Genomic DNA, 57,097 nt, shown 5'->3' with positions numbered 1-57,097 from the left:
CGACCTGGTGGTACATCGGATAGCCGCCGAACAGCTCGTCGGAGCCGTCGCCGGTGAGCACCACCCGTACGCCCAGCTCGCGCAGCCGCCGGAAGATCGGCACCGAGACGACAGCGTTGATGATGTCGCCGTACTCGGTCAGCTCGGAGACCCGGATCGCCTCACGTACGTCGGCCAGCCGGATGTCGCGGGGGCGCAGCTCGATCACCTCGTGCGGCACGCCGAGGTCGGCGGCGAGCCGCCGGGCGTACGCGACGTCGGGGCTCTCCGGCACGCCGATGGTGACCGCCACGCAGTCCGGGTGCAGTTCGCGGGCGTGCAGCAGCGCCAGCGAGCTGTCCAGGCCGCCGGAGAGCAGCACGCCGACGGTGAGGTCGGTGTCCAGCCGGGCCCGCATCGCGTCGGTGAGCGCGACGCGGACCAGCAGGGCCGCCTCGTCCGGGTCGTCGATCACCGGCAGGCCGTCGCCGAGGGTGAGCAGGTCGACGTGCGGGCGCGGCCGGACCGGTTCGCCGGGCTCGACCCAGCCGTGGTGCCCGGGCGCCACCTCGCCGATCGGCGCGCCGTGCCCGACGAGCGCCTTGACCTCGGAGGCGAGGTGCAGGCAGCCGGGCAGGCGGGACCAGTACAGCGGCTTGACCCCGAGCGGGTCCCGGGCCAGGTACGCCCGCCCGCTGTCCCGCTCGACGATCACGAACGCGTACTCCCCACGCAGCCGGCGTACCGCGTTCTCGCCCCACTGGCGGAACGCGGTCAGCACGACCTCGGTGTCGCCGGTGGTGCGGAACTCGTGCCCGAGCCGGGTCAGCTCGGCGCGCAGCTCGTGGTGGTTGAAGATCTCGCCGTTGTAGCAGAGCAGGTGCCGCTCGTCCGGCGACATCCACGGCTGGACGGACCGTTCCCGGTCCACGATCTTCAGGCGCCGTACGCCGGCCAGGAGGCCGTTCTCCTGGCGGGTCTCGGTGACCTCACCACGCGACGCGAGCGCGGTGAGCATCCGGCGGAACGTGGCCGGGTCGGCCTCGGGGCCGATGCTCAGCGCGATGCCGCACACCGGGTCACACCCCCATCTCGGCCTCGTACGCCCGCCGGTAGCGGCGGCGGGCGTCCGGGGCGAGACACACGTGCCAGGCCTGTCCCTCGTCGACCACGTTCACCTCGCCGGCGTCCTGGCGGGCCAGGAGCAACCCGGCGAGGGCCGAACGGGCGCCGAAGCGCTCGTACCATTCCAGCTCGACATCGGCGGCCCAGCCGAGGCAGTGTCCGCTGGGCACCATCGCGGCGTACCCCAGGCGGCGCAGCCGGTACTGGTGCTCGGCGCTGCGGGCCAGGCTGGTCACCCAGAGCGGCGGCGTGCCGTCCGGCGCGACGGCCGCGAACTCCCGGGCCAGGTCGTTGAGGAACGCGATCATCTCGCGGCGGGCCCGGCGGAACAGCAGACCGGCGGTACGCGGGGTGGCGGCCGGAAGCAACCGGCGGCGCGCCGCGCGCAGGCCCCGGCCCACGACCGTGGCGGGCTGCTCCTGATAGCGGAACTCGATCAGCCCGCGCCGGCGCAGCCACTCCAGGTCGACGAGTTCGGCGCTGGTGCGGACCTGGTCGTCGGTGAGGAACGTCGGGGCGTCCCGCCACCAGAGCACGTCGACGCGGGAGAGCAGGTAGATCCGCACCAGCGCGGTAAGGTCCTGCGCCGAGCTGCGCGCGTTTGGCTGGTAGCGGGCCATCTCCAGCAGCAGCGTCTCCCGGGCCCCGATCAGCCCCTGGGGCGTGGCGTCGAGGACGGCGGCGATGGCGGGTTCGCGCAGCCGCTGGTCGAGCAGCACCTGGCGGGCGGTGGCCGACGGCGCGTCGGCGAGCGCGCCCACCTCGACCAGGAGGTCCGCCACCGCCGCCCGGTACGCGGACAGGTCCGGGACGGCGTCGCCGCGCCGGCCGGCTGCGGGCACCCGGCGGGCGGGAGCGGTGGGTACGGCGGCGGGACCGGGCTGGCGACCGGGGCTGCGGCTGGGCACTCGCATGGTCTCCGTCCCCTCTCGGTCAGGACACGGCGTGATTGGGCCTGCACACACCGTAAAGACCGGAGAAGGCGCGATTCCTCCCATCTCCCCCGAAGTGCCCGATCAGGTGGCGGACGGCGACACCAGGGCCTGCACCTCCTCGTATCCGGGCGGCGCCGGCAGGCCCGCGTCACACCCGGCGCCGATCGCGTCGGTCAGGTGCAGCGCGGCACCGAGCGCGGCCCGGAACAGCAGCGATCCGGTGTTGACCCGGGCCACGCCGAGCCGCCCGAGGGCTGCGAGGTCCGGGCCGCCCGGCCGGTACAGCACGTTCAGCGGCAACCCCGCCTCGGCGGCGAGCAGGCCGACCAGGTCGTCCGGCGCGCCGGGCACGAACAGGCAGTCGGCACCGGCGGCCCGGAACGCCGCCGCCCGCCGCCGTGCCTCGTCCAGCGGCGCCGGCACGCCCAGCCACCAGGCGTCGGTGCGGGCGTTGACGACCATCCGCGGCACCGCCGCGCGGACCGCAGCGATCACGGCGGCGACGTGGTCCGCCGGGGCCAGTCGCCCGTCCGGGCGCCCGTCCTCCAGGTTCACGCCGACCACCCCGAGCGCGGCCAGCTCGCCCACGAACCCGGCGACCTGCGCCGGGTCATCGTGGAAGCCGTCCTCGACGTCCACCGTCAGCAGCGCCGGCAGGTCCCGCAGCCGGTACGCCAGCTCCAGCGTCTCGGCGCGGGTCGCCCTGACGGCGTCCGGCCGCCCGGCGGCCGCCGCCACGCCCAGGCTGGTCGTACCGATCGCCTGATGGCCCCTGGCGGCGAGCGCCGCGGCGGAGGCGTGGTCCCAGGCGTTCGGCAGGAGCAGCGGTTCGCCGGGCCGGTGCAGGTCACGGAATGCGCGGTACCGGTCGGTCATCGGAGGATCACCTCGAGTGGGGTCGGCGGGACGTCAGGGGTAGGGCCGCCGGGACGGCAGCGGCGGCGCAGCACGCCGACCACGCCGGCGGCCAGGGCGAGCGCGTGCCGCTGCCCGGGGCAGCCGCGGGGGCCGGCGCCGAACGTCAGCGCGGCGTTCGCCCGGCCGGCGCGGAAACGGTCCGGCTCCGGAAAGACCGCCGGGTCGCGGTTGGCGGCGTCGAACCGCAGCAGCAGCCGCTCCCCCACGCGCACCGGCTGGCCGTCCAGGGTCAGCGGGTCGGCGGCGACCCGGCGGGTGACCCGTACCGGCGGGTCGAGGCGCAGCACCTCGGCGAGCAGCGCGTCGGTCTCGAGCCCGTCCGGCGCGTCGAGCCCGTGCCGGACGGCGGCCACGATCAGCCCGGCGGTGGCGTCGGCGGCCTGCACCAGCAGCCCGAGCCGGTTCGCTGTCACCTCGGCCGGAGCGGGCGGCGACATGGCCAGCAGCGCCGCCACCGCCCGGTCCGCCCGCCGCACCGCCGCCGGGCCGGCGCCCGGGTGGTAGGCGGCGGCCACCGCCGTCACCTCCGCGACGGCCGCCGCCGGGTCGGCCAGCCCGAGCCGCTCCGCCAGCACCACAAGGGGTACGCGCCGAGCCAGGTCACCGGTCACGTCCACCCGGTCGCCGCCGTTGTCCGCGCTCGCGGCGCGGTCGAGGATCCGCCCGGTCAGCCGTTCCGCGATCACGCGCAGTTCCCGTGGGTCGAGCGTGTCGAGCGCCGCCACCCCGACGGCTCGCCGCGCGGCATGCCGGTCCGGCGGGCTGAACCGGCTCACCGAGGCGCGCAGCCATGCCAGGCCGCCCTCCGGCGCCTCCTCGGCGGGCGGCACCACGCAGCGGGGATCGGTCAGGAGGGAGACGACGTCCGCGTACCGGGTGACCACCCAGCCGCCGTCGTCCGAGGTCGGCGGCCCGCAGGGCGGCGTGCCCGGAGCAGCCGTGATCGTCGGTGAATCCATCACCGGACCGTAGGGCGCCGACAGTTCGGCCCGGACCGAACGATCCGGCCGGGCACACCCGGCGGTCAGCCGCGGGCGGGACCGGTGCCGCGGGGCACGGGCGGGTCAGGCGCGCGCCGGGCCGGTGACCCGGGTGGCGGGCGCGGCCAGCAGCACCGGGTCGAGCCCGAGCGCCTCGGCCAGCGCGTCCCGCCCCGCCGGGGTGACCCGTACCGCCCGGCCGTTGCCGCGCGCGGTCCAGCCGAGGTCGAGGAAGCGCCCGCACAGCGCCGCCCCGACCGCGCCGGCCAGGTGCGGGCGCCGTTCGGTCCAGTCCAGGCAGTCGCGGACGAGCGGCCGCCGGGTGCCGCGCAGTGGTTCGACGGGTACGCCGAGACGGTCCAGCCAGCTCATGCCGGCCTCGGTCAGCGCGAGGCCGCCGGTGCGGTCGAGCACGCCACGGTCGAGCAGGGCGTCGTGCAGCAGCACGCCGAGCCGCCCGGCCAGGTGGTCGTAGCAGGTGCGCGCGTACGCCAGGGCGGCACCGGCCGACGCGGCGCGCAACGTGCGGGGCGGGGCCGCCGGTGCGGGCGCCCGCGCGGCCAGGTCCTCGACGAGCTGGGCGACGCCCGGGTCGGCGAGGCGGACGTACCGGTGGCGGCCCTGCCGCTCCTCGACCACCAGACCGCCCGCCACCAGCCGGGTGAGGTGGCCGCTCGCGGTGGACGCGGCCACCCCGGCGGCGCGGGCCAGCTCCCCGGCGGTCCAGGCGCGGCCGTCGAGCAGGGCCAGGCAGAAGCCGGCCCGGGTGGGGTCGGCGAGCAGCCGGGCGAACCCGGCGAGTCCGCGTCCGTCGGCACCGGTGGTCATCGGCCCATGCTGACACGGGCACGGTTCGGGCCGCGCCGAACGGTCCGGGGGTTGGGGTCAGATCGCGGTTCCGGGTGGGGACTTCAGGAGGGATGCCGCTTCGGCCGGGTAGCCGCCACGACCCGACCGCAGGGCGATGGCCGCCAGACGAATCAGGTCGATGTTGACGCCGGCAGCACCACTCGGGTCATGGACCTGCAGGCGCACCTCCACACTCACCGCCGTCTCGGCCCAGCCCTGCGCTTCGATGTTGAGGTGGGCGATCTTGTGGGATCGCAGGTGCGGCATGTACGCGAGGGGCGCCATCTGGACCTTGCCGGACGACCCCAGGGCGTTCAGCTTGGACTGCTTCTTGGTGTTCGGGTTCTCGACCAGGTTGCGGAAGTCTTCGGTCCCGCCCAGATTGACCTGGTAGGAGCTGCCCAGGGTGAGGCCGCGCTCCTCGATCAGCCGCAGTAGTGCGTGGTGCAGCACGGAGGTGCCGAACTGGCTGGCCAGGTCGTCGCCGAGCAACGGCACACGGGCTTCCTCGAAACGTGCCAGTAGTGACTCGTGCCTGGCCACCGGATCCGACGTGGTGTTCACGAACGCGACTCCCGCTGTCAGAGCCGCCTCGGCGTAAGCCCGAGCCGTGTCCGGCCGGCCGCTCGGAGCGGAGTAGAGCAGCACCTCCGCCCCTTCCAGCGCGTGCGCCACCCGTTCGACTTCCGTCGAGTCCACCAGGCCACGCCGCACCGTCACGCCGGCGGGCGGAAGTTCGGTGTCGAGGCGCGGGAAGTTGTTGGGCGGCATGAATATCGCCTCGTGGAGATCCTTGCCCACCTTTCGGTCGGACATGGCGAAAGCGGCGACGACGTCGATGTCGCTGACGCACAGTCCCGCGATCTCTGGCCGGTGGAGCCCTACCAGGCTGCCGGTGTTGCGGTAGAAGGCGATGCCCTGCACCAACGCCGACGTGTTGTTGCCCACACCGACGACCGCCAATCGAACACTGTCGATCATGGGGCGAAGAGTACCCGGATCTGCCCACGCCGGGGGTCCCGGTCAGCGGAACCGACGCCCACCAGCGCCGGGTATGACCTCTCGGTCAGCCGCCGGAACGCGGGCAGGCGGTGGTCAGCTCGCTGATCGTGCGGGTGTCGCCGTCGTAGCTGCGCGCCGCCACGAACGCCCCGGCCGGCGGGTGCGCCCCGGCGACCGCCCGGGCGCGCCGCCGGTCCGCCGCGCCGAACCGCAGCGCCAGGCTCAGGTGCGGCACCCACCGGCCGGGCTGGTGCCACGAGTGCCCGCCGGACGCCTCGGCCAGCACGTCCCAGACCGCGCCGTGCAGCGCGACGAGCTGCGGTGTCGGGCGGACCAGCCACACCAGTGGCGCGCTGCCGTCGAGCACCGCCACCCGGCCCAGCCGCACCGGCAGCGGCAGCGCCGCGTCACAGAGGTCGGCCAGTCGCTGCTCGGCGCCGGACGGGAACTCCTCGACGGAGGCGAGCGTCAGGTGCGGCCGGTTCGTCGGGTGCGTGTTGCGGGCCAGGCTGGGCAGCCCGGCAGCGGCGAGCCGGTCCCAGGCAGCGCGAACCGCCGCTTCCAGTTCGGATGAGCAGAGCAGTTCGACCGTCCGCACGTGATCAGGCTAGCCGCCGGCAGCGTGCCACGACGTCCCGTACCTCAGAGCCAGCCGGCCTCGCGGGCGAGCCGTACCGCTTCGGCCCGGTTCGCGGCGCCGAGCTTCTGCACGCAGGCGCTCAGGTGGTTGCGGACCGTCCCGGCGGCCAGGTGGGTACGCCGGGCGATCACCGCGACCGGGGTGCCCAGCTCAGCCAGGCGCAGCGTCTCCAGCTCGCGCGGCGTCAACGGGCACTCGGGCAGGGTGAGCGCGTCGGCCGCGAGCGCCGGATCGACGTACCGGGCGCCGGAGTGCACGCGGCGGATCACGTCGGCCAGCGCGCCGCCGGGAGCGCCCTTGGCGAGGAAGCCGCGCACTCCGGCGGCCAGCGCCGGCGGGAGCTGGGCGGGGCGGCCGTGTCCGGTGAGGATCACCGGGGCGCAGCCGGGCAGCGCCCGGGTCAGCTCGGCGGCGACCTCGACCCCGCCGGGCGCCGGCATCTCCAGGTCGAGCACCGCGACGTCCGGGCGGTGAGCCAGCGCCGCGTCCAGGGCTGCGCGCCCGTCGCCCGCGTGCGCCACCACCTCGATGTCCGGCTCCAGGTCGAGCAGCGCGGCGAGGGCGAGCCGGATCAGCTCCTCGTCGTCGGCCAGCAGCACCCGGATCATCGCGCCACCGGCACGGTCGCGACCAGGCTGAACACGCCGTCGGCGGCGTCCGCCCGGACCCGGCCGCCGACCGGGGCGAGCCGGTCGGACAGGCCGCGCAGGCCGCCGCTGAGCCGGTCCGGGCCGTCGCCGTCACGCACGCCGTCGTTGCGTACGGTCAGCGTCACCGCCGTGTCCTCCCGGGTGATCTCGATCCGGCACCAGCCGGCCCGGCTGTGCCGCAGCACGTTCGTCCCGGCTTCACGCAGCACGGCGGCCAGGTCGGCGGCGACCGGACCGGGCACGTCGCCGGACGGCGGGACCACAGTCGTGCGTACGCCGCTGGAGCGCAGCACCTCCCCCACCGCGGCGGCCTGCTCGGCCAGGTCGACGGCGCGGTAGCCGTGCACCGCCGCGCGTACCCGGGTCAGCGCCGTTGCGGCGAGCCGCCGCGCCTGCGCCGCCTCCCGGGCGGCCCGGTCCGGTTCGACCGGCGCCAGCCGCTCGGCCAGCTCGGCCTTCAGCGCGATCACCGTCAGGTCGTGGCCGAGCAGGTCGTGCACGTCCCGGGCGAAGCGCAGCCGTTCCTCGGCGGCGGCCAGCCGGGCCTGGGCGGCCTGCCCCTGCCGGGCCTCGACCAGCAGGTCCCAGAACCAGACCTGGACCCAGGTGAGCGCGGCTGTCCCGGCCCCCACCAGGCCGGTGACCAGCAGCGCCGTGGTCAGCGGGCCATCGGTCCACCAGGTGACGGCCGCGGACGCCGCGAGGACGCCGGCCGCCGCCACCGCCGCCACGACGGGCCGGAACAGCAGCGGCGTCATGCCGACCAGCGACGCGCCGAGCCACGCCCAGGTGGGCCAGGAGCCGGCCGCGACCGGGCCGAGCAGCGGCAGGCTGAGCAGCGCCGCCACGGTCAGCGCGGCGTGCCGGCGGCGGCGCGCCGGCACGGGCAGCCACGGCGTGACGGCGGCGTGCAGCACCGCGACCTGGGCGGCGGTGAACACGAGCAGCCCGGCGGCGCCGAGCGCGACGCGTACCGGGTCGGGTTCGCGGGCCAGTCCGACCGCTGGCAGCAGCACCGTCGTCCACACGTTCGTGGCCAGCGACAGCAGCGTGACCCGCCGGGCCCGGCGCAGCCGGTGGTCCGCCGGATCGACGCTCATGCCCGCTGATCCTAGGGCGTGCACCGGTCCGCCCACTCCTGAGAAACGTCACGGCCGGGCCGTGCGATCCGCACGGTTTCCCGATGACTGACGCGCCTTCTCCGGTGCGCCCGGCGACGGCAGGGTCGGGGCATGACGGAGATGACTGTGGTCGTACCCCGGCGGTGGGCCGGGTGGGCGCGGACGCGGCACCTGGCCGCGATGGTGGTGGCGATGCTGGCCGGGATGGTGCTGCTCGGGCCGCTGTGGCGGGTGGGCGCGGACGTGCTGGGCGGCGCGGCGGTGCTGGCGCGGCCGGACGTGGGCGCGCTGGTGATGGCGACGAACATGGCGGCGGGCATGGCCGCGTGGATGTGGCACCGGGGGTACGGCTGGGCCGCCACCGGCGAGATGTCGGCGGCCATGTACGTGCCGTTCCTGCTGCTGCTTCCGCCCTGGTGGGCGGGGTGGGTCGGCGACGACGCGCTGCTGCTCGGCGGCCACCTGCTGATGGTGCCGGCGATGCTGCTGGTGGCGCTGCGGCACCGGCACACGTCCGCCGCGCCGCCCCGCCGACACCCGGTCGCGGCAGCCGTGGCGCGCGGGTGGCCGGCCGGGCTGGCGCTGCTCATGACCGTGGACATGTGGTTCGCGCCGACCGTCTTCGCGCCGTGGACGCTGCTGGTCCTGCCGGCCGGCTACCTGCTGATCGGCACCTGGCGGCGGCAGTGGGGCGACCGGCGCGCGCTGGCCGCGCAGCTCGCCGGGCCGGCCGGGTGGGGCGGCCTGGCGGTCGTGGCGACGACCGCGTCCGCCGACGTCGCCGGGGTGCTCGTCGGGGTGGGCTGGCTCGTCCACGCCGCCTGGGACGCCTGGTACCACCGCACCGGAACTGTGGTGCCGCGCGGGTACGCGCTGTGGTGCGCGGTGTTCGACGTCGCGGTCGGTTTCACCACGTTGCTGGCCGTCCTGTCCCGGTGATCCGGCGGGGGCACGGGGCCACGCCGGATCACCCGGAGGGGACGGCACGCAGGTGGCGCGGCGAACGTTTGGCCCGGTCGCCGCGAGCGCCGCGCGGCGGTGATGAAAAACTTGTCGCATGACCGCCGCACCGACCCCGACCGACCCCGCCATTCCCGCCGACGCCGAGGACGCCACCGCCTTCGCGGATCTCGGGCTGCGCACCGAGTTGCTGGGCGCGCTGGCCGCGCTCGGCTACGAGGAACCCACCCCGATCCAGCGGGAGGCGATCCCTCCGCTGCTGGCCGGGCAGGATCTGCTGGGACAGGCGGCGACCGGTACGGGCAAGACCGCCGCGTTCGCGCTGCCGCTGCTGCAGCGGATGCCGGTGGGACGACCGGACGGCGACCCGGTGTCGCTGGTGCTGGTGCCCACCCGTGAGCTGGCCGTGCAGGTCTCCGAGGCGTTCCACCGCTACGGCAAGGACCTGGGCGCCCGGGTGCTGCCGATCTACGGCGGGCAGCCGATCGGCCGGCAGCTGCGCGCGCTCGACCACGGGGTGGACGTGGTGGTCGCGACGCCGGGCCGGGCCCTGGACCACATCGCCCGGGGCACGCTGCGGCTGGGCGCGCTGGCCACGGTGGTGCTGGACGAGGCGGACGAGATGCTCGACATGGGCTTCGCCGAGGACATCGAGGCGATCCTGGAGCACGCGCCGGCCGGCCGGCAGACGGTGCTGTTCTCGGCCACCATGCCGGCCCGCATCGACGGGCTGGCCCGGCAGCACCTGACCGATCCGGTCCGGATCCAGATCGAGCGGGAGCGGCCGGTCGCCGTGGAGGCGCCCCGGGTACGGCAGAGCGCGTACATCGTGGCCCGGGGTCACAAGCCGGCCGCGCTGGGCCGGGTGCTGGACGTGGAGTCGCCCACCGCGGCGATCGTGTTCTGCCGCAGCCGCGAGGAGGTCGACCGGCTCACCGAGACGATGAACGGCCGGGGCTACCGGGCCGAGGCGCTGCACGGCGGGATGAGCCAGGAGCAGCGGGACCGGGTGATGGGCCGGCTGCGCGCGGGTACGGCGGACCTGCTGGTCGCCACCGACGTGGCCGCCCGGGGGCTGGACGTCGAGCAGCTCACCCACGTGGTCAACTACGACGTCCCGTCGGCGCCGGAGTCGTACGTGCACCGGATCGGCCGGGTGGGCCGGGCCGGGCGGGAGGGTGTGGCGATCACGCTCGCCGAGCCGCGCGAGCACCGGATGCTCAAGACCATCGAGCGGGTCACCGGCCAGCGGATCACCATCGACAAGATCCCCACGGTGGCGGACATGCGGACCCGGCGGCTGGAGCTGACCCAGGGCGCGCTGCGGGAGAGCCTGCTGGAGGACGACCTCGACCCGTACCGGGTGATCGTCGAGTCGCTGACCGACGAGTTCGACCTGGTCGAGGTGGCGCTGGCGGCGGTGAAGCTGGCGCACGAGGCGACGTCGCCCGGCTCGGACGACGAGGAGGAGATCCCGCAGGTTCCGGTCCGCGGCCCGCGCGAGGGCCGCCCGGAGACCGGTGGGCGGGGCGAGCGCCGGGGCCCGGGCCGTCCGCGTACCGGGGGGACCACCCAGGTCTTCATCGGGCTGGGCCGACGCGCCGGGGTACGGCCGCAGGACCTGGTCGGCGCGATCACCGGGGAGACCCGGATCAGTGGCCGGGACATCGGCTCGATCGAGATCGCCGACCGGTTCTCGCTGGTCGAGGTGCCGCAGGCGGTGGCCGACGAGATCATCTCAGGGCTGCGGGGCACCACGATCAAGGGCCGTAAGGCGACCGTACGCCGGGACCGGGACGGCGACGGTTCCGGTGAGCGCCGCGACCGGGGTTACGAGCGGCGCGACCGGCGCTGAGCGCGGGCGGACACGGCGTCGCCCCGGCCACCGTGCGTACGGTGGCCGGGGCGACGGCCGTCAGGCCGCGGCGAGCGCCGGGCCGTCCAGCGCCTGCGTGCCGATCTCGGCCGGGCGCAGCGCCAGCGCGAGCACGTCCGCCACGTCAGACAGGGTGTGCACGGTCAGCGCCTCCCGCACCTGCGCCGGCAGGTCGTCCAGGTCCGGCTCGTTGCGCTTCGGGATGATCACCTCGGTGAGACCGGCCCGATGCGCGGCGAGCAGCTTCTGCTTCACCCCGCCGATCGGCAGCACCCGGCCGGAGAGCGTCACCTCGCCGGTCATCCCGAACTCGGGCCGCACCGGACGCCCGGTCACCAGTGAGGCCAGCGCGGTCACCATGGTGATGCCGGCGCTCGGGCCGTCCTTCGGTACCGCGCCCGCCGGGACGTGCAGGTGGATCCGCCGCCCGGCCAGCGCGTTCGGGTCCAGCCCGTAGCGCCGCCCGTTCGACCGCAGGTACGACCACGCGATGTGCGCGGACTCCTTCATCACGTCGCCGAGCTGCCCGGTGAGCGTCAGCCCGGGCTCGCCCTCCATGGTGGTGGCCTCGATGAACAGCACGTCGCCACCGGCGCCGGTGACGGCCAGGCCGGTCGCCACGCCGGGCACGGCGGTCCGCTCGGCCGACTCCGGGGTGAACTTCGGCCGGCCCAGGTAGCGGGCCAGGTTCCCGGCGTCCACGTGTACCGGCGCGGCGTCCGTGGCGAGCGCGACGGCCACCTTGCGCAGGATCTTCGCCAGGGCCCGTTCGAGCTGCCGGACACCGGCCTCCCGGGTGTACTCGCCCGCGATCAGCGCCAGCGCGTCGTCGGCGACGCTCACCTCCTCGCCGGTCAGCCCGGCCCGCTCCCGCTGCCGGGGCAGCAGGTGGTCGCGGGCGATGGCCACCTTCTCGTCCTCGGTGTAGCCGTCCAGCGCGACCAGCTCCATCCGGTCCAGCAGCGGGCCGGGGATCGCCTCCACCACGTTGGCGGTGGCGAGGAACAGCACGTCGGACAGGTCGAGGTCGACCTCCAGGTAGTGGTCGCGGAACGTGTGGTTCTGCGCCGGGTCGAGCACCTCCAGCAGAGCCGCCGCCGGGTCGCCGGAGTAGCCGGCGGCCAGCTTGTCGACCTCGTCGAGCAGCACGACCGGGTTCATCGAGCCGGCCTCGCGCAGCGCCCGCACGATCCGGCCGGGCAGCGCGCCGACGTAGGTGCGCCGGTGGCCGCGGATCTCCGCCTCGTCCCGGACGCCGCCGAGGGAGACGCGGACGAAGTTGCGGCCCAGCGCCCGGGCGACCGACTCGCCGAGGCTGGTCTTGCCGACACCGGGCGGGCCGGCCAGGGCGAGCACCGCGCCGGAGCCGCGTCCGCCGACCACGCCGAGGTTGCGCTCCGCGCGCCGGTTGCGCACCGCGAGGTACTCCAGGATGCGGTCCTTCACGTCGGCCAGGCCGGCGTGGTCGGCGTCGAGCACGGCCCGCGCCGCGGCCAGGTCCGTGTTGTCAGCGGTACGCGTGCTCCACGGCATCTCCAGCACGGTGTCCAGCCAGGTACGGATCCAGCCCGCCTCGGGTGAGGCGTCGCTGGCCCGTTCCAGCTTGCCGACCTCGCGCAGCGCCGCCTCGCGTACCTTCTCCGGCAGGTCGGCGGACTCCACCCGGGAGCGGTAGTCGGCGGAGCCGTCGGGCTCGTCCTCGCCGAGTTCCTTGCGGATCGCGGCGAGTTGCTGGCGGAGCAGGAACTCGCGCTGGGACTTCTCCAGCCCTTCGCGCACGTCGCTGTTGATCTGCTCGGTGACCTCCTGCTCGGCCAGGTGCTCCTTCACCCAGCCGACCAGCAGCTCCAGCCGACCGGTGACGTCCGGCGCGGCGAGCAGCTCGGTCTTCTGCGCCAGGCTGAGCCAGGGCGCGTAGCCGGCCGAGTCGGCCAGCTCGGACAGGTCCGTCATCCGCTCCATCGCGTCGATCACCTGCCAGGCGCCGCGCTGCTGGAGCACCGAGGTCATGAGCGCGCGGTACTCGCGGGCGAGTTCCCGGGCGCGGCCCGCCGGTGCGGGTTCGTCGAGCGTCGCGGCCTCGACCCAGAGCGCGGCGCCGGGACCGGGCACGCCGGAGCCGATGCGGGCGCGGACGAGACCGCGGATCACGGCGGCCGGCTCGCCGCTGGGCAGCCGGCCCACCTTCTCGATCGTGGCGACCACGCCGACGGAGCCGTACTCGCCGTCGAGGCGGGGCACGGCCAGGAGTTCCTTGTCGCCGGTGGCGCGGGCCGCGTCGACGGCGGCCTGGGTGGTCGGGTCGAGGGTGACCGGGATGACCATCCCGGGCAGCAGGACGGTGTCGGTCAGGGGAAGTACCGGAAGAGTTGCCATCGGACACCTGCCATCACGTTGGTTGAGCGTGTCTGGCTCAAGTAACAAAAGGTGCCCCTTGTTCCGGGTTGTGACCCACGCCACTGTCCGACCTTCCCGACGCCTGTTCGCGCACCGGTCCTCTATTGGCCGCGACGCTTACCTGGCACGACCCGCCGAATGCAAAGAGGCGGGTATTGTTGCGAAATTACCGTGAGGTAAGTCAGACTCTTAGCACACCCCGCCCGACACAGGGAGTAATGGCGATGGCAAGGAAAGTAATCACCGTTCTGACCGACGACCTCGACGGCGGAAAGGCCGATCGGACCGTCGAGTTCAGCCTGGACGGCGTGGCGTACACGATCGACGTGTCCGACGAGAACGCGGGCGTTCTGCGCAAGGCGCTGGACCCGTACATCAGCGCTGGCAGGCGGATCGGCCGCGGCGCCACCGAGGTCGCCCGCGCCACCCGGCGCGCGGGCCGGCCGAGCACCTCGGGAATGGACCGCGAGCAGAACCGCGCCATCCGCGAATGGGCAGCCAAGAACGGGTACGAGATTTCCGAGCGCGGGCGCATCCCGGTGTCGGTCGTCGAGGCGTACAAGAACCGCTGAGCGCTAAACACTCACCGTCGGGTATCCCAGGGTCACGCTGAGAAATCGCAGCGCCCGGCCGGCCTTTTGTGTTGTCGGTGACTTTCATCGGGCTGGAGTCCGACGGCATGAAACTTCTTCCCGGAACGATTCCCACGCTCCCCTGCCGGACCCGCCTCGCGTACCCACCACGCGGACACGACACGGCCGCGGCCACCCGGACGGTTCCCGGGCGGCCGCGGCCGTCGCGTGTCCTCAGTTGACCCGGATGCGCACCACGTCGATGGCGGGAGTCTGGTTCGCCCGCTCCATCATCGGGATGCGGTGCGAGCCGTCACCGGCCCAGACCGCACACTGCGCCACGCCCGACTGCGCCAGGCCCGGGATCTGGATCAGCACGTCGTCCGGCTGGTTGCCGCCGCGGCCGTCCTCGGTGGCGACGAAGAACGCCGGCACGTCCTGCGGGTTCGGGGGCTGCCGGGTGCTGCCGAGCATCCGGCAGGCGGTGTGGAAGTGGCCGCGCACCAGGCCCTGACCGTTGAGCAGCGAGCTCTCCAGGTAGTAGCCGCCCTGCCCGGCCGCGAGGAAGCGGTCCCGCACCAGGTTCTTGGTGGTCACCCGGAGCGTGAACGGCTGGTTGCGCCGCACCTGGTTCGGGAACTGCGTGATCAGCAGCGACGGGTTGTTCGCCGCGGCGCCCACCTCACCGAACGCGGTGCTGACGCACCGGTTGCCGTTCTGGAAGCCGTCGTGCCCCTGCAGCTGGCTGCCGGAGCAGTCCTTGGCGAGCACGTTCAGCCCGTTGCCGCCACCGTTGTTCTGGCCGCCGCCGTTGTTGTTCCCGCCGCCGTTGTTCCCGCCGTTCTGGCCCCCGTTCTGACCGCCGTTGTTGTTGCCGCCGTTCTGACCCCCGCCGTTCTGACCCCCACCGTTGCCGGGGACGTCGGTCAACGCGCACCGGGCGAACTGGTCCAGCCCCTGCGGGCGCTGGCCGAACCGGCCGATGGCGGTGGCGATCCGGTTCAGCGCCGCGGTCCGCTTGTCCGCGAGCGGACCCAGGATCGCGTTGTCGATGAACTCGCCGCCGTTGCGGCCCTCCGCCGCGAGCCGCCGGTTCGCCTCAGCGATCTGGGACGTCAGCGCCGCCAGCTCGCGATCCACCTCGGCACGGGCCCGGCCGGGCACCTGCGGCAGCCGACCCCGGACGTCCGGGCAGGTCACGGTCGGAGTGCCGGCGCCGGCGCCACCCGCGGTCGTCTGCTGGCACTCGGCCGGCGACATCTGGCCGTCGCCCCAGTGGTTGCGGACCCAGCGGCCGTTCTGCCAGGTACGGGTGCTGCTGCCCTGGCCGTCCGGGGCGGTCGCCCCCGGGCTGGCGGGCACACAGGACGCCGAGGCGGCGCGCGTGGTCGTCCGCCGGTCCTGGGCGGACGAGATCTGGGTGACGGCCACGATGCCGCCGAAGACCGCGAGCGTGCCGACCACTGCCAGCACCCGCTTGCTCCGCGCGTTACCGGATGACCGGCGCGCCCGTGTGGACCTGCGCATCGAATTGCTCTCCTTCTCGATCCGGTAGTTGACTGGTGATCCCGGCGGACCGATGAATTCGGGGTGTGAGATCACTGCGACGCTCGGGTCGCGCGTCGATGGCCGACGATGCCCTTTCCGCATCGTCTCCGCGCCGTCCGGGCGCGGCGGCGAAGTCTGCGTCCATTCCCGATGAGGTACGGAGCGCCGTCGGCGAAGGTTCAACCGGAGATCGAAAAAAATCGGGACGTGCCGGGCCGGGGTCGGCTCGGCGCCGCGGCCAGGAAGGATTCAGTCCGCGCAGAGGTGGTCGAAGGCGAAGCCGCCGTCGAAGGAGTCCCGCCGGGCCGCGAGCGCGCGCACCCGACCGCGAAGCTCCTCCCGGTCCACCAGAGACGCCCCGGCGGCGTCGAGATCGCGCAGTCGCTCCCCCAGCGCCATCGCGGCCAGGTCCTCGGCGAGCCGGCCCGGGTCCACGCCGCAGGAGAATCCCCGCGACGTCAGCCGTACCCGCTCCAGCAGGCAGCCGCCGGGCCGCACCTCGACCCAGCACCAGCCCTCCGCCGGGCCGCCGGTCCAGCGCACGTGCAGCCCGCGCACGATCGGGTCGGCGAGCCGGCCGGCCACGTACGCCTCGACCGCCTCGACCCGCGCGAGCGCCCCGAGGTCGTTCACCGGTCCACGCCGGCCGTCCGGCAGCCGGCCGATGATGTCCCGGAAGCCGACCGCGTCCCCGGCCTCCGGGTCGGTGCCCTCGGCGTAGGCCCGCGCGTCCAGGACGTACTCGACGAAGCGGCGGACGTGATCGGCGCCGCGCAGCGTCGGTGACTCGACCCGCAGCAGCGGCAGGCCGACGGCGGCGGACACCGCGTCGGTCAGCCGTTCCTCCCGGCGGGCGGGCGACCCGTCGGACGCGGGCGCGGTGAACCGCACCGCGAAGCGCGGCAGGCCGGTGTCGGCGGCGCCGACCACCAGGTCCAGCGGCGCCCGTCCGGCCGTGCTCCACTGGTTGCCGGTGACTCCCGGCGGACGGCCCTGCACCAGCTCGCCGAGCCGCCGGCCGGCGTACCCGACGTGCCCGTGGCGGGTCAGGCACGGCGTCGCGCCGGACGGGACCGGCCGCAGCCAGGAGGCGGTCACGCTGCCGGTGTTCGTCATCTCGCCCCGCCCCCCGTCGTCCGGTCGACGCCCGAGTGTAGGGCGTCGGGCGTCCGCCCCGGCGGTGCGGTGGAGCACGCCGGGGCCCGCCGACCGGTGCGCAGCCGCGTCCGTGCCTCTAGGCTCTGCCCGTGCACAGCGGACGGACCCCGGAGCAGTTCACCAAACGCAGTCTCGTCGCCCTCTCCCACGCCATCGAGCGGGCCGCGCTCGCCGAGGCCGAGGACGGCCCGCTGATCGTGTTCGCCCTGTTCCAGCGGCTGCCGTACTTCGACCGGGAGCGCGAGGTCTACCGGCGCATCGCCGGCCGCGCCGCGGCGACGGTGGTGGCGATGGTCGGCGGCCCGCCGCCCGACCTGCCCGATCGCACGTACGGCGTGACGCTCGACGAGGCGGAGGAGCTGGCCCGCGAGTGGAGCGTGGTGGTGCTGAGCCCTCGGTTCGGCGCCACCCTCGTGGCCCACGACCGCGCCGAGGCGACGCCCGCGCCGACGCTGGAAGCCGGCCGGCTCTTCGACGGCCGCTGGGGATTCCGCCGGGACGAGGCGCTGCACGAGGCCATCCGGCTGCGCGAACAACTCGCCGAGCGGCTGCCCGCCGAGGCGCGCACGGCGCTGGACGAGGCGATCGCCCGGGTGCGCGACATCCCGGCCGGACCGGGCGAGCCGCGCGCCGAGGCGGCGCTGCGGCTGCTGGCCCGCCGCGCCGACCGGGTCACGCCGCCGGTCCAGCCCGCCGAGGCGTTCCTCGACGAGCCGGGCCTGCGCCGGTGGGCCGGCATGGACGGGGTGACCGCCTCGGGCACGCTGCCGGTGGCGCTGGTCGGCCTGCGGGTGGACGAGCCGCCCGGCTCGCCGGAACGATTCGGCCGGCGCAACGGCGCCCGGGAGGGCCATGCCGTGCTCGCCGCCGTCACCGGCGCGCTGCGCCCGGTCGACCGCGCGCTGCGGGTCGCCGAGAACGAGTACCAGCTCCTGCTGCCCGGGCTGGACGAGCCGGCCGCGCTCGAGGTGGTGCGCCGCCTGCACGACGCGATCGCCGCGCTCGCCAAGTCGTACCCGTTCCTGGTTTACACGATGCACGCGGCGGTCGGGGTGAGCACCCGGCGGCCGCTGCCCACCGCAGACCTGCGCGCCGCCGTCGACTGGGCGGCCCGCAAGGGCCTGCCGGTGGCGGGCCTGCCGCCGGAGACGGCCGACGCCGCGACCGCGCCGGCCCGCTGATCCGCGGTACGAGGGGAGAACACGCCGTGCGGGTGGTGTCGCTGGTGCCGTCGCTGACCGAGGCGGTGGCGGCCACCCGCCCGGAGGTGCTGGTCGGGGCGACCGACTGGTGCACCCATCCGGCCGGGCTGGACGTCGCCCGGGTCGGCGGGACGAAGTATCCGGACCTGGACCGGGTGCTCGCCCTCAAACCGGATCTGGTGCTGCTCAACGAGGAGGAGAACCGGCTGGCCGACGCCGAGGCGTTGCGCGCGGCCGGGGCGCCGGTGCGGGTCACGTTCCCGCGTACCGTGCCGGAGGCGCTCGACCAGCTCGGCGAGCTGGTGGTAGCGCTCGGCGCGCCGGCCGAGCCGCCGTGGCTGACGGCAGCCCGTCGCGCCTGGGCGGCCCTGGGCACGCCGGCGCGCGTCCGCACCGCTGTGGTGCCGGTGTGGCGGCGCCCGTGGGTGGTGCTCGGCCGGGACACGTTCGCCGGGGACGTGCTGGCCCGGCTCGGCGTGGTGAACGGCTGGGCCGGGGACGCGGAACGCTATCCCCGGCCCACTCTCGACGAGCTGCGCGCCCGGTCACCGGAGCTGGTGGTGCTGCCCGACGAGCCGTACCGGTTCACCGCCGACGACGGGCCGGAGGCGTTCCCGGGGGTGCCGGCGGCGCTGGTGTCCGGCCGGCACCTCACCTGGTACGGCCCGTCGCTGGCCGAGGCGCCGGCGCTGCTCGCCGCCCAGCTCGCGAGCGCCACCGCCTGACCACGCCGGCACGCTCAGGCAACCGGGGTGGCGTGCACCGGGTCCAGCTCCATCAGCGTGGTGTCGTCCAGGTCGTACCCGATGGCGTTGTGCACGGCGACCACGCCCGCGACCTGTCCGGCCAGGCGGCCGGCGAGCTCGACGGCGCTGCGCCGGTCCAGCCGACCGTCCATGGTGACCTCGCCGCCGCGGACCTGCACCGTGACCAGGCCGTCGCGGACCGACAGCACCCGGCGCAGCACCTCGTGCACCACCTCCTCGCGGATCTCCGCGTCGGTACGCAGGTGCACCCGGAGCAGGTCACCACGGGTGACGATGCCGGACAGCCGGCCCAGGTCGTCCAGCACCGGCACCCGCTTGACCGCCTCGCGGTCCATCAGCCGGGCCGTCGCGGCCAGCGAGGCGCGCTCGTGGGTGGTGACCGCCGGTGCGGTCATCAGGTCCCCGGCCACCAGCGCGTCGGCCTTCTCCCGGGCGGTACGGCGCCGCCGCCCCTCGAACACCCGGCGCTCGTCCGGGTGACCGGCCCGCTCCACCTTGTGCAGCAGGTCCGCCTCGGAGATCACGCCGAGCACCCGGTGGAACGAGTCGACCACCGGCACGCCGCTGATCCGCTTACGCACCAGCACGTCGACGATCTCGCGGTACGGGGTCTGCTCCGTCACCGCCGCGACGTCCCTGGTCATCACGTCGGCCACCTGCCACGTCCTCATCACGACCTCCTCGTACCGGGCCTTCACCTGCGACGATAGGCCGCCGCAAACGCCCTGGTCAGGGGCGGCGGACCGGCGGGGACGGGCCGACCGGACCGGGTACGGACGGGACCAATGACCCGGTCATCAGGGCACCGGTAGGCCCTGCTCCGGGAGGCGGCTCGGCGGTGGAATGAATGTGCCACCGGGAAGCGCGGTGCGAGGCACAGGAAGGGACGTGGAGACCATGACCGCGACAATCGAGCGGACCCCCGCCGTCAAGCGGACCCCCGCCGCCACCACCGCTCCGGCGGCGCACATCGAGACCACCCGGCAGAAGGCCACCCGGTACGTGTGGGCCGGCCTGCGGCTCGCGCTGGGCTGGATCTTCCTCTGGGCCTTCCTCGACAAGATGTTCGGCCTCGGCCACGAGACCGCGGCGAAGAACGCCTGGATCAACGGCGGCAGCCCGACCAAGGGCTTCCTGGGCAACGCGGTCGAGGGCCCGTTCGCGGACCTCTACCGGAACATCGCCGGCGCGGCCTGGGCGGACACGCTGTTCATGCTCGGCCTGCTCGGCATCGGTGTCGCGCTGATGCTCGGCATCGGCATCCGGATCGCCGCCGTGGCCGGCGGACTGCTCCTGGTCCTGATGTGGACGGCCGTGCTGCCCCCGGCGAACAACCCCTTCATGGACGACCACCTCATCTACGCGGGCCTGTTGGCCGGTCTCGCCCTGGTGGGCGCCGGCAACACCCTCGGCCTCGGCCGGATCTGGGCGAAGCTCCCCCTGGTCCAGCGTCTCCCCTGGCTGAAGTGAACCAGCCCGCTGCGGGGCGGGCGTCGCCGACAGGCGGCGCCCGCCCCCTTCTCGTGTCCCCGCCACGCCGTTGTGCGGGGACCGGCGCGTATCGGCCGGTCGCGATCCCGCAGGATCGACGGTGACCACACCGTCAGCACCGAGGAGACCGTTCATGGACAAGCCCCAGGTCGGCCCGATCGAGGGCGCGCCGCCCGCGGATCTGGTCGTCGAGGACATCACCGTCGGCGACGGCCCGGAGGCCCGCCCGGGCCAACTGGTGAGCGTGCACTACGTGGGCGTGGCCCACTCGAACGGCCGCGAGTTCGACGCCTCGTGGAACCGGGGTGAGACGTTCGAGTTCCCGCTCGGCGGCGGCCAGGTCATCGCCGGCTGGGACCAGGGCGTCGTCGGCATGAAGGTCGGCGGCCGGCGCAAGCTCACCATCCCGCCGCACCTGGGCTACGGCGCCCGCGGCGCCGGCGGCGTCATCAAGCCGAACGAGACGCTCGTCTTCGTGGTGGACCTGCTCGGCGTGCGCTGAGCGCAGCGCCGTTCACGTCGGGCCGTCGGCACTCGCGCCGGCGGCCCGTCGTGTGCCCGGCGGCCCGCTCCCGTTCAGGCCGCGCACGCCACCATCTCGTGGGTGCGGCCGGACCGGTCGTGGGCACGACTCGGCACGTCCTGCGAGCGGTCGGAGCAGCGCACCGGGAGCACCCGGTGCAGGCCGGTCACCCGCAGCACCCGGGCCACCACCGGGTCCGGGTCGACGAGCACCAGCTCGCCACCGCGGGCCCGGACCCGCAGGTGGGTGGCGACGAGCGCGCGGACCCCGGCGGCGGACAGCAGCCGCACACCCGACAGGTCGACCCGCAGCACCGGCCGCGCCGGCGCGGCCCAGAGCGCGGCCCGGAACGCCGTCACGGTGGCGATGTCGATCTCGCCGACCGGACGCAGCTCGACCACGTGATCGTGCACGTCCATCGCCACGTGGAAGCGCTCAACGCTGTGTACCATGCGGCCAAACCTACCCGGCCCCACCGACAATTCCGGGCCTCGCGGCGGGGGTTCCGGGTACTGTCCGGGAACCGACCCCGAGCCGTCTCAGGGTCATCCCGCAGCCGCCGCGCCACGGGCGCGAAACGCCGTCGGGCACTGCCCTTCGCGACGCCGCCGGGCCACAATGAGCCGATGGCTGTCCCCCGCCCGCGTGCGCCCCTGCTGATCCGGCCGGTCCGCGAGCCGGCGACCGTGCCGCCGCCGCTGACCGGGCCCTGGACGCCCGCCGACACCCGGCTCGACCGGGCCGACCTGCTGCCGTTGCCGGCCGGCGGGCACGGGCCGGAGGACGTGGTGGTCGACGCCGACGGCCGGGTGGTCAGCGGCGACGAGGACGGCCGGCTCTGGTGGTGGCCCGCCGAGGCGGCGGCCGGCACCCGGCCCACGCTTCTGGCCGAGACCGGCGGACGGCCGCTGGGCATCGAACGGGACCCGGCCGACGGCGGGCTGCTCGTCTGCGACGCGTACCGGGGACTGCTGCGGGTCGACCCCGCCGGCGCGGTGCACGAGCTGACCGGGACCGCCCCGCCGGTGCACCTGGCCGACAACGCGGCGGTCGCGAGCGACGGCACCGTCTACTTCACCGACTCCTCCGACCGCTTCCCGCTGTCGCACTGGAAGCGGGACCTGCTGGAGCACCGGCCCAACGGGCGGGTGCTGGCCTACGACAGGCGCACCGGGCGCACCGACGTGGTCGCCGACGGGCTCTACTTCCCCAACGGGCTGGCGCTCACCCCGGACGAGTCGGCGCTGATGCTCGCCGAGACCGCCACCCACCGGCTGCTCCGGATCGACCTGCCGGGCGGGCGGGCCACGGTGCTGACCGACCTGCCGGCGTACCCGGACAACATCTCCGCGGTGGGTGACGGGACGTACTGGGTCGCGTTGCCCAGCCCCCGGCTGGCGACGATGGAACGGCTGCTGCCGCATCCGCGCGTCCGCCAGATCGTCGCGCTGCTGCCCGGCGCGGTGCAGCCCCGGCCGCGCCGTTACGGGCTGGTCGCGCTGGTCGACGGCGCGGGGCGGGTGCTGCGGACGCTGCACGGCCCGAGCGGGGCGTACCCGATGGTCACCGGCGTGCGGCTGCACGGCCGCCGGCTCTGGCTGGGCAGCCTGACCGCGGCCGGGGTGGCCCGCGTCGACCTGGACTGAGCACGGCACGGGGCCGTTCCTCCCCAGGTTCAGCCGCCGCTGTTGCTCCGCGACGGCGCCGGCGCCGACCCGCCGGCCACCGCGCCCGGGTGCGGCGTGGCGCTCTGCGTGGGCTTCAGCCCCGCCGGTACGGGCAGCGCGCTGCCCTTGGCGAACTCGTCCCAGCTGACGTTCCAGGCGGTGAAGCCGTTGCCCTGGTCGAGCTTCACCTCGGTGCCCCGCACTGTCACCAGGTCACCGACCTGCGTGACGCCCATGAGCCAGTCCGCGGCCGTGGCCGACACGTTCGTGCAGCCGTGCGAAGTGTTGGTGTAGCCCTGCTCCCCCTCCGACCACGGCGCGGAGTGGATGAACTCGCCGCCCCAGGTCAGCCGCTGGGCGTCGTCCACGTCGACCACGTAGCCGCCGTTTGGCTCACCCCGGGTGTCGAACGTGGTGTGCTCGTGCTTCTCCATGATCACCATGGTGCCGCTGGACGTCGGCGTGCTCTCCTTGCCGAGACTGACCGGGATCTTCTTGAGCACCTTGCCGTCCTCGTAGACGGTCATCTGCTTGGTCCCGTTGTCGATGTCGAGCGTCACCTGCCGACCGACCTTGGCGGTCGCGACCCGGTCGGAGTCGCCGATCGCCTCCTTGCCGATGGGCAGCCCCTGCAACGCGCTGCGCACGCTGATCGTCGTGCCCGGCTTCCAGCGGTCCGGCGCCCGGTACTCGGCCTGCTTGCCGTCGGCCACCCACGACCAGGTGCCGGGCTGCGGCGGGTCGGTCTTCACGAACAGCCGGCGCTGCACGTCCGCGCGGGCCTCCTTCGGAATCGGCGGGTCGAATCCGAGCACCACCGGCATCGCCGTCCCGTACGTCTGATTCGGCCGGAAATACAATTCGCTGGTGACGGCCGGTTTGGTGGATTTGGCCATCGTCGTGAACGTCGTCTTCTGCGTGGCGGTCTTCCCCGAATCGCCGGTCGCGGTCACCTCCGCCGTGTACGTCCGGGAATTGGCCAGCGGACGGTCCGGCACCCAGCCGGAGCCGTCCTCGCGCGGCTGGGCCGGTACGGCGTTGCCCTTGTCGTCGGTCAGCTTGACGGCTGTCACCTTGCCGTTGCTGACCTTCGTGCCCACCTCCGCGCTGATCGGCACGTTCTTCGTGCGATCGGCGGGTGTCACGGTGACCGACGGCGGCGACGCCTCGGCCTGTTTCGCCACCGACTTCGGGCCGGCGGTGCACGCGCCGACCGCCAGCGGCGCGGCTGCGACAGTCATCGCGAAAAGCGTCAGTCGGCGCCTCGCAAACATATTTCGCCCCCCATTTCCGAACCCTCTCGCCCACATTCTGTAGGCCCAGGATCACGCCGTGGCACCTTCGGCGGAATTGCTCGGAAAAGGCTGCGGAGAATCGTGCCGGACAGGTAATTCCCGTCCCCGCTTGCGCCGCACGCGCCCTCCGCCCGGTTCCCACCACCGCCCCTCCTCACCTCTTGACCGCCCCTTGTCCGTCGATCATGAAGTTGACGGCGCGCGGCGTCCTTTTTGTCCCCGCCAACCTCATGATCGACGAAGAGAGGGCGGCGTGAGGTTCCGACCCGGCGAGATCTTGGTACGAAACGGCCTCCATAGGGGCACTTTGCTACCAAGATCTCGACCGATCCCACCCACCGGAACAAGGGTCCCGCAAGACGGCCAGCGCTGGACTCCCTCGCTCGCGTCACCCGTGCCGCCGCGGCGATCTTGCAGTTGCGGCCCCGGAGAAGGGTGCGAATCGGGCACGTCGAGGGCCGCAAGTGCAAGATCGCGAGCGGGGGGCGGGGAGGCCGGGGCGGGGAGCGGGGGCGGGGACGCGCAGGGCGGTGACGCGGCGCGGCCCCGGACCTCCGTGGGGAGGGCCGGGGCCGGGAGCCTGACCGGTCAGACGTTGGCGACCAGGAGGGCGGGCTGCTCGACGCAGTCGGCGACGTGGCGCAGGAAGCCGCCCGCCACCCCGCCGTCGCAGACCCGGTGGTCGAAGGTGAGGCTGATCTGGGTCACCTTGCGGACGGCGAGCTGCCCGTCCACCACCCACGGCTTGTCCACGATCCGGCCGACGCCGAGCAGCGCCGCCTCCGGATGGTTGATGATCGGCGTCGAGCCGTCGACGCCGAACACGCCGTAGTTGTTGAGCGTGAATGTCCCGCCGGTCAGCCGTGCCGGGGGCAGCGTGCCGGCCCGGGCCGCCGCGGTGGTCTCGGCGAGCGCGGCGGCCAGCTCCCGGGTGGTCAGCCGCTGCGCGTCACGCAGCACCGGCACGACCAGGCCCCTGTCGGTCTGCGCGGCGATGCCCAGGTGCACGCCCGCGGACTGGATGATCCGCTGCCCCTCGGTGTCGACGTGCGCGTTGAGCTGCGGATACTTCCGCAGGCCGCTGAGGCAGATCCGGGCCAGCAGGGCCAGGATGCTCACCGGCGCCTCCGGCGCGGCGGCGTTGATCGCGGCGCGCGTCTCCAGCAGGCCGGTGGCGTCCACGTCGACCCAGATGGTCACCTCGGGGATCTCCCGGCGGCTGCGGGAGAGCTTGTCGGCGATCACCTTGCGGATGCCGGTGAGCGGGATGACCGTGTCACCGTCGCCGGCCGGGGCGAGCCCGACGTGGGCGGCCGGGGCGTCCGGCACCGCGGCCAGCCGGGCCGCCGGAGCAGCAGCGGCCACGGCGGCGTCCAGGTCAGCCCGGCGGATCACGCCGCCCGGCCCGGTGCCGCGCAGCGACGCCAGGTCGATGCCGTGCTCCTTGGCCAGCCGCCGCACGATCGGCGAGATGACAAGCGGCGCCGCCGCCGGTCCGCCGGTCCGCGCCGGGTCGACCGACGCCGGCGCGGCCTCGGGAGCGAGCGCCAGACGCGGCCGACGCCGCCGCTGGCCGGAGCCGCCGTGGCCGGTGCCGTAGCCGATCAGGACGTTTCCGGACCCGGCCCGCTCCTCCTCGCAATAGGTGGCGTGCGGGTCGGGGGCGTCGTCGAGCGGGGCGATGGTGATCAGCGGCTGACCGACCGGGCGTACCTCACCGGCCGCGCCGTGCAGGGCCACGACCCGTCCGGCGTACGGGCACGGCACGTCGACGACGGCCTTGGCGGTCTCCACCTCGACCACGCTCTGGTCCACGGTGACCACGTCGCCCACGGCCACCCGCCACTCGACGATCTCCGCCTCGCTCAGCCCTTCCCCGAGGTCGGGCAGGAGGAAGTCGCGGGTCCCCACAGCCGTGCTCATGCCGTGCCGGCCGGGCATGCCCTCACGGCCCTCGCTCCGCTCGGTGCGTTCGGTCATGCCGTTCCGGCCGGGCATGCCCTCACGGCCCTCGCTCCGCTCGGTGCGTTCGGTCATGCCGCCACCCACCTCGTGTCGGGCTGGTCGTCCCACTGCAGGCGGGCCACGGTGTCCAGCACCCGGTCGACCGAGGGCAGGTGGGTGTGCTCCAGCATCGGCGCCGGGTACGGGATGTCCAGCCCGGACACCCGCAGCACCGGCGCGTGCAGCGCATGGAAGCAGCGCTCCTGCACCCGCGCGGCGATCTCCGCGCCGACACCGGCGAAGCCCTGCGCCTCCTGGATCACCACGCACCGGCCGGTACGGCGTACCGAGGCGGTGACCGTGGCGTCGTCGAACGGCACGATGCTGCGCACGTCGACCACCTCCAGGTCCCAGCCCTCCTCGCGGGCGGCCTCGGCGGCGGCCAGCGCCACAGGCACCGCCGGCCCGTACGCGATAAGCGTCGCGTCGGTGCCGGGGCGGCGCACCACGGCGCTGCCGATCGGCGCGGTACGGGCCGGCAGCTCCGCCTCGGCGCTGGTGAAATAGAGCTTCTTGGGCTCCAGGAACACCACCGGGTCGGGGTCGTCGATGGCGGCGCGCAGCAGCGAGTACGCGTCGTCCACGGTCGCGGGCGTGACCACCTTCAGGCCGGGCGTGTGCGCGTAGTACGCCTCGGACGAGTCGCAGTGGTGCTCCACGCCGCCGATGCCACCGGCGTACGGCACGCGGATGACGATCGGCACGCTCAACGCGCCGCGGGTGCGGTTGCGCAGCTTCGCCACGTGCGAGGCGATCTGCTCGAACGCCGGGTACGCGAACGCGTCGAACTGCATCTCGACCACCGGCCGCAGGCCGGACATGGCCAGGCCGACCGCGAACCCGACGATGCCGGCCTCGGCGAGCGGGGTGTCGAAGCAGCGCTTGTCGCCGAACCGGGCCTGCAGCCCGTCGGTGATCCGGAAGACGCCGCCGAGCTGGCCGACGTCCTCACCGAAGACGACCACCCGCTCGTCGTCGAGCATCGCGTCGGCGAGCGCCGCGTTGAGCGCCTTCGCCATGGTCATGGTGGCCATCAGGCATCCCCCTCCGCGTCGGCGGCCAGCTCGGCCCGGACCATCTCGCGCTGCTCGACCAGTTGCGGCGTCGGCTCGGCGTACACGTGGTCGAACAGGCTCAGCGGGTCCACTGTCGGCTGGTCGTCCATCCGGCGGCGCAGCGCCGCGGCGTACTCCTCGGCCACCTCGGCGATCGCCGCGACGGCGGCGTCGTCGAGGACGCCCTTGGCCCGCAGGTACGCCTCGAGCCGGGCGATCGGGTCGCGGTCGCGCCACGCCTCGACCTCGTCGGCGTCGCGGTAGCGGGTCTGGTCGTCGGCGTTGGTGTGCGGTTCCATCCGGTAGGTGTGCGCCTCGACCAGGTAGGGGCCCTTGCCGGCGCGGGCGTGCGCGACGGCGCGCTCCAGCACCGCGAGCACGGCGACCGGGTCGTTGCCGTCGACCTGCTCGCTGGGTACGCCGTAGCCGACGCCCTTGTACGCGAGGCTCGGCGCGGCGGTCTGCCGGGACAGCGGCACGCTGATCGCGTACTTGTTGTTCTGCACCAGGTAGACGACGGGCGCCTTGAACACGGCGGCGAAGTTGATGCCCTCGTGGAAGTCGCCCTCGCTGGTGGCGCCGTCGCCGATGAACGCCAGTGCCACGGTGTCGCGGCCCTGGTACGACTCGCCGTAGGCCAGCCCGGCGGCGTGCACGCACTGGGTGGCGAGCGGGGTGCACTGCGGCGCGGTGCGGGTGGCGGCCGGGTCGTACCCGCAGTGCCAGTCGCCGCGCAGCAGCGTGAGCACCTCGACCGGGTCGAGGCCGCGCGCGGTCAGCGCCATCGACTCGCGGTACGTGGGGAACACCCAGTCGTCCTCGCGCAGCGCGAGCACGCCGCCGATCTGGCACGCCTCCTGGCCGCGCGCGGACGGGTAGACGGCGAGGCGGCCCTGCTTGGTGAGCGCGGTGGCCTGCACGTCGAAGCGGCGGCCGACGACCATCCGCCGGTACATCTCGCGCAGCGTCTCCACCGGCGGCTCCGGGTAGTCGTCGCGGGCCGGCAGCGGGGTCCCGTCGGGTTCGAGCAGCCGGACCGGCTCCCGCTGCGGCATGAAGCCGGCCGACGGGTCGGGTGCGGCCGGGGTGGTCTTCCGGCGGGTGCGCGGGGATGCCCTGCGGACCGCCTGGGGTGTGGTCGTCACGGCGGGGACCTCCTGGACGTGTGGTGGCCCTATGCTCCCGGTCGTGGATGATTGACTCAACATGCGGGATGAACGCGGGACGAATGGCACGGGAGGGCGGCTGCGGTGAGCCAGGAGACCGGCACCACACCGGGCGCGGCGGGCGGAACGGGACGTTCGGCCGGGCCGCTCGACGAGGTGGATCGGCGGATCCTGCGCGAGCTGGTCCGTGACGCCCGCACGTCCATCCGTACGCTGGCCGAACGGGTGCACGTCTCGCGTACCAACGCGTACGCCCGGGTGGAGCGGCTGCTGCGCGACGGGGTGCTGACCGGGTTCACCGCGCGGGTCGCGCCGGAGCCGGCCGGGCTGGGCACGTCGGCGTACATCGCGCTGACCATCGAGCAGAACACCTGGCGGGAGGTCTCCGCCGAGCTGGCCCGGGTGCGCTACATCGAGCACGCGGCGCTGCTCAGCGGCGAGCACGACGTCCTCGCGCTGGTCCGGGCGCCGGACAACGCGACGTTGCGGGACGTGGTGCTGGACCGGGTGCAGAGCATCGCCGGGGTGCTGTCCACACGTACCTGGCTGGTGTTCGAGGAGTTCGACGGCACGCAGAGCCCCTGGGACTGACCGCCTCAGCGTTCCGGCGGCGACTCCAGCCCTTCGGCGTCGGCCCGCTCCAGCAGGGGTTCCAGCGAGTACCGCCGCCCGTCCAGCCCGGCGTGCGGGTCGCCGCGGTCGGCGAACCGGTCGGGCATGCTGAGCACGTCGAAGTCCTCCGGGCGGGCGTCGTCCAGCTCGGACCAGTCCAGCGGCGCCGAGACCAGCGCCGCGGGTGTCGGCCGGATCGAGTACGCCGAGGTCATGGTGTGGTCGCGGGCCATCTGGTTGTAGTCGACGAACACCGGCCGGTCCCGCTGGTCGCGCCACCAGGTGGTGGTGACCAGGTCGGGCAGGCGTCGCTGCATCTCCAGGCCGAGCGCGAGCACCGCACGCCGGCACTCGCCGAAGCTCCAGCGCGGCTCGATCGAGACGTAGACGTGGATGCCGCGTCCGCCGGTGGTCTTCGGGAAGCCCTCCAGGCCCAGCTCGGCCAGGAACGCGCGTACCTCGTGCGCCACCGGCACCACCTGCGCGAAGTCGACACCCGGCATCGGGTCGAGGTCGATGCGCAACTGGTCGGGGCGTTCCACGTCGCCCTTCGACACCGGCCACGGGTGGAACCGCAGCGTGCCCAGGTTGGCCGCCCAGATCACCACGGCCAGCTCGCTCGGCGCCACCTCGTCGGCGGTACGGCCGCTGGGGAACGTGATGTGCGCGGTGCGCACCCAGTCGGGCGCGCCGGCCGGGAGCCGCTTCTGGTAGAACGCGTCGCCCTTGTTGGTCTGCCGGGTGGCCACCTTTGCGCCCTCGAACACGCCGCGCGGCCAGCGTTCCAGCATGGTCGGCCGGTCCCGCAGCGCGCGCAGGATGCCGTCGCCGACGGACAGGAAGTAGTTGACCACGTCCAGCTTGGTCAGCCCGCGCTCCGGGAAGTAGGGCTTGTCGGGGCTGGAGACGCGGACCAGCCGCTCCCCCACCTGGATCTCCTGCGCCGCCGTGGTCGCCACCGTCACACCGTAGCGATCCGGCCCGGCCGTGGGGACCGGCTCACCGGGACTCCCCGGTGACCGACAGCCGGATCCAGGCGTCCACCCAGGCCCGTACCGCCGGTTCGCCGGGGTCGGCGCCGAGCGCGCCGGCCAGGCCGGCCACTGTCGCGCCGCAGCGGTCCAGGCCGACCGCGGCGAGCCCGGCCGCCGTCGCGCGCAACCGCTCCGGGAAGGCGGCCGGCAGGTGCCGCAGGCCGGTGTGCGCGGCCTGCGCGAGCAGCGCCGCCGCCGCACCCAGCGCCGCGGCGACCGGGTCGGGCCGGGCGTCGACCGCGCCGGCCAGCCGCCCGTCACCCACCCCAGGCGCCAGATCGGGTACGACCACAGTGTCGGCGACCACCGCCAGCGGCTCGACGACGAGTCCGTCGGCGCCCCGGCGGACTGTCCCGCTGACGTAGCGCGGCGGCCCGTGTGTGCCGTCCAGTGCCGCCGCGAGCGCGTCGAGTGCACCCGGGGCGGCGGCGTGGTGAGTGGCGGTGACGGTCGCCGTGCCGCCGTCGACCCCGGTCACCGTGGCGTGCAGGCGCTGTTCGCCGGCCGCGTACCCGATGGCGCGGACCTCGCCGAGCGCGAGCACCCGCACCGACTCGGCGGCGGTCCGGGGGCGGAGCAGCCGGGGTGGCCGTCCGGCCAGCTCGGCGGCGAGCGCGTCCGGGTCGCGGGCGAGCAGGCCCGGCGGCAGGCCGGACCAGTCTCCCGCGCCGGGCGTGACAGTGGTGCGGGCCAGCCGGCCGGCGGCGAACCGGAGCTGGTGCGCGGCGCTGCGCACCGCCGACTCGGAGACCACGTTGCCGCCGGCGAGCGCGCCGAGCGTGGCGCCGGTGATCCGCCGCCCGGCCAGCTCGCGCCCGGTGGGCGGGTCGTCGCCGGTGACCGGGTAGGCGCGGCGCAGCACCAGCACCGAGACGGCGGCCGGGTGGGCGAGCACCACGTCCACGCCCACCTCGCCGCCGCTGGACCGGACCCGGGCGCCGAGGCCGGTCAGCCGTACCCGCCGCAGCGGCGTCTCCGCCGGCTCGTGGGTGCCGAGTACCCGCTCCGGCGGGGTGGCCCCGGCGTTGACCACCGCGCGCCGCCGCGCGGGCAGCTCGGCGAGCAGGTCGGCGAGGGTCTCCGGCCGGTACCGGGCGCCGCGCGCGGCGTACGCCTCCAGTTGCCCGGCCAGGTCCTCCACCGCCAGCAGCGGCCAGCGCAGACCGGCCGCGTCGAGGTCCCGCCGGGCCGCCGCGAGCCGGGCGTCCACGCCGGAGCCCAGGTGCGCGACGCCGGTCAGCAGCACGTCGGCGGCCAGCGCCACCGCCGCGTCCAGCGCCGGGTGATCCGTCACGGTGGCCGGTCCGCCGACGCGTACCTGCGCCTCGGGACGGTCCGGGTGTTCCCGGTCGGCCGCCCGGCACGCCCACACGGCGAGCGCGATCGACTCTCCGCCGTCGTCGGCGGCGTCGCCGCGCGCGTACCCGATCTGGCGGGGCACGAGGAACCGGACCGTGCCGGTAGGCAGCTCCACGCGCGGGACCGGGTCGGCGGCGTCCGGCCGGTGGACCACGGCGGTGTAGCCGCGGCGCAGCCGTCGCTTCGCGGCGGCGAGCGCCGGGGCGCCGATCGCGGCGGCCAGTTCCTCGTCGGTGACGTCGCCCGGCGACCACCGCCACGGCTCGCCGCCGGAGCCGGCGTCGTCCAGGCCCGGCGTGACGTCGTGGCCCGGCTCGGCGTCGTGGCTCGACGCGGCGTCGTGGCCCGGCACGGCCTGCCGGTCCGACGCCGCGGGCTGGTCCGGCGCGACCTCGCGGCCGGGGGCGTCGGCGTGCGTGCGCTGGTAGGTCAGCACGACGGTGAGCAGGTGCCGGCACACGCCGGGCGCCGGGCAGGAGCAGATCCCGGCCGCGAGGCCGCCGCGCACGGGCAGCGTCACCGTCACCCCGTCCGGGTACGCGGCGCGCACCGCGCCGTCGGTGTCCTCGGTGAGCATCGGCCGCTCACCGGCGTCGACCTCCTTCGTGGCGCGCTTCAACAGGCCCCTGTTGCTCAGCGCGGCCAGCACGTCCGGGGTGAGCGCGATCAGGTCGTCACGGGTCATCCGGTCCCCCTACCGGCCCACGTGCTCGGCCACGAACGCGGCCAGCTCGCCCGGCGTCATCGCGCCCACCGCGGCGCCCACGTCGGCCAGCCGCTGCGCGGTGGCCCGGTCGTACGCCGGGTCGGCCTCCTCGTCCAGCGCGGCGAGCGCCAGCACGTGCGTGCCCTGCTCCACCAGCTGCTGCACCGACCGGACCAGACGTCCGGCGTTCCCGCCCTCGTAGAAGTCGGACACCAGCGCGACGATGGCCCGGCGCGGGTTCTCCACGAGCTGCGCGCCGTACGCGACCGCGCGGGCGATGTCGGTGCCGCCGCCGAGCTGCACCTTCATCAGCAGCTCCACCGGGTCGTCCACGTCGGAGGTCAGGTCGACCACGTCGGTGTCGAACGCGACCAGGTGGGTGCGCACGCCCGGCAGCCCCCACAGGCAGGCGGCGGTCACCGCGGCGTGGATCACCGAGCCGAGCATCGAACCGGACTGGTCCACCAGCAGGATCACCTGCCAGCGGTCCAGGTGGCGGCGGGTACGGGAGAAGAAGTGCGGCTGCCGTACGTGCAGCCGGCGCTCGTCCGGCCGCCAGTGCGCCAGGTTCGCCCGGATGGTGCGCCGGACGTCGAAGTTGCGGGCCTGCCGGAACCGGCTGGGTCGTCGCGCCCGGGGCCCGGAGAACGACTGCCGTACCTCGGCGGCCAGCCGCTCGACCCGTTGCCGCACCACCGCCTCGACCAGCTTGCGGGCCAGGCGCAGCACCTCCGGGTCCATCAGGTGCTTGGTGCGCAGCACCGCGCGCAGCAGCGCCGGGTTCGGCTCGACCCGGGCCAGCACCGCCGGGTCGGTGACGACCTCGTGGATGCCGTACCGCTCGACCGCGTCGCGTTCCAGCCGCTGCACCGTCTCCTTCGGGAACAGCCGGGTGATCCCGTCCAGCCAGTCCACAGTGGTCAGCGCGGACGGGCCGGACCCGCCGCGCCGCACGTCGCGGCGGCCGAGGTCGGCGTCGCGGCCGTAGAGCCAGTCCAGCGCCGCGTCCCGGCCGGCCGCCTCCGCCGACAGACCGCCCAGGCTGTCCTGCGCGGCGTCGCCGAGCACCAGCCGCCAGCGTTCCCGCATCGGGTCCGTCACGCCCGCTCCCCCTCCCACAGCCCTTCCCGGGCCAGCACCGCGTCGACCCGCTCCTCCACCGCGCGGGCGGCGGCCACCAGCAGCGGGTCGGCGTCCAGCCGCAGCAGGCCACCGGGCGGCGCGTCGCCGCCGTGCAGCGCCTGCACGTGCCGGGCCACCTCCGCCCGCTCCCGCGGCGGGAACCAGCCGAACGCCTGCCGCAGCGCGGGCAACGCCACCAGGAAGTCGTGCGCGCCCATCCCGGCCAGCAGCTCGTCGACGACCGTGAGCAGCGCGGCGTCGCCCGCCACCACCTCCTCGCGGGCCAGCGCGAACAACCCGGACAGCCAGTCACCGAGCGTGTCCGGCGCGGCCACGGCCCGGACCGCGCGGGCGGCGTCCGGCACGTCGCCCAGCGACCAGGCCAGGCCCAGCGCCGCGCCGCGCAGGTCCGGCGGGGCCGCCGCGTCGGCGGCGACCCGCCCGGCCACCGCGAGCGCGCCGTCGCGGTCGAGCCCGAGCGCGGGACCGGCGTGGCGGATCGCGTCCCGGACCGCGACGAGCGCGGCCAGCCGTCCCGGGTCGGCCGGCGCGGCCGTGGCCCGTACGCCCTCGACGAGCCAGAGCGCCCGGCGTACGGCGGCGGTGATCAGCGCGCCCAGCGGTGCGGTTCCGGCGCTGCCGAGGAGCCGGTCGTGCCGCCACAGCGCCAGCGCGACGGCGAGCGCCCGGCCCAGCGCCCGCAGGTCGGTGACGGTGCCGGTGGCGCGGGTGATCGCGGTGAGCGTGCGGGTGGAGTGCTCGGTCAGCCCGGCCAGCGCGGTGTCGAACAGCGTCGTGGCGAGCGCGTCGACGTCGGCGCCGAGCAGCGTCATCCGCTCCTCGATCCGGGCGGTGACCGCGTCGGTGACGGTCGGCCCGTACCCACCGGCCTCGATCACCCGGGCGAGCCGGTCCGCCGACGGCGCGGGCGTCCAGCGTTCGGTGAGCAGCGCGTCCGCGCCCACCCGGGGGCCGCTCTCGCGGCTGTGACCGGGTACGTCGAGCAGCCGCAGCCGGTGCAGCAGGCGGCTGCGGGCCAGGTCGCCGGAGACTGTCAGGTCCAGCTCGACCGTCTCCTGCGGATCGATCCGGTGCCGTGCCAGCTCGGCGTCGACGTCGTGCACGAGCGGCGGAAGTGGCGTGTCCGGGTGCAGGCGGCCGACCTGGTCGCCGCTGAGCGCTGCGACCATCTCCACCACCACCGGGTGCGCGCCGGGCGCGAGGGTGCCCCGGGTCGCCCACGGCAGCGGCTGGTCGAGCGCGTCGGTGACCAGCGCGGACACCAGAGCGTCGAGCACGTCGACCCGGCCCGGGTGGGCGTGGCCGCGCAGCCGGGCCAGGCCGCCGGCCATGGTCCGGGCGGCGATCAGGTCGGCGGTGGAGACGGGCTGCCGCCGGGCACGCAGCCGGGCCGCCACCGCCTCGGTGAGCGCCTCCGCGGCCCGGCGCGGGCCGTCCTCCCAGACCCGCTGGTAGTACGCCGGGGACGGCATCCCGGACTGGTAGCCGACGAACGCGTCGAGGCGCCGGAACGAGTACGGCACGAGGTAGCTGCCCGCCACCGCGTCCGGAGCCGGGGCGGGCACCTCCGGCCAGTCCTCGTCCTCCGGTCCGTCGTCCCCCGCCCCGGCGGTGAGCCGGACCAGGGCGGGACGGTGGAAGCCACCGGTCACCACCAGCACCGGGCGGCCGGCGGCCCGGCGGCGGGCGGCGCGTACCCAGCGGGCCATGTACGCCTCCCGGGCCGTGTCGTCCGCCCCGGCCGCCGACTCGCCGCGCAGCACGTCGAAGTACGTGTCGAGGCGCTCGGCCAGCCCGTCGTCCGGGCCGATCTCGAACAGGTGGTCCCAGAGCGCGTCCACGTTGTCCACGGCGAGGGTGGCGCAGAGCCGGCGTACCGCCTCGGCGTACCGCTGGTCGGCGTCGGCGTACCGGTTGGCGCGGCCGGACAGCGCGGGATGCCACGCGGGCAGGTCGATGAAGCGCAGCTGCGCGCCCACCTCACGTCCGGCGGTCAGCGCCACCCACTCCGGCGAGTACGCGCAGAACGGGCTCCAGGAGGCGTGCCGCCGGTTGCCGTCGCGGTGCGCGGTGAACACGGCGATCGGCAGCTCGTGGTCTCCCAGCAACTCGTCCATCCGCCCGTTCAGGTCCGCCGGCCCCTCCACCAGCACGTACGCCGGGCGCAGCCGCGCCACCGTGGCCGCGACCAGCCGGGCGCAGGCCGGGCTGTGGTGCCGGACGCCGAGGAAGGTGACGCCGCCGGGCGCCTCGACGGTGCTCACCCGGGCAGCAGGTGCCGGGCGTCGTGCACCGCCCGCCACTGCGCGCCGGAGCGGCGGGACACCTGCTGTTCCAGGTAGCGACGCAGCCGGGCCAGGTCCTCCGCGTCGTCCTTCGCGGCGGTGCCGGCCAGGCAGGCGACCAGGTCGGCGGCGTCGCCGGGCTCGCCGCGCAGGAACCAGCCGCGCAGCCCGACCGCGTGCGCCACCGACACCGCCTCGGCGGTGCTCATCACCGCCGACAGCCGCTCCATCGCGTCGCCACGTTCGGTGATCCCGGTCCGCAGCTCCCGGAACGTGGTGACCAGCACCTCCAGCAGGTCCCGGCGGGGCGGCGCGGTCACACCGGAGCGGCGCAGCAACTCGCCCGCCTCGGCCTCCACCAGTTCCAGCTCGGTGCCGAGGTCGGGGATCGGGAAGACGGTCTCGAAGTTGAACCGCCGCTTCAGCGCGGCGCTCATCTCGTTGACGCCCCGGTCCCGGGTGTTCGCGGTGGCGATCACGTTGAAGCCCTCGCGGGCGAACACCATGGCGTCGGCGCCGGGCAGCTCCGGAATGGCGAGCACGCGGTCCGACAGCGGGGAGAGCAGGCAGTCCTGCACCTCCAGCGGGCAGCGGGTGATCTCCTCGAAGCGGACCACCCGCCCCTCGGCCATGCCGCGCAGCAGCGGCGCCGGCACCAGCGCGCGCGGCGACGGGCCGTCGGCGACCAGCAGAGCGTAGTTCCACGAGTAGCGGATCTGGTCCTCGGTGGTGGCCGCGCCGCCCTGGATGGTCAGCGTGGAGTCGCCGCTGACCGCGGCCGCGAGCAGCTCCGACAGCAGCGACTTGGCGGTGCCGGGCTCGCCGACGAGCATCAGCCCGCGGCTGGTCGCCAGCGCCACCAGCGCCCTGTCGATCAGCGACGGGTCGCCGACGAACTTGCGCCGGATCCCGGCCGCCGGGTCACCGAGGATGAACCGGCGCGCGGCGCGCAGGCTCAGCCGCCAGCCCGGCGGGCGCGGGTCACTGTCGTTCGCGGCCAGCGCGGTCAGCTCGTCGGCGTACCGCACCTCGGCCGGAGGCCGCTGCGCTCGCTCGACGGCCGGGGGCCGCTGGGCCCGCTCGGCGGTCGGGTCGAGCGCGGTCACCGGGTCACCTCCGCCAGGTCGCGCAGCACCTCGGAGACGGTGACGTCGTCCAGGTCGCCGAGGCGGACCTTGCCGTCGCGCTGGAACCAGCCGCCGTACGGCACGTCGTTGACCCAGATCGCCTCGATCTTCTGGTCGGGGAACATGTCGACGATCCCGACCGCGATGCCGGGGTCGAGGTCGATCACCACCGCCCCGCCGCCGGGGACCTCGCGTTCCAGCCAGCTCTGGATGCCGGCGTCCTGCGGGTCGCCGCGCCGCCAGCCTCGCCGCTCCAGGCTGAGCAGCCGCCCGGCCGGGACCGTGACGCCCGCGTGCCGCCGCAGCAGCTTCTCCGCGCGCTCGGCCTCGTCCAGCCGGTGCACGTCGCGGCCGAGCTGCGGGAACGGCTGGAGGATCTCGTAGTCGGCGAAGACCTCCGCCCAGGCCGGCACCGCCGTGCCGAGGCGCAGCGGGTGCGCGATGGTGACGGTGGCGTCATCCGGCAGCGCGTACGTCTCGTCGTCGGCGTCGGCGAGCGTGCGGTCCTCGGCGACCCGGAACGCGGTGACCACCTGACCGGCGTCGTCCACAGTGGCCCAGACCAGCCGGCGCACGACGTGCCACAGCAGCGGGTGGGACAGGAAGTAGCGGCGGAAGTCCGTGGCCGGCCAGCGCCGCCCGGTCACCATGGCCGTCTCGAAGCGGCGGATCTGATCGGCGGCGAGCGTGCGCACGTCCTTCTTCAGGCCGGCGAAACGCTTGTGCGCGGCGGGCGCGAGCGTGGCGTCGTCCCGGGCGCCGGGCTTGGGCAGGTCCTTGCGGCGGGCGCCGGCGCCGTCCACCACGTACGGCTTGAGCTGCTCGTCGAAGCCGACGGTGAACCGGCGCGGCCCGTAGTCGAGGACCAGACTGCCGTCGGCGTCCAGCCCGAGGTCGGGCACCAGCCGGTCGCCGAGCTGCTCGGGCGTCAGCCCCAGCCCGTCGGCGACCTCGGTGACCTTGCGGGCCGCCTGCTCCCGCAGGCCGCGGAACTTCACCTTCTGCGAGATGCCGTACAGGTGCATCAGCGCCACGTCGGTGCCGATCTGCGCCAGCACCTCCAGGCCGGTCACCGCCCGGGCGTGCTGGCTCTCACCCGGCCAGGCCCGGACCAGCGGCGCGAGCCGCCGCGCGGTCGAGTCGTCGCCGAGCAGCCCCAGCGCGGTGAACGCCCAGCCGTCCCTCGACGGCGCGCCGGCGGCCTGCCAGCTCTCGAACAGCGCCCAGCCGAACTCCGCCAGGGAGTCGCTGTCGCACGCCGCGCGGACGATCTCCACCCCCGGGTACGGCTCGCCGGGCGCGGAGATGGCGAGCATCGTGCAGAGGTGGCGTACCGCCTCGGCGGGCAGCGCCGCCGAACGGTCCCGCAGCAGCACCTGCGGCAGCACCGCCGGGTCCAGCCACGCCGGCAGGCTCGGCATCCGGGCCGGGAGCTGCGCCAGCGGGTCCGCGTCGAGCATCGCCGTGGCGGCGGCGAGCGCCTCCTCGCCGTGCTCGCGGGCCACGCCGAGGAGCGTGTCGCGGTGTTCGGCGGCGACCAGGCGCAGCGCCCGCTCGGCGGCCCGGCGGCGCGGGCCGGGCGCGCCCAGGGCAGCCGGCAGCAGCGCCCGCACGGCGTACTCCGGGTGCCGCCGCAGCCAGGCCCGGGCGACCGGGCGGGCCGTCTTGAGCCGGTCGAGCCAGTCGGCCATCAGGTCGGCGACCTCGCCGTCGGCGTACGGCAGCAGCACCTCGCCGACACTCTTCGGCGCGGTACGGGCCAGGTGCAGCGCGGTGGGCAGCGCGTCCAGCTCGTAGCGCCCGGCGAGGCGGGACATCCACTCGTCGGCGCCCCAGGACTCGGTGGGCCGCCAGGCCGGCAGCAGCGGCCGGGCCAGTTCCTCGGTGGCCCGGACGAAGAAGTGGATCGCCGCTGACGATCCGGCTCGCCCGGCGGCGACCTCGGCGGCCAGCACGGTCAGGTCGTCACCCCGCCACCAGCCGGACCAGCGGGGCACCACCGCGGCCCACCGCTCCCGCTCGCCCGGCAGCCAGGCCGTGGCGGACCCGGCGGGACGGGCCAGCCCGTCCACCACCGGCGGGGCGGAACGTGGGCGGCGGACCGACCAGGGCGGGGACACCAGCACCGGTGGCAGCCGGTCCGGCCCGGCGGCCGGCAGCGCGGAGGCGTCGTCGTGGATCCGCTCGATCCGCTCCCGCTGTGCCGGGGCCAGCGTCGGCAGCGCCGCCTCGACAGCGGCCGGGTTGGCCAGCACGTGGGCGCGCAGCAACGTGGCTGCCTCCCGCGCAGCCGGGCTGCGCCCCTCGGCGGCGGCGGACAGCAGGCGCACGCCGCGCACCGGGAAGCGGCGCAGCATCTCCGTCACCGCGGGCGGCACGTACCTACGGTCCAGCCGGTCGAGCAGCGCCGCCATCGGCTCGTCGCCGGGCAGGGCCGCCAGCAGCGACGCCAGCCGCTGCCGCGCGTCCGCGCCGGCGTGCTCGTGGTCGAACCATTCGGTCAGCAGCGGCGCGATCGGCGACCCGACCGCCGCGGTGGCGGTGACGATCGGCGCCTGGTCGTACATCAGCCGGTAGACCGCCAGGTGCCCGCTGAGGGCGTGGATCGCGTCCACCTCGTCGACCGCGCCCAGCAGCAGCTCGGCGAGCAGCGGGCCCCCGTCGCGCGCCACGTCGGCGGCGTCCCGGGCCACCCACTCCCGCTCGGTCGGCAGCAGGAACGAGGTGACCACCCGCGTCGCCAACGGCCCGGACCGGTACGGGACCAGCGCGGCGCGGGCCGCGGCGTAGTCGTCGTCGCCGGCCGCCGCGAGATGGGCGCGGACCCGGCGCAGCACGGACTGGCGCAGCCGCCAGTGGCCGTAGTTCTGCGACTTCTCCGCCCTGATGCGGTTCAGCGGCAGCGGGGACATCGACCCGGCGGCAGCCACGGTGATCTGCTCGGTCGCGGCGACGGCCGCACCGGCCGGACCGAGATCGGCGACCAGCAGGTCGCCGAGGGCCAGCCCTTGCTGGTCGCGCCCGTGATAGCCGAGCGCCATGGCCACCGCCGCCACCAGCGCGGCACCGCCCAGCGGACCGGGCTCGCCGTCGAGGTAGCCGCGCAGCGCCGGACCCAGCTCCGGGTCGGTGGTGGCCCGGGCGATGGCGGCGACCTGGTCGGCCACCGAGTCCAGCACCTTCCGCCCGGCGGCCCGCCCCTTCGCGGCGCTGGGCAGGGCCGGGCCCGGTGCGCCGCCCCGGCGCGGGGCCAGCATCCGTCGCCAGCCGGCCGGGACCTCGAACGCGTCCTCGTCCGGCAGGTCGCCGGCGGGCGACGCGGCCGACGGCGTCCCGGCCCGGTCGCTGCCGGCCGAACCAGCGCCAGCCGGATCGGCGACGGTCGCCTCCGGTTCGTGGCTCGGTCCGGCCGGCCCGACGGCCGGCGCGCCGGTGTGCCCGGCGGAGGGCGCGGCGGTCGCCTCGGCGTACCCCTTGCGCAGTTTCTCCGCGATCAGCCGGTCGGCGTGCGCGGTGGCCTCGGCCGGCGAACCCAGCTCCTTGACCTGGGTGCGGCCCTGCGAGCCGAGGGATCCATAGCGGACCGTCACCGTCGCGTCGCGCTGCCCGACCTCCCAGAACTTGGCCGAACCGCCGCCCACGAACTCGAATCTGCGCACACCGTCTCCTTGATCGCCCGCAGTGTGCGGGGACCATAACCGGCGGCACCGACAGCGTGAGAACCGCTCAGGTGATCAGCAGCGCCCCGACGACGATCAGCGGCACCGAGACGAACAGGAAGATGCCGACGCCGGTGAGCACCAGCGCGGCGCCGCCGTCCTCCCGCTCCGGCGCGAGGCCGAACGCCGACCGGGCCGGCAGCATGCCGATGCGGCTCAACGTGAGGTCACCGGTCATCCCGATCACGGCGCCGACAATCATGAACGCGACGCCGAGCCGGTGCGTGAAGTCGCCGCCGCCGACGGCCACCCAGATGCCGACCGCCGCCGCGATCACCAGGACCGCGATCAGGAAGAGCACCAGCGCCTCCCGCAGCCCCCGCACCACAGTCGCCATGTGCGCCTCCCTCGTACCCGGGCCGTCCGTCCCGCGTCGTGGGACATTGTGCCGGGTCGATGCACGGCCGCGCAGTCCCGCGCCGGGCCGGGCCGGCACGGTTATCCCCGGTCGGGCCCGGGTACCGGGAGCCGCATGGCGGAGTTGGCATCGCTCTGGATCGTCCGGCACGGCGAGAGCACGGCGAACGTCGCGGCCACGGCGGCCGAGACGTCCGGCGCCGAGCTGATCGACCTCAGCCACCGGGACGCGGACGTGCCGCTGTCGCCCACCGGCGAGGAGCAGGCGCGGGCGACCGGCCGGTGGCTGGCCGGGCTGCCGGGCTCGCGGCGCCCGGACGTGGCGGTGGTGTCGCCGTACCTGCGGGCGGTGCGCACGGCCGAGCTGGCGCTGCACGGCACCGGGATCCCGGCGAGCGTCGACGAGCGGCTGCGCGACCGGGAGCTGGGCGTCCTCGACGGGCTCACCGGCCACGGCGTGAACCGGCGCTACCCGGAGGAGGCGCGGCGGCGTACCCGGCTCGGCAAGTTCTACTACCGCCCGCCCGGCGGCGAGTCCTGGACCGACGTGGCGCTGCGGCTGCGGGCGCTGCTCGGCGACCTGCGCCGCGACCACGAGGGGGGCCGGGTGCTGCTGTTCGGCCACGACGCGCTGGTCTTCCTGCTGCGCTACCTGGTGGAGGGGCTCACCGAGGCCGAGCTGATGGCGCTGACCCGCGAGCACGTGATCGCCAACTGCTCGGTCACCGGCTGGCACGCCGACGACACCGGCCGGCTCGTGCCGGACGTGTTCAACGACGTCGCCCACCTGCACCGGCAGGGGGCGACGCCCACCAGGGAGGACGAGGTCAATGCCGAGCCGGTCTGACGTGATCACCCCCGCGCTGCTGCGGGACTGGGCGCTGCCGGTGCCCACCGGCGGCAAGGAGGCGCGCGGCACCGTGCTGGTGGTCGGCGGCTCCCGGTTCACCCCCGGCGCGGTGCTGCTCGCCGGGGTGGCCGCGCTGCGCGCCGGGGCCGGCGTGCTCCAGCTCGCCGCGGCCGAGTCGACGGCGGCGTCGCTGAGCATCCAGGTGCCGGAGGCGCTCGTGGTCGGCCTGCCGGAGACCGGTGACGGCGCGGTCCGCGGCGACCCGGGCGACCTGCTCCACGGCCTGGTCGCCGAGGCCGACGTGGTGGCGGTCGGACCCGGCCTGACCGACATCGAGACCACCGGGGAGCTGCTGCGCCTGGTCCTGGACGCGGCCGGCCGGGAGACCGCGCTGGTGCTCGACGCGTACGCGCTGGGCGCGCTCAGCCACGCGCCGGAGCTGCTGGCCGGGTCCGGCCGCAAGGCGGTGCTCACTCCCAACCTGACCGAGGCGAAGCACCTGCTGGGCCGCGATCCGGGCGACGACCTGGACGCCGAGGCGGTGGAACTGGCCGGCCGGTACGACGCTGCCGTCTCGCTGTACGGGCACATCGCGACGCCGGACGGCCGGGCCTGGCGGGAGGAGAGCGGGGACGCCGGGCTGGGCACCTCGGGCAGCGGCGACGTGCGCTCCGGGCTGCTCGCGGGTCTGCTCTCCCGGGGCGCCGACCCGGCGCAGGCCGCCTGCTGGGCGGCGTTCGCGCACGCGGTGAGCGGGCAGCGGCTGGTCCCCCGGTACGGGCGGATCGGCTTCCTCGCCCGGGAGCTGCTCGACGAGATTCCGTACACGATCGCCACGGTCTGACGATCCACAGCTCGGCGGGGTGAGGCGTGTAACACCCCGCCGTCGGTGGGCGCTGTTGCGGCGAGGCGTGCAGCCTGCGCGTCTCCACCGGGCCGTACCCCCGTCCAGGGAGCGGCCCGGCCGCACCAACCCCCTGGGAGTCTGTGTGAACAATCTCCGTCGCAAGACACTCGCCGCCGCGTCCGCCGTGACGCTCGGCGCCGGTCTCGCCCTGATCGGCGTCCCGGCGCCGGTGGCGGCCGCCGGACCGGAGACGTCGTACCTGGTCCTCGCCCCGCAGGGCAACGGCACCGCCAAGGCCGCCGCGCGGGTGGCCGCCGCCGACGGCGCTGTCGTGGCCGCGTACGACAAGATCGGCGTGCTCGTCGCGCGCTCCTCCGCCCCGGACTTCGCCACCCGCGTGGCCGGTGCCGGCGTCGAGTCGGTCGCCTCCACCGCCGGTCTGGGCACCGCCCTCGACGAGGGCGAGACGGTCGAGGTCCCGGCCGCCGACGTGGTCCGCGCCGCGGGCGACCCGACCGCCGAGCCGCTGTACGGCCAGCAGTGGGACATGGACATGATCCGCGTCCCGCAGGCGCACGCGGTGACCGGCGGCAGCCCGTCGGTCGTGGTGGGCGTGCTGGACAGCGGCATCTCCAGCAGCCACCCGGACCTGGCGACCCAGATCGCCAAGGACAAGAGCACGTCCTGCATCGGCGGCGTCACCGACACCGCCGAGCCGGCGTGGAACCCGACCACCAGCGACCACGGCACCCACGTGGCGGGCACCATCGCCGCCGCGGTCAACGGCGTCGGCGTCACCGGCGTCGCCCCGGGCGTCAAGGTCGCCGCCGTCAAGGTGGTCAACGACGACGGCTACATCTTCCCGGAGGCCGCGGTCTGCGGGTTCATGTGGGCCGCCGAGCACGGCTTCCAGCTCACCAACAACAGCTACTACATCGACCCGTGGCAGCTGAACTGCCGCAACGACGCCCGCCAGCGTCCGGTGTGGCAGGCCGTGCAGCGGGCGCTGCGCTACTCGCAGTCGCAGGGCGTGCTGCACGTGGCGTCGGCCGGCAACGCGAACTTCGACCTGGCCCACAAGATCACCGACACCGGCAGCCCGAACAACGGCACGCCGGAGGAGCGCGCGAACCTCACCAACGCCTGCCTGGTCCTCCCGGCCGAGGCGCCGGGCGTGGTGACCGTCGCCGCCGTCGGCCCGACCGGTGACAAGAGCTACTACTCCTCGTACGGCCAGGGCGTGATCGACGTGACCGCACCCGGTGGCGACACCCGGTTCCGGACCCAGGGCGCGCGCTCGACGTCCACCGACGGCATCCTGTCCACCACCTTCAACACCGCCACCCGTACCAACGGGTGGGGCTACAAGCAGGGCACCTCGATGTCCGGCCCGCACGCCGCGGGCGTCGCGGCGCTGGCGCTGTCCGCGCACCCGGGCATGACGCCGGGCCAGCTCTCCTCGTTCCTGGAGCGCACGGCGGTGGCGAAGTCCTGCCCGGCGGGCGTGTACAACCCGGTGCCGCTGATCCCGGCGGGCCCGAACGCGTACGACGCGACCTGCTCCGGCGGGAAGCGCAACGGGTTCTACGGCGCCGGTGTCGTGGACGCGTACAACGCGGTGAAGTAACCCGTACCCGCGTGGACCGGGCCCGGCGAACGCGCCGGGCCCGGTCTGTTTGTCCTGGTCGGGCCCCGGGTAGGGGGGCAGCGTCAGCCGACTATAGGAGGTAACCGGTGTCCACCGACGCGATCGTCCTGCTCAAGGAGGACCACAAGGAGATCCGCCGCCTGTTCAAGGCCTTCCAGGAGGCCGAGGAGGGACCGGCGAGCAAGCGCGGGAAGATCGTCGAGCAGATCCTCGAGGCGCTGACGGTGCACACCTACCTGGAGAACGAGGTGATGTACCCGGAGGTCCGCAAGCTGGTGCCCGACGTCGAGGACGACATCCTGGAGTCGTACGAGGAGCACCACGTCGCGGACGTGCTCTGCTTCGAGCTGTTCACCATGGACGCCGACGACGAGCGGTTCGCCGCCAAGACGACGGTGCTGATCGAGAACGTGCTGCACCACGTCGAGGAGGAGGAGCAGGAGTGGTTCCCGAAGGTCCGGGAGGCGCTCGGCCGTAACCAGCTCCAGGAGATCGGCCAGCGGATGCTCGACCTGCGCCCGAAGGCCCCGAAGACGCCGACCGCGCCGAAGGCGCTGAAGAAGTCCCTCGATGCCGTGGTCGCCTGACACCGGCCGCGACGCGAGCGGGACCGCCCCGAGGCAGAGGGGCGGTCCCGCTCGCGTCGCGGGGTTCAGTCGCCGGGACCGGCGGCCCAACCCCGCAGGTCCGGGCCGGGCCGGTAGGATCGGCACGGGCCGTGACTGGCGCGTGGAGATGGAGCACCATCGGGGAGCGGCCTCGTCATGAGGACGCATGCCGAGCGCCTGGGCCTTCCGCACGTCACCTGGAGGTCGCATGTCGCGCAACGCCGAGTCCACCGCCTTCCGCAGCGCGCTGGAGGTCGTCCGCGGCGTCGAGCCGCGCGTCGCCGACGCCATCGCCGCGGAACTGGCCGACCAGCGCGAGTCGCTCAAGCTCATCGCCAGCGAGAACTACGCCTCCCCGGCGACGCTGCTGGCCATGGGCAACTGGTTCAGCGACAAGTACGCCGAGGGCACCGTCGGGCGCCGCTTCTACGCCGGCTGCCAGAACGTCGACACGGTCGAGGCGCTCGCCGCCGAGCACGCCCGCGAGCTGTTCGGCGCGTCCCACGCCTACGTGCAGCCGCACTCGGGCATCGACGCCAACCTGGTCGCGTTCTGGGCGATCCTGGCCGACCGGGTCGAGTCCCCCGCGCTGCGCAAGGCGCAGGCCCGGCAGGTGAACGACCTCACCGAGGCCGACTGGTTCGCGCTGCGCCGTGAGCTGGGCAACCAGCGGATGCTGGGCATGTCGCTGGACGCCGGCGGGCACCTCACCCACGGCTTCCGGCCGAACATCTCCGGCAAGATGTTCGACCAGCGCAGCTACGGCACCGACCCGGCCACCGGCCTGATCGACTACGACCGGGTGGCCGAGGCGGCCCGCGAGTTCAAGCCGCTGATCCTGGTCGCCGGTTACTCCGCGTACCCGCGGAAGGTCAACTTCCGGATCATGCGGGAGATCGCCGACTCGGTCGGCGCCACCTTCATGGTCGACATGGCCCACTTCGCCGGGCTGGTCGCCGGCAAGGTCTTCACCGGCGACTTCGACCCGGTGCCGCACGCGCACATCGTCACCACCACCACGCACAAGTCGCTGCGCGGCCCGCGCGGCGGCATGGTGCTCTGCGGCCCGGAGCTGGCCGACCAGGTCGACCGGGGGTGCCCGATGGTGCTCGGCGGGCCGCTGCCGCACGTGATGGCCGCCAAGGCGGTCGCGCTGGCCGAGGCACGCCGCCCCGACTTCGCCGACTACGCCCAGCGGATCGTGGACAACGCGCAGGCGCTCGCCGACGGGCTGCTGCGCCGGGGCGCGACGCTGGTCACCGGCGGCACCGACAACCACCTGGTGCTCATCGACGTGTCCGGGTACGGCCTGACCGGCCGGCAGGCCGAGCAGGCGCTGCTGGACTCGGGCATCGTGACCAACCGCAACTCGGTGCCGCAGGACCCGAACGGCGCCTGGTACACCTCCGGCATCCGCATCGGCACCCCGGCGCTGACCACCCGGGGCCTCGGCGCCGCCGAGATGGACGCCACCGCCGAGCTGATCCACACCGTGCTCAGCCAGACCACGCCCGGCACCGGCCCGGACGGCGCGCCGTCGAAGGCGAAGTACGTGCTGGACCCGGCGGTCGCCGAGTCCGTCGGCAAGCAGGCCGCCGACCTGCTCACGCCGTTCCCGCTCTACCCCTCGGTCGACCTGGGCTGAGCGCCCGACAACACGAAGCGGCACCCCGGGAGAAGGAGTTTCCCGGGGTGCCGGCGGTTACGGGGTCAGCGCAGCGGGCGCTTCAGGTGGTAGCGGTGGACCTCGGTGCTGCCCTGCACGTTGTTCACGTCCTCGGCGGCGGAGACCAGTTCCCAGCCCTCCCGGCCGACCCGGTTCAGGTGCGCGATGGCGGTGTCGCCGTACGCGGTCACGTCGGTGCGTGACCCGTCCGGGCCGTACCACACGAACGAGACGTGGAAATTGCGTCCCTGACCCTGATACCGACGAACGAGCAACGCGTACTCCCAGGCAACCATTGGTCCATTATCAACAGACGAACGGCGTCAGGAAACACGTAGTGTGCCGGAACCCTGACACTCCGGCGTCACGCTGCCGGACATGGTGTCCGTGACCAGCGCGGCGAGCCGGTCCAGCCCGAGATCGATCGACTCCGGTGTGACAGCGCTCACCGACAGCCGCAACGCATTCACCGGCGTGCCCGCATCGTAGAAGTGGGCCATCGGCGTCCAGAGCACGCCGTACTCGCGGGCCGAGCGGTGCAGCAGCGCGTCGTCGACCGGGAACGGGACGCTCACCACCACGAAGAAGCCGCCCGCCGGGACGGTCCAGGTGACCGGGCCGCCGGCCGGGAAGCGCCGGGCCAGGCCGTCGACCAGGTGGCGCAGGTTGCGGGCGTACGCGGCCCGTTCCCGCACGTTCGCGGCCACCAGCGAGCAGTCGTGCGCCAGCAGCGCGCCGCCGATCACCGCCTGGCTGATCGGTGACGTGTTCACCGTGACCATGCTCTTGATCTTCGCGAGGTGGTCGGCGAAGGGGACCACTGTGCCGTCGGCCTCCCCCACCCGCTGGTCGGCGACCACGTAGCCGACCCGGGCCCCGGGCAGCACGGTCTTGGCGAACGAGCCGAGGTAGACCACCCGGCGCGCGGTGTCCAGCGCCTTGAGCGTGGGCCGCCGCGCGGTGCCGTCGGCCGGGAACAGGCCGTACGGGTTGTCCTCGATCAGCAGCAGGTCCTCCTCGGCGGCCAGCTCCAGCAGCCGTCGCCGCTGCCCGGTGCCCATGCTGACGCCGGACGGGTTGGCGAAGTCGGGCATCACGTAGCAGGCCCGGGGCGTCAGCCCTTCCGCGCGGGCGCGGCGCACCCCGGCGCGCAGGTCGGCCAGGTCGACGCCGTCGGGCCCGCCGGCCACCGGGCGCACCGGCAGGTCGACCAGACGGGCCGCGCCGGTGAGCCCGACGTACGTGGGCGCGACAGCGAACAGCACGTCCGCCGGGCCGGTCCGCAGCGCGCGCAGCACCAGGAACATCGCCTCCTGGCAGCCAACTGTCACCACTATCGACTCCGGGTCGACGGTGAGCCCCTCGTCCACGGCGAGGTGCCGGGCGATCAGGTGGTGCACGACGCCCTTGGTCCGGCCGTACTGCAGCAGCGTCCGGTCCACGCCGGCCCGGTCCAGCCCGACGTCCTCGGCGAGGTGGCGGCGGAAGCGGTCCAGGTACGTGTGCAGCACCGCCGAGTCGAAGAACTCCTCGTACGGCCGCCCGGCCGCCAGCGACACCGCGTCCGGGTAGTGCTGCGCCACCTCGTTGAGGAAGTTCATCGAGTTCAGCGCCGGGTCGCCGACACTGCCGTGCAGCGCCGTGACGGCCAGGTCGACCGGTTCCACGTCAGCCTCCGATCCGGGTGCGCAGCCGCCGGGCCGAGGCCGGGTCCGGGCAGCCGCTGAGGATGAGCGCGTCGCGCAGTTCCGCCGCGAGCAGCGCGAGTGCCGCCTCGGCGCCGACCCGGCCACCGGCGGCCAGGGCCCAGAGCAGCGGCCGGCCCAGCAGCACGCCGTCCGCGCCCAGCGCCAGCGCGCGCAGCACGTCGACGCCGCCGCGGACGCCGCTGTCCAGCAGCACCGCGCACCGCTCGTCGACCGCCTCGACCACCTCGGGCAGCACGCTCGCGCTGGCCGGGGCGGCGTCGAGCTGCCGTCCGCCGTGGTTGGAGACCACCACGGCGTCCACGCCGGCGTCCGCCGCACGGACCGCGTCGCGCGCGTCCAGGATGCCCTTGACCAGCAACGGCACCCGGGTACGCTCCCGCAGCCACTCCAGGTCCGCCCAGCTCAGCGCCGGGGCGAAGACCGCGCCGGTGTGCACCGCCACCGCCGACACGCCGGGGGTGCCCTGGTGCGCCAGGTCGTCCCGGCCGCCGGGCAGGTTCGCGGCGGTGACGTGCGGCGGCAGCGCGAACCCGTTGCGGGCGTCGCGCAGGCGCCGCCCGAGCACCGGCACGTCCACAGTCACCATCACCGCCGCGCAGCCGGCCGCCGACGCCCGGTCGAGCAGGTCGGCCACCAGCGTCCGGTCGCGCAGCCAGTACAGCTGGAACCACACCGTCGCGCCGGTCGCCGCGATCTCCTCGATCGGCGTGCTGGCCAGCGTGCTGGCCACGTAGGGCACGCCCGCCGCGCGGGCCGCCGCCGCGAGCGCGGGCTCGCCGTCGGGGTGCAGCAACCGCTGGTACGCCATCGGCGCGACAGCCACCGGCAACGCGGCCCGGCCGCCGGGCAGCGCCGCCTCGGTGGACGGGTCGTCCACGCCGGCCAGCATCCGCGGCAGCACCGCCACCCGATCGAGCGCGGCCCGGTTCGCGGCCAGGGCGGTCTCGGCGCCGCTGCCGCCGTCGACGAAGTCCCACACGTCGGGCGGCAGCACCGCCCGGGCCAGCGCGGCGAAGTCGGCCAGGCTGACCGGCGGCACGAAGCCGTCCGCCGCGTCGGCGGGCGGCTGCGTGTCGCGTGCCGGGTCAGCCATGGCCGCCCGCGCCCACCGTGTTCCCGGCCGGGTCCACGCCCGCAGCGGACTCGCCCGCACCGGGCGTGCGGTCGAGCCCGAACGTGCGGCGCAGGAAGGCGGCGGCCCGCTCCTGGGCCTGCCGTCCGGCGTCGAACACGCCGGGCATGGCGAAGAACCCGTGCACCATCCCCGGGTAGTGGGCCGTCTCGGTGGGCACGCCGGCCTCGCCCAGCCGCTCGGCGTACCGCCGGCCCTCGGCGCACAGCGGGTCGTACCCGGCGGTGATCACGAGCGCCGGGGGCAGGCCGCCCAGGTCCTCGGCGAGCAGCGGAGACGCCAGCGGGTGGGCCGCGTCGCCCGGGTCGGCCAGGTAGTGGCTCCGGTACCAGCCCACCGAGTGCCTGTTGAACAGCATCGGGTCCTCGTCGTCGCCGGGGCGGTGCCCGGGCCGCTGGTCGGTGTTCGGATAGACCAGCAGCTGGGCGGCGAGCCGGGGACCGCCGTCGGCGCGGGCCAGCAGCGTGACAGCGGCGGCCAGGTTCCCGCCCGCGCTGTCCCCGCCGACCGCCAGCCGGTCCGGGTCGACGCGGAACTCGGCGGCGTGCGCGGCGAGGTGCCGCACCGCGGCGTGGCAGTCCTCCACCGCCGCCGGGAACGGATGCTCCGGGGCGAGCCGGTAGCCGACCGTCACGGTCTGCGCGCCGGTCAGGTTGACCAGCCGCCGGCAGATTCCGTCGGCGGTGTCGACGCTGCCGAGGGTCCAGCCGCCACCGAAGAAGTAGACGAGCGTCGGCAGCGGGCCGTCGCCGTCCGGCCGGTGGATCCGCACCGGCAGCGGCCCGGCCGGGCCGGGCACCGTCGTGTCGCGTACCTCGGCGACCGGCTCGACCGCGCCGGAGCCGGCACGGATCGCGGCGAGGTCGGCGGCGCGGGCCTCGGCCAGGGTCTGGGTGTAGAGCGGCACGGTCCCGGCGGCGGCCCGCGCGGTCCGCCACGCGACCACCTGCGGATCGAGTGTCATCCGGCCTCCCCTGTGGTGACGAAGAGCTTGTCGATGCCGCGCAGGAACAGACTCCCGCTGTACGTGTACGGCTGGGTGACGGCCAGCCGCGGGAAGCGCGCGAACAGGCGCGGCAGCCGCAGCCGGCCCTCCAGCCGGGACACCGCCGAGCCGAGGCAGAAGTGCAGCCCGACGCCGAAGGCCAACGACGGCGGGCCGGGACGGCGCGGGTCGAAGCGGTCCGGGTCGGGGAACCGGGCCGGGTCGCGGTTGGCGGCGGCGATCAGCAGCAGCACGTTGTCGTCCCGGTCGACCGGCACGCCGCCGAGGTCGACGCCGGCGGGCGCGGAGCGGGCCAGGAAGTGCACCGGGCTCTCCATCCGCAGCACCTCCTCCACGCAGCCCCGGGCCAGCGCGTCGTCACCGGGTAGCGCGGCGGTCACGTCCGGGTGGTCCAGCAGCAGCGGCAGGCCGTTGCTGAACATGTAGACGGTGGTGACGAAGCTGGCGTTGAACAGCACGATCAGGTTACTGATCAACTCGTCCTCGGTGAGGTCGACGCCGCCCGCGTCGAGCACCTCGACCAGCCCGCTGATCAGGTCGTGACCGGGCGTACGGCGCCGGTGGGCGATCAGGTCGCGGTAGTAGACGCGCAGCTCCTCGGCGGCCTGGTTGGCCCGGGCCAGCCGCTCCGGCGTCTTGCCGGACACGTCCATGTACTCGTCGATCCAGTCGACCCGCTGCCGGTACCAGGCCAGGTCGGCCGGGGGCAGGCCGATGAACTCGGCCATCACCAGCGCCGGGACCGGGTACGCGAAGTCGGCCACGAAGTCCACCTCGTGCCCGTCGGCGCCCACCTCGGCCATGTGGTCCAGGCGTTCGGCGACGACCCGCTCGATCACCGGCTCCAGCGCGACCAGCCGGCGCGGGGTGAACGTCTTCGCGAACACCGCGCGCATCCGGGTGTGGTCGGGCGGGTTGACGAACATCATCGACGTCAGGAAAGTCCGCAGGATCTCCTGCTCCTCCCAGCCGGGCGGGAAGCCCTTGTACCAGCCGGGATCGCGCAGGATCTGGTCCACCATGTCGTAGCCGCCGGCCACCGCGCTGACGGTGCTGTGCTCGGCGCGGGCCGGAACGGCGTTTATCGGCCCGTGCTCGTGCAGGGCCGCGTAGAAGGGATAGGGGTTCTGCCGGCCCTGTTCGCTGTAGAGCCCGGTCAGGATCTCGCTGACGTCCACTGTCTTTCCTCCCCAGGAAAACGGCGGCGGGGGCGGCGTCGTGTCGACCGCCGCCCCCGCCCGGTGTCACAGTCCGAGCAGCTTCAACGGCACCGCGTTCGCCATCGCCGCGGCTCCGGTGTCGTTCGGGTGGATGTGGTCACCCGAGTCGTACGCCGGCAGCAGCCGGCTGGGCTGCGCCGGGTCGCGCATCACCGCGTCGAAGTCGACGACGCCGTCGAACTCGGCCCGGCCGGGCCCGCGCAGCCAGGTGTTGACGGCCTGCCGGGTGGCGTCCTTCTCCGGCGTCCACACGCCCGGCCCGCCGTTGCCCTCGTACGGCATGAGCGTGCCGGCGATGCTGGTCAGGCCGCGCGCCTGGACCTGCCGGTTGAGCTGGCGCAGCGAGGCGATGATCGCCTCCGGGCTGTCACCGTTCATCCAGATGTCGTTGATGCCCAGGTGGGTGATGACGGTACGCACCCCGGTCTGCGGGAACACGTCCTCGTTGAGCCGGGCCAGCGCGTTCGGGCCCAGCTCGTAGTAGCCGGGGAAGTCGCCCGCGCCGGGCTCGGTGCCCTCGTGGTTGAGCCGGTTGCCGGCCAGGCTGAGGTTGAGCACGCCCGGCGTACGCGGCTCCGGGCGGGCGTCGATCAGCCGCTTGGCGAGCAGGTCCGGCCAGCGGCGGTCGGCGTTGACGGTGCTGCCGTTGCCGTCGCTGATGGAGTCGCCGAGCACCACCACGGAGCCGGGCGTCACCTTGCGCTCCACGTCGATGCCGGACAGGAACATCCAGCAGCAGTTGGGCCGGATGGTGAAGCCGGCGCCGTCGGCCGCCGAGGTGAGGTCGGTGGCGCCGATGAAGTTGGTGACCCGGGACTGGCCGTGGAACGTGACCGGCCCGGTGAGCACCGGGAAGTACAGGGTGACCACCAGGTCCTCCTGCTCGGCCACCGGGAAGGCCACCGGGTCGCTGAGCAGTTCGGCGCCCTTGTTGATGGTCGCCGAGCCGGCGCCGGAGAAGGTCAGCTGGCGGACGCTGGCCGGGACGATGTCGGACAGGTCGTCGGGGGTGGCGGTGTTCGGCCGGGCGATGGTGGCGCGGCCGACCTGGATGGCCTGCTGGCCGTAGAGGTTGGTCAGCCGCACCCGCAGGCGCGGCCCGCCCACCGAGGTCTGCACGGTCATCCGGATGCTCTGGTTGTTCAGGCCGGTCTCGGTCAGGCCCACGGTGTTCCCGCGGGTCACCGCCGCGGCCCAGGTCCCGGCCCACTCGGCGCGCCCGTGCCCGGCGCGGTCGGTGTCGGTCGGGCCGGCGCTCGCGGTGACCGCCGGGGTGGCGGCGATCAGCAGCGTTACGGCGGAAGCTATGACGTGCCATCTCTTCGGGGTCGGCATCGATCCTCCATGGTCGGCAGCCCCGGGCGTGACGCGGTCGGCGGCACCGGCCCGGGCGATGGACCGGAAACTAGCTTCCGGCGGTGACGAGCGTCAATCAACCTGATCGACATGATCAAATGCCCACGTCGCGGGACGCAGCGACGATCGGCTCTGTCCGCGGTGGACCGCCGCTGCCTAGGCTCGGAAGCTGGCGGCGGTGCGGTCGCCGACCTGGCACCTGCCGTCATGTCCCGGCCCTGACCTGGCCGGACGCCGCTCGCGGACCATGATGGGGGCTGCCCGATGACCGACCGGCCGAACTATGTGCACGAGGCGCTGGAGCTCTTCGCCGGCTTCGGCGACCGGGAGGCGCTCGTCGGCGGCGGACGCCGCCTCACCTACCCCCAGGTCGCCGCGCGGGTGCGCGGCCTGGCCGCCGCGCTGCGCCGGCACGGGGTACGCCCCGGCGCGGCCGTGCTGGTGATGCTCGGCAACACGGTCGAGGGCCCGTTGCTGCAACTGGCGCTGCACCTGCTGGGCTGCCGGAGCATGTGGGTCGCCCCGGTGACCTCGCGGCGGGAGGTCGACGAGTTCGTCGCGCTGTCCGCGCCGGAGGCGTTCGTGTACGACCCGCGCGACCCGCAGGCGGTCCAGATCGCGGCCGGGCTGTCCGGCGTACCGGTGCTCTGCCTCGGCCCCGGCGGCGCCGGACCGGACCTGACCGCGACGGCCGGCGAGCCGGCGGCTGAGCTGCCCGCCGACGCGCCCGCGCCGGAGTCGTTCCTGCAGACCAGCGGCACCACCGGCACGCCGAAGCTGGTGCACCACCGGGAGAGCTTCTACCGGCAGGTCCTCGCCCTGGCCGCCGACTTCCGGGGCGCCGGGTTCCCGCTGCTGCGGCACCTGTCGCACTCACCGATGTGGCTGGCCAGTGGCCAGATCACCACGCTGTTCAACCTGTTCACCGGCGGCGTGCTGTTCCTGCGCGAGCAGTGGGACCCGGCCGCGTTCATCGCGACAGTGGACGCCGAGCGGCTCACCTCCACATTCGTCACCCCGCCGATGCTCTACGAGGTGCTCGACCACCCCGACCTGCCGGGCGCCGACTTCTCCGCCATGTTCATGTTCAACGTGGGCGCCGGGCCCGCCGCGCCCGCCCGGCTGCGCCAGGCCATCGCCCGCTTCGGCCCGTGCCTGCGCATCGTGTACGGCCTCAGCGAGGCGGTGGTCATCTGCGCGCTGCCCGGGCTGACCGAGGACCCGGAGCACCCGGAGCGTCTGCGCTCCTGCGGCCGCCCGTACGGCGACGTGACGGTGGAGATCCGCGACGCCGACGGCAAGGTGCTGCCGCCCGGCGACGACGGCGAGGTGTGGGTCCGGACGAAGCTGAGCTTCGCCGGCTACCACGGCCGGCCGGAGCTGACCGCGGAGACGCTCGTCGACGGCTGGGTCCGCACCCGCGACATCGGCCACCTCGACGCCGACGGCTACCTCTACCTGGTCGACCGGTTGCAGGACCGGATCCTCACCCGGGCGCGCAGCTGGCCGATCTACTCCCGCCCGATCGAGGACGTGCTCGCCGGCCACCCCGAGGTGCGGGCCGCCGCCGTGATCGGCGTGCCGGACCCGGTCGCCGGGGAGCTGCCGTACGCGTACGTGGTGCCGGCGCCCGGCGCGTCGGTGACCGGCGAGGAGCTGATCGCGCTGGTGGTGCGGGAGCTGAGCGAGACGTGGGCGCCCGGCGCCGTGGAGTTCGTGGACGCGCTGCCGCTGAACCGGTCCGCGAAGGTGGACAAACGGGCGCTTCGGGCCCGGTACGCCGCCGCGCATCCCGCCGACGCCGACACGCTGGGCACCGTGATCGGCAGCTCGGCATGAACCCGCGCCGGGAGTTGTACACCCTGGTCGGCGCCGACCTGCTGTCCAACCTCGGCACCCGGATCTCCGTGGTGGCCATCCCCTGGCTGGTGCTGGAGACCACCGGCAGCCCCACCAAGATGGGACTCGTCGCGGCGGCGGAGACGCTGCCGTACATGCTCTCCAGCGCGCTGGCCACGCCGTGGGCGGACCGCTTCGGGGTACGCCGTACCTCCGTGTTCGTGGACGCGGCGAGCGCCGTCGCGATGGCGGTGGTGGCGCTGGCCCCCTGGCTCGGGTTCGGCCGGCTGCTGGTCCTGGTGGCGGTCGCCGGCGGGCTGCGCGGCATCGGCGACCGGGTCAAGCACGTACTGTTCAAACCGGCCGCCGAGCGGGCCGGGGTGCCGCTGATCCGGCTCACCAGCGCCTACGACGGCCTGGCCCGGGGCATGACGCTGTTCGGCGCGGTGCTCGGCGGACTGCTCATCGACTGGGTCGGGCTGACCCGGGCCATCTGGATCGACGCGGCCACGTTCGCGGTCTGCGCGCTGCTCATCGGCGTGCTGGTCCGGCCGCCCGCGCCGACTCAACCCGCACCCCGGGAGCCCTACCTGCGGGCGCTGCGCGGCGGCTTCGCGTACCTGCGCACCGACCGGACGCTGATGATCATGCTGATCGTGGTCTCGGTGTCGAACATGTTCGCCAACGCCAGCGTCGCGGTCTGGATCCCGCTCTGGGTCAACCAGGTGCTCGGCGACCCGGCCGGCTTCGGCCTGCTGCTCGGTGTGTTCTCGGGCGGCGCGCTGCTGGGCAACGTGCTGTTCACGATGTTCGGCACCCGGCTGCCCGCCGGGACGACGTTCGCGCTGGGGCTGACGCTCAGCGGCGCGCCCCGGCTGCTCGCGCTGGCGCTCAGCGACGACCTGGTCGTGGTGCTGGTGGTGACGTTCCTGTCCGGCATCGGCATCGCGGCGGTGAACCCGCTGCTCGGCGCGTCGCTCTACCAGCGGGTGCCGGGCGAGCTGCAGACCCGGGTGCTGGGCATCTCCGGGTCGGTGGCGTTCCTCGGCCTGCCCGTCGGCGCGCTGCTCGGCGGCTGGTCGGTGGCGCTGCTCGACCTCACCCCGGCGCTGCTGGTGATGTCGGTGGTCTGCCTGGTGCTGACCGTGGGACCGCTGCTGCTGACCCGCGGGTCCCACCGCCCGGCCCCGGAACCGGCGACCCCCACGCCGGTCTGAGCCGGGGTGTCGGTGGGCGGCGGTAGGGTCGGGGCCATGGCGACCTGGGACGACGTGCGGCGCATCGCGCTGGCCCTGCCGGAGACCACCGAGCGCGGCTCGTACGACGACCTGCCCGCCTGGCGGGTGCGCGACAAGATGTTCGTCTGGGACCGGCCGCTGCGCCGCAGCGACCTCGAAGCGCTCGGCGACGCCGCGCCGGACGGCCCGATCCTCGGCGCCCGGGTGCCCGACCTGGGCGCCAAGGAGGCGCTGCTCGCCGACGACCCGGCGGTCTACTTCACCACGCCGCACCTCGACGGCTACCCGGCCGTGCTGGTCCGGCTCGACCGGATCGCCGTGGACGACCTGACCGAGCTGATCACCGAGGCGTGGCACACCCGCGCGCCGAAGCGGCTCGCCGCCGCGCACCGGGCCGGGGCCGCGTGAGCCGCCCGGTGGACGCCGTCGTCTTCGACATGGACGGCACGCTCATCGAGTCGCACGAGGTGGTGCCGGCGGCGTACCGGGCGGCGGTGCGGGCCGGTGGCGGCCCGTCGTACACCGACGCCGAGGTCATCGCCGGCTACTCGATCGGCTCACCGTCCGACCTGCTGACGCACCTGCTCCGGCGCCCCGCCACCGCCGCTGACCTCGACCGCTACCACACCGAACTGGCCGCGACGGCCGGGCGGGTGAGCGTCTACCCCGGAGTCCCGGAGATGCTCGCCGACCTCGCCGCCCGGGTGCCGGTGGGCGTGTTCACCGGCGCGAGCCACCAGGCGGCGGAGATCATGCTCGACCGGGTCGGCCTGCTCGGTCACTTCCGGGTGGTCCTCGGCGGCGACCAGGTCACCCGCCCCAAACCGGCGCCCGAGGGCGTCGAGGTGGCCTGCCGGCGGCTCGGCGTGCCGGCCGGCCGGGCCGCGTACGTGGGCGACTCGCCGCTGGACCTGCGCGCCGCCCGCAGCAGCGGCGCGGTGGCGGTGGCCGCCGCGTGGGGCCATCAGTACGATCCGGCCGAACCCGCCGACCTCAGTCTGTCCCGGCCCGGCGAACTGCTGACCCTGCTGAGCTGAGCCTCTTTTGCCGCGCCGGGCGCTCGGCTAGCCTGCCGATCATGGCATCGACGTTGACCGAGGCGACTGATCCGTGGTGCCTGCGTCCGGGCGAGGCCACCGAGCTGCTGCGCGGGCACCCGTGGCGCCGGTTCGTGGTGCTCGGCGACAGCGTCGCGGAAGGACTGTGCGAGCCGGTCGACGGCTACCCGGACCTCCAGTGGGCCGACCGGATCGCCGCCGAGCTGCGCGCCGTCCGGCCGGAGCTGGCGTACCTGAACCTGGGCCGGCGCGGGCTGCGCGCGCACGAGGTGCGGGCGGCCCAGCTGGCCGACGCGCTGGCCTTCGCACCGGATCTCGCACTGGTGGTGTGCGGCGGCAACGACGCGTTCCGGTCCGCCTACGACCCGGACGCGGTCGACGCCGAGCTGACCGCCATGATCACCGCGCTGCGGGAAGCGGGGGCGGACGTGATCACGGTGGGCATGTTCGACGTCTCGCACAGCCCGGCCGTGCCGGAGACGCTGCGCGCGGGCCTGGGCGAGCGGATGCGCCGGCTGTCCCGGCACACCCGCGGCGTGGCCGAGCGGCTGGGCACGCTGCACGTGCACCTGACCGACCATCCGCTGGTGGCCGACCCGTCGCTGTACAGCAGCGACGGGCGGCACGGCAGTGCCCGCAGCGACGCGATAGCCACAGCCGAAACCCTGAAGGTCCTCTCCCCCCCCCCCCCCCACCCC

50 protein-coding genes and 1 riboswitch (1 of these 51 cut by a window edge) are annotated in these 57,097 nt (G+C 74.7%); of the genes, 19 read left to right on the top strand and 31 right to left on the bottom strand.

The genetic code is table 11. The features are described from left to right. The 9 genes from BAW75_RS03800 to BAW75_RS03760 form a co-directional block, all read right to left on the bottom strand. Positions 1–1,054 carry the 5' portion of an asparagine synthetase B family protein gene (locus tag BAW75_RS03800; protein ID WP_104112648.1) on the bottom strand. The gene continues 557 nt to the left of window position 1, outside the view, so only the first 1,054 of its 1,611 coding nucleotides appear in the window; its start codon is at positions 1,052–1,054; the stop codon falls past the left edge of the window. Between the two features lie 4 nt (positions 1,055–1,058). Beyond that, on the bottom strand, positions 1,059–2,018 hold the full coding sequence (locus BAW75_RS03795) for a hypothetical protein (RefSeq protein ID WP_104112647.1): 960 nt from the start codon (positions 2,016–2,018) through the stop codon (positions 1,059–1,061). Between the two features lie 102 nt (positions 2,019–2,120). After that, positions 2,121–2,915 carry an isocitrate lyase/PEP mutase family protein gene (locus BAW75_RS03790; protein WP_104112646.1) on the bottom strand — a complete coding sequence of 265 codons (795 nt, stop codon included), beginning with the start codon at positions 2,913–2,915 and terminating at the stop codon, positions 2,121–2,123. Next, on the bottom strand, positions 2,912–3,916 hold the full coding sequence (locus BAW75_RS03785) for a cytochrome P450 (protein WP_244206005.1): 1,005 nt from the start codon (positions 3,914–3,916) through the stop codon (positions 2,912–2,914). Before BAW75_RS03785 ends, BAW75_RS03790 begins: the two co-directional genes overlap by 4 nt. A 105-nt stretch (positions 3,917–4,021) precedes the next feature. Further along, positions 4,022–4,765 (bottom strand): ArsR/SmtB family transcription factor, encoded by a 744-nt coding sequence (locus tag BAW75_RS03780; protein ID WP_104112644.1) that lies wholly within the window; start codon positions 4,763–4,765, stop codon positions 4,022–4,024. Positions 4,766–4,822: 57 nt separating this feature from the next. Beyond that, on the bottom strand, positions 4,823–5,767 hold the full coding sequence (locus tag BAW75_RS03775) for an inositol-3-phosphate synthase (RefSeq protein ID WP_104112643.1): 945 nt from the start codon (positions 5,765–5,767) through the stop codon (positions 4,823–4,825). An 85-nt stretch (positions 5,768–5,852) separates the two neighbouring features. Continuing rightward, the gene (locus BAW75_RS03770) at positions 5,853–6,386 is read right to left on the bottom strand and encodes a 2'-5' RNA ligase family protein (RefSeq protein ID WP_104112642.1); all 534 of its coding nucleotides are present in this window, start codon (positions 6,384–6,386) and stop codon (positions 5,853–5,855) included. A 44-nt stretch (positions 6,387–6,430) separates the two neighbouring features. Further along, positions 6,431–7,036 carry a response regulator transcription factor gene (locus BAW75_RS03765; RefSeq protein ID WP_104112641.1) on the bottom strand — a complete coding sequence of 202 codons (606 nt, stop codon included), beginning with the start codon at positions 7,034–7,036 and terminating at the stop codon, positions 6,431–6,433. Beyond that, positions 7,033–8,178, bottom strand: a complete 1,146-nt coding sequence (locus BAW75_RS03760; RefSeq protein WP_104112640.1) for a sensor histidine kinase — start codon at positions 8,176–8,178, stop codon at positions 7,033–7,035. The genes BAW75_RS03765 and BAW75_RS03760 overlap by 4 nt, the downstream gene beginning before the upstream one ends. Positions 8,179–8,310: 132 nt before the next feature. Here BAW75_RS03760 and BAW75_RS03755 point away from each other — a divergent pair, with 132 nt between their 5' ends. Beyond that, positions 8,311–9,138: a hypothetical protein gene (locus tag BAW75_RS03755; RefSeq protein ID WP_104112639.1), complete on the top strand. Its 828-nt coding sequence runs from the start codon at positions 8,311–8,313 to the stop codon at positions 9,136–9,138. Between the two features lie 118 nt (positions 9,139–9,256). Further along, positions 9,257–11,014, top strand: a complete 1,758-nt coding sequence (locus BAW75_RS03750; RefSeq protein WP_104112638.1) for a DEAD/DEAH box helicase — start codon at positions 9,257–9,259, stop codon at positions 11,012–11,014. 60 nt (positions 11,015–11,074) lie between these two features. On the opposite strand, the gene lon is transcribed toward BAW75_RS03750, so the two are convergent. After that, a complete protein-coding gene (gene lon / locus BAW75_RS03745) occupies positions 11,075–13,411 on the bottom strand; it encodes an endopeptidase La (RefSeq protein ID WP_104112637.1) in 2,337 nt (778 codons plus the stop codon). A gap of 245 nt (positions 13,412–13,656) precedes the next feature. On the opposite strand from lon, the gene BAW75_RS03740 reads away from it, so the two are divergent. Next, the gene (locus BAW75_RS03740; RefSeq protein ID WP_043330078.1) at positions 13,657–14,004 is read left to right on the top strand and encodes a histone-like nucleoid-structuring protein Lsr2; all 348 of its coding nucleotides are present in this window, start codon (positions 13,657–13,659) and stop codon (positions 14,002–14,004) included. 234 nt (positions 14,005–14,238) lie between these two features. Here BAW75_RS03740 and BAW75_RS03735 read toward each other — a convergent pair whose 3' ends face one another. Continuing rightward, a complete protein-coding gene (locus BAW75_RS03735) occupies positions 14,239–15,531 on the bottom strand; it encodes a hypothetical protein (protein WP_167435516.1) in 1,293 nt (430 codons plus the stop codon). A 270-nt stretch (positions 15,532–15,801) separates the two neighbouring features. Beyond that, the gene (locus tag BAW75_RS03730) at positions 15,802–16,668 is read right to left on the bottom strand and encodes a hypothetical protein (protein ID WP_104112635.1); all 867 of its coding nucleotides are present in this window, start codon (positions 16,666–16,668) and stop codon (positions 15,802–15,804) included. A 131-nt stretch (positions 16,669–16,799) separates the two neighbouring features. On the opposite strand from BAW75_RS03730, the gene BAW75_RS03725 reads away from it, so the two are divergent. Continuing rightward, on the top strand, positions 16,800–17,891 hold the full coding sequence (locus tag BAW75_RS03725; RefSeq protein ID WP_104112634.1) for a DICT sensory domain-containing protein: 1,092 nt from the start codon (positions 16,800–16,802) through the stop codon (positions 17,889–17,891). A 26-nt stretch (positions 17,892–17,917) separates the two neighbouring features. Beyond that, positions 17,918–18,637: a helical backbone metal receptor gene (locus BAW75_RS03720; RefSeq protein WP_104112633.1), complete on the top strand. Its 720-nt coding sequence runs from the start codon at positions 17,918–17,920 to the stop codon at positions 18,635–18,637. Positions 18,638–18,651: 14 nt separating this feature from the next. Here the strand turns inward: BAW75_RS03720 and BAW75_RS03715 are convergent, their stop codons facing one another. Further along, a complete protein-coding gene (locus BAW75_RS03715) occupies positions 18,652–19,350 on the bottom strand; it encodes a CBS domain-containing protein (RefSeq protein ID WP_030499932.1) in 699 nt (232 codons plus the stop codon). 217 nt (positions 19,351–19,567) lie between these two features. On the opposite strand from BAW75_RS03715, the gene BAW75_RS03710 reads away from it, so the two are divergent. Both BAW75_RS03710 and BAW75_RS03705 read left to right on the top strand, forming a co-directional pair. Then, positions 19,568–20,149 carry a hypothetical protein gene (locus BAW75_RS03710; RefSeq protein WP_369799256.1) on the top strand — a complete coding sequence of 194 codons (582 nt, stop codon included), beginning with the start codon at positions 19,568–19,570 and terminating at the stop codon, positions 20,147–20,149. A gap of 154 nt (positions 20,150–20,303) precedes the next feature. Continuing rightward, on the top strand, positions 20,304–20,672 hold the full coding sequence (locus BAW75_RS03705) for an FKBP-type peptidyl-prolyl cis-trans isomerase (RefSeq protein WP_030499930.1): 369 nt from the start codon (positions 20,304–20,306) through the stop codon (positions 20,670–20,672). A gap of 74 nt (positions 20,673–20,746) precedes the next feature. Here BAW75_RS03705 and BAW75_RS03700 read toward each other — a convergent pair whose 3' ends face one another. After that, positions 20,747–21,145, bottom strand: coding sequence for an STAS domain-containing protein (locus BAW75_RS03700; RefSeq protein WP_083297017.1), 399 nt, complete (start codon positions 21,143–21,145; stop codon positions 20,747–20,749). A 174-nt stretch (positions 21,146–21,319) separates the two neighbouring features. On the opposite strand from BAW75_RS03700, the gene BAW75_RS03695 reads away from it, so the two are divergent. After that, positions 21,320–22,339: an SMP-30/gluconolactonase/LRE family protein gene (locus BAW75_RS03695; protein ID WP_104112632.1), complete on the top strand. Its 1,020-nt coding sequence runs from the start codon at positions 21,320–21,322 to the stop codon at positions 22,337–22,339. A gap of 29 nt (positions 22,340–22,368) precedes the next feature. On the opposite strand, the gene BAW75_RS03690 is transcribed toward BAW75_RS03695, so the two are convergent. From BAW75_RS03690 to pdhA, 4 genes are all read right to left on the bottom strand, one after another. Then, entirely contained in the window at positions 22,369–23,634 is a 1,266-nt protein-coding gene (locus BAW75_RS03690; protein WP_208635179.1) for a L,D-transpeptidase, read from the bottom strand. 609 nt (positions 23,635–24,243) lie between these two features. Beyond that, entirely contained in the window at positions 24,244–25,578 is a 1,335-nt protein-coding gene (locus BAW75_RS03685) for a dihydrolipoamide acetyltransferase family protein (RefSeq protein ID WP_104112687.1), read from the bottom strand. 110 nt (positions 25,579–25,688) lie between these two features. Next, positions 25,689–26,693, bottom strand: coding sequence for an alpha-ketoacid dehydrogenase subunit beta (locus tag BAW75_RS03680; protein ID WP_069088570.1), 1,005 nt, complete (start codon positions 26,691–26,693; stop codon positions 25,689–25,691). After that, positions 26,693–27,892, bottom strand: coding sequence for a pyruvate dehydrogenase (acetyl-transferring) E1 component subunit alpha (gene pdhA / locus BAW75_RS03675; protein ID WP_167435518.1), 1,200 nt, complete (start codon positions 27,890–27,892; stop codon positions 26,693–26,695). Before pdhA ends, BAW75_RS03680 begins: the two co-directional genes overlap by 1 nt. A 72-nt stretch (positions 27,893–27,964) precedes the next feature. Here pdhA and BAW75_RS03670 point away from each other — a divergent pair, with 72 nt between their 5' ends. Beyond that, positions 27,965–28,471 carry an Lrp/AsnC family transcriptional regulator gene (locus tag BAW75_RS03670; protein WP_030499924.1) on the top strand — a complete coding sequence of 169 codons (507 nt, stop codon included), beginning with the start codon at positions 27,965–27,967 and terminating at the stop codon, positions 28,469–28,471. Between the two features lie 5 nt (positions 28,472–28,476). Here the strand turns inward: BAW75_RS03670 and BAW75_RS03665 are convergent, their stop codons facing one another. The 7 genes from BAW75_RS03665 to BAW75_RS03635 all read right to left on the bottom strand — a co-directional run bounded on the left by BAW75_RS03665 (position 28,477) and on the right by BAW75_RS03635 (position 40,202). After that, the gene (locus BAW75_RS03665; protein ID WP_104112629.1) at positions 28,477–29,457 is read right to left on the bottom strand and encodes a DNA polymerase domain-containing protein; all 981 of its coding nucleotides are present in this window, start codon (positions 29,455–29,457) and stop codon (positions 28,477–28,479) included. Positions 29,458–29,491: 34 nt separating this feature from the next. Beyond that, the gene (locus tag BAW75_RS03660; RefSeq protein ID WP_104112628.1) at positions 29,492–31,570 is read right to left on the bottom strand and encodes a serine/threonine-protein kinase; all 2,079 of its coding nucleotides are present in this window, start codon (positions 31,568–31,570) and stop codon (positions 29,492–29,494) included. A 9-nt stretch (positions 31,571–31,579) separates the two neighbouring features. Further along, the gene (locus BAW75_RS03655) at positions 31,580–32,692 is read right to left on the bottom strand and encodes a VWA domain-containing protein (protein ID WP_104112627.1); all 1,113 of its coding nucleotides are present in this window, start codon (positions 32,690–32,692) and stop codon (positions 31,580–31,582) included. Then, on the bottom strand, positions 32,689–34,998 hold the full coding sequence (locus BAW75_RS03650) for a DUF5682 family protein (protein WP_104112626.1): 2,310 nt from the start codon (positions 34,996–34,998) through the stop codon (positions 32,689–32,691). Before BAW75_RS03650 ends, BAW75_RS03655 begins: the two co-directional genes overlap by 4 nt. Continuing rightward, on the bottom strand, positions 34,995–36,125 hold the full coding sequence (locus tag BAW75_RS03645) for an ATP-binding protein (RefSeq protein ID WP_104112625.1): 1,131 nt from the start codon (positions 36,123–36,125) through the stop codon (positions 34,995–34,997). Before BAW75_RS03645 ends, BAW75_RS03650 begins: the two co-directional genes overlap by 4 nt. Beyond that, positions 36,122–39,805, bottom strand: a complete 3,684-nt coding sequence (locus BAW75_RS03640) for a DUF4132 domain-containing protein (protein WP_104112624.1) — start codon at positions 39,803–39,805, stop codon at positions 36,122–36,124. The genes BAW75_RS03645 and BAW75_RS03640 overlap by 4 nt, the downstream gene beginning before the upstream one ends. A 67-nt stretch (positions 39,806–39,872) precedes the next feature. Continuing rightward, complete coding sequence (locus tag BAW75_RS03635) at positions 39,873–40,202, bottom strand: hypothetical protein (RefSeq protein WP_104112623.1); 330 nt, start codon at positions 40,200–40,202, stop codon at positions 39,873–39,875. A gap of 135 nt (positions 40,203–40,337) precedes the next feature. Between BAW75_RS03635 and BAW75_RS03630 the strand changes: the two genes are divergently transcribed. From BAW75_RS03630 to BAW75_RS03610, 5 genes are all read left to right on the top strand, one after another. Further along, positions 40,338–41,069: a histidine phosphatase family protein gene (locus BAW75_RS03630; protein WP_104112622.1), complete on the top strand. Its 732-nt coding sequence runs from the start codon at positions 40,338–40,340 to the stop codon at positions 41,067–41,069. Further along, positions 41,053–41,916 (top strand): NAD(P)H-hydrate dehydratase, encoded by an 864-nt coding sequence (locus tag BAW75_RS03625; RefSeq protein ID WP_104112621.1) that lies wholly within the window; start codon positions 41,053–41,055, stop codon positions 41,914–41,916. The genes BAW75_RS03630 and BAW75_RS03625 overlap by 17 nt, the downstream gene beginning before the upstream one ends. Positions 41,917–42,061: 145 nt before the next feature. Further along, positions 42,062–43,546, top strand: coding sequence for a S8 family peptidase (locus BAW75_RS03620; protein ID WP_104112620.1), 1,485 nt, complete (start codon positions 42,062–42,064; stop codon positions 43,544–43,546). A gap of 107 nt (positions 43,547–43,653) precedes the next feature. After that, a complete protein-coding gene (locus BAW75_RS03615; RefSeq protein WP_104112619.1) occupies positions 43,654–44,154 on the top strand; it encodes a hemerythrin domain-containing protein in 501 nt (166 codons plus the stop codon). Positions 44,155–44,275: 121 nt separating this feature from the next. After that, positions 44,276–44,365, top strand: a riboswitch (ZMP/ZTP riboswitch). 18 nt (positions 44,366–44,383) lie between these two features. Beyond that, on the top strand, positions 44,384–45,820 hold the full coding sequence (locus BAW75_RS03610) for a glycine hydroxymethyltransferase (RefSeq protein ID WP_030499908.1): 1,437 nt from the start codon (positions 44,384–44,386) through the stop codon (positions 45,818–45,820). A 65-nt stretch (positions 45,821–45,885) separates the two neighbouring features. Here BAW75_RS03610 and BAW75_RS03605 read toward each other — a convergent pair whose 3' ends face one another. The 6 genes from BAW75_RS03605 to BAW75_RS03580 form a co-directional block, all read right to left on the bottom strand. Then, positions 45,886–46,137: a hypothetical protein gene (locus BAW75_RS03605; protein WP_013286617.1), complete on the bottom strand. Its 252-nt coding sequence runs from the start codon at positions 46,135–46,137 to the stop codon at positions 45,886–45,888. 27 nt (positions 46,138–46,164) lie between these two features. Next, positions 46,165–47,508 (bottom strand): aminotransferase-like domain-containing protein, encoded by a 1,344-nt coding sequence (locus BAW75_RS03600; protein ID WP_104112618.1) that lies wholly within the window; start codon positions 47,506–47,508, stop codon positions 46,165–46,167. A 1-nt stretch (position 47,509) separates the two neighbouring features. Continuing rightward, the gene (locus BAW75_RS03595) at positions 47,510–48,643 is read right to left on the bottom strand and encodes an alpha-hydroxy acid oxidase (RefSeq protein WP_104112686.1); all 1,134 of its coding nucleotides are present in this window, start codon (positions 48,641–48,643) and stop codon (positions 47,510–47,512) included. Then, positions 48,636–49,646, bottom strand: coding sequence for an alpha/beta hydrolase (locus tag BAW75_RS03590; RefSeq protein WP_231915428.1), 1,011 nt, complete (start codon positions 49,644–49,646; stop codon positions 48,636–48,638). The genes BAW75_RS03595 and BAW75_RS03590 overlap by 8 nt, the downstream gene beginning before the upstream one ends. Next, entirely contained in the window at positions 49,643–50,866 is a 1,224-nt protein-coding gene (locus BAW75_RS03585) for a cytochrome P450 (protein ID WP_104112617.1), read from the bottom strand. The genes BAW75_RS03590 and BAW75_RS03585 overlap by 4 nt, the downstream gene beginning before the upstream one ends. Before the next feature lie 66 nt (positions 50,867–50,932). Next, the gene (locus tag BAW75_RS03580) at positions 50,933–52,243 is read right to left on the bottom strand and encodes an SGNH/GDSL hydrolase family protein (RefSeq protein ID WP_043323654.1); all 1,311 of its coding nucleotides are present in this window, start codon (positions 52,241–52,243) and stop codon (positions 50,933–50,935) included. 285 nt (positions 52,244–52,528) lie between these two features. Here BAW75_RS03580 and BAW75_RS03575 point away from each other — a divergent pair, with 285 nt between their 5' ends. The 5 genes from BAW75_RS03575 to BAW75_RS03555 all read left to right on the top strand — a co-directional run. Further along, positions 52,529–54,103 carry a class I adenylate-forming enzyme family protein gene (locus BAW75_RS03575; protein ID WP_104112616.1) on the top strand — a complete coding sequence of 525 codons (1,575 nt, stop codon included), beginning with the start codon at positions 52,529–52,531 and terminating at the stop codon, positions 54,101–54,103. Continuing rightward, on the top strand, positions 54,100–55,320 hold the full coding sequence (locus BAW75_RS03570; RefSeq protein WP_104112615.1) for an MFS transporter: 1,221 nt from the start codon (positions 54,100–54,102) through the stop codon (positions 55,318–55,320). Before BAW75_RS03575 ends, BAW75_RS03570 begins: the two co-directional genes overlap by 4 nt. Before the next feature lie 36 nt (positions 55,321–55,356). Next, entirely contained in the window at positions 55,357–55,749 is a 393-nt protein-coding gene (locus BAW75_RS03565) for an MmcQ/YjbR family DNA-binding protein (protein WP_043323649.1), read from the top strand. Next, positions 55,746–56,378, top strand: coding sequence for an HAD family hydrolase (locus BAW75_RS03560; protein WP_104112614.1), 633 nt, complete (start codon positions 55,746–55,748; stop codon positions 56,376–56,378). Before BAW75_RS03565 ends, BAW75_RS03560 begins: the two co-directional genes overlap by 4 nt. Before the next feature lie 41 nt (positions 56,379–56,419). Beyond that, positions 56,420–57,097, top strand: a 678-nt coding sequence (locus tag BAW75_RS03555) for an SGNH/GDSL hydrolase family protein (protein WP_104112685.1), incomplete at its 3' end; no start/stop codon positions are given.

The organism is Micromonospora chalcea, assembly GCF_002926165.1.
In the GTDB taxonomy this organism is placed as follows: Bacteria; Actinomycetota; Actinomycetes; order Mycobacteriales; family Micromonosporaceae; genus Micromonospora; species Micromonospora chalcea.
The sequence above is the reverse complement of the archived record's forward strand: the minus strand, read 5'-3'. Positions and strand labels throughout refer to the sequence as shown.

Excerpts from the sequence above, each read along its gene's own strand:
- BAW75_RS03795 (WP_104112647.1), bottom strand. The coding sequence starts at position 2,018 with ATGCGAGTGCCCAGCCGCAGCCCCGGTCGCCAGCCCGGTCCCGCCGCC.
- BAW75_RS03790 (WP_104112646.1), bottom strand. The coding sequence starts at position 2,915 with ATGACCGACCGGTACCGCGCATTCCGTGACCTGCACCGGCCCGGCGAA.
- BAW75_RS03785 (WP_244206005.1), bottom strand. The coding sequence starts at position 3,916 with ATGGATTCACCGACGATCACGGCTGCTCCGGGCACGCCGCCCTGCGGG.
- BAW75_RS03780 (WP_104112644.1), bottom strand. The coding sequence starts at position 4,765 with ATGACCACCGGTGCCGACGGACGCGGACTCGCCGGGTTCGCCCGGCTG.
- BAW75_RS03775 (WP_104112643.1), bottom strand. The coding sequence starts at position 5,767 with ATGATCGACAGTGTTCGATTGGCGGTCGTCGGTGTGGGCAACAACACG.
- BAW75_RS03765 (WP_104112641.1), bottom strand. The coding sequence starts at position 7,036 with ATGATCCGGGTGCTGCTGGCCGACGACGAGGAGCTGATCCGGCTCGCC.
- BAW75_RS03760 (WP_104112640.1), bottom strand. The coding sequence starts at position 8,178 with ATGAGCGTCGATCCGGCGGACCACCGGCTGCGCCGGGCCCGGCGGGTC.
- BAW75_RS03755 (WP_104112639.1), top strand. The coding sequence starts at position 8,311 with ATGACGGAGATGACTGTGGTCGTACCCCGGCGGTGGGCCGGGTGGGCG.
- BAW75_RS03750 (WP_104112638.1), top strand. The coding sequence starts at position 9,257 with ATGACCGCCGCACCGACCCCGACCGACCCCGCCATTCCCGCCGACGCC.
- lon (WP_104112637.1), bottom strand. The coding sequence starts at position 13,411 with ATGGCAACTCTTCCGGTACTTCCCCTGACCGACACCGTCCTGCTGCCC.
- BAW75_RS03740 (WP_043330078.1), top strand. The coding sequence starts at position 13,657 with ATGGCAAGGAAAGTAATCACCGTTCTGACCGACGACCTCGACGGCGGA.
- BAW75_RS03735 (WP_167435516.1), bottom strand. The coding sequence starts at position 15,531 with ATGCGCAGGTCCACACGGGCGCGCCGGTCATCCGGTAACGCGCGGAGC.
- BAW75_RS03730 (WP_104112635.1), bottom strand. The coding sequence starts at position 16,668 with ATGACGAACACCGGCAGCGTGACCGCCTCCTGGCTGCGGCCGGTCCCG.
- BAW75_RS03715 (WP_030499932.1), bottom strand. The coding sequence starts at position 19,350 with ATGAGGACGTGGCAGGTGGCCGACGTGATGACCAGGGACGTCGCGGCG.
- BAW75_RS03705 (WP_030499930.1), top strand. The coding sequence starts at position 20,304 with ATGGACAAGCCCCAGGTCGGCCCGATCGAGGGCGCGCCGCCCGCGGAT.
- BAW75_RS03700 (WP_083297017.1), bottom strand. The coding sequence starts at position 21,145 with ATGGTACACAGCGTTGAGCGCTTCCACGTGGCGATGGACGTGCACGAT.
- BAW75_RS03695 (WP_104112632.1), top strand. The coding sequence starts at position 21,320 with ATGGCTGTCCCCCGCCCGCGTGCGCCCCTGCTGATCCGGCCGGTCCGC.
- BAW75_RS03690 (WP_208635179.1), bottom strand. The coding sequence starts at position 23,634 with ATGTTTGCGAGGCGCCGACTGACGCTTTTCGCGATGACTGTCGCAGCC.
- BAW75_RS03685 (WP_104112687.1), bottom strand. The coding sequence starts at position 25,578 with ATGAGCACGGCTGTGGGGACCCGCGACTTCCTCCTGCCCGACCTCGGG.
- BAW75_RS03680 (WP_069088570.1), bottom strand. The coding sequence starts at position 26,693 with ATGGCCACCATGACCATGGCGAAGGCGCTCAACGCGGCGCTCGCCGAC.
- BAW75_RS03660 (WP_104112628.1), bottom strand. The coding sequence starts at position 31,570 with ATGACCCGTGACGACCTGATCGCGCTCACCCCGGACGTGCTGGCCGCG.
- BAW75_RS03635 (WP_104112623.1), bottom strand. The coding sequence starts at position 40,202 with ATGGCGACTGTGGTGCGGGGGCTGCGGGAGGCGCTGGTGCTCTTCCTG.
- BAW75_RS03630 (WP_104112622.1), top strand. The coding sequence starts at position 40,338 with ATGGCGGAGTTGGCATCGCTCTGGATCGTCCGGCACGGCGAGAGCACG.
- BAW75_RS03625 (WP_104112621.1), top strand. The coding sequence starts at position 41,053 with ATGCCGAGCCGGTCTGACGTGATCACCCCCGCGCTGCTGCGGGACTGG.
- BAW75_RS03610 (WP_030499908.1), top strand. The coding sequence starts at position 44,384 with ATGTCGCGCAACGCCGAGTCCACCGCCTTCCGCAGCGCGCTGGAGGTC.
- BAW75_RS03605 (WP_013286617.1), bottom strand. The coding sequence starts at position 46,137 with ATGGTTGCCTGGGAGTACGCGTTGCTCGTTCGTCGGTATCAGGGTCAG.
- BAW75_RS03595 (WP_104112686.1), bottom strand. The coding sequence starts at position 48,643 with ATGGCTGACCCGGCACGCGACACGCAGCCGCCCGCCGACGCGGCGGAC.
- BAW75_RS03590 (WP_231915428.1), bottom strand. The coding sequence starts at position 49,646 with ATGACACTCGATCCGCAGGTGGTCGCGTGGCGGACCGCGCGGGCCGCC.
- BAW75_RS03580 (WP_043323654.1), bottom strand. The coding sequence starts at position 52,243 with ATGCCGACCCCGAAGAGATGGCACGTCATAGCTTCCGCCGTAACGCTG.
- BAW75_RS03575 (WP_104112616.1), top strand. The coding sequence starts at position 52,529 with ATGACCGACCGGCCGAACTATGTGCACGAGGCGCTGGAGCTCTTCGCC.
- BAW75_RS03570 (WP_104112615.1), top strand. The coding sequence starts at position 54,100 with ATGAACCCGCGCCGGGAGTTGTACACCCTGGTCGGCGCCGACCTGCTG.
- BAW75_RS03565 (WP_043323649.1), top strand. The coding sequence starts at position 55,357 with ATGGCGACCTGGGACGACGTGCGGCGCATCGCGCTGGCCCTGCCGGAG.